We start from the raw sequence: 57,671 nt of genomic DNA, 5'->3' as shown, positions 1-57,671 counted from the left end.
ACACCAAGCTTGACACATTTGACGGCAAGACAGCATTTATCCCCAACGGCAAGGTCTCGGACGCAAAGCTGATAAACTACACCGAAAGTCCGCTTCGGAGGATAGACCTGAAAATCTCGGTAAGCTACGCCGATGACTTCAAAAAAGCGCAGTCGCTGATCTGCGAGGTAATAAACAACGAGCCGCAGATACAGTCGATACCGTGTCCCGTCGTAAGGATGGGAGCACACGGTGAGAGCTCGATAGACATAGACGTGCTCGTATGGGTAAAAAACAGCGATTACATATCCACAAGATACGATCTTCTGGAAAACGTCAAGGAAGCGTTCGACAAGAACGGGATCGAGATACCGTACGGACAGCTTGACGTACACATGAAATAAAAAGACGGAGACAATATGGAAGAGAAAAAGAAAGAACAAAAGAAAAAGCTGCGTTTCCGCTGGTGGAATCTCTGCTACATATTTGCGGGACTCGTAGTAATATGGTGGTTCAATAACTACACGATCAGGATAAACAAAAACGCCTATGTTACAGATAAAGTCAGCACACGTTTCCGAATCGCAGTGATAAGTGACCTTCACGTACACGAGGGCGGCATCAGCGGCGATAAGGTACTTGAAAAGATAAGCGGAGCAGACCCCGACATGGTCTTTGTGCTCGGAGATATGTACACAACAGGCAGTACACAGGACGTCATTGATATAGCAGCAAAGGCAGTGACCGATATCGCCGCCGAGGGCTACCCCACATATTTCGTCAGCGGCGAGCACGACACAGAAAAGTATTATATCGACAAACTTGAGGCAGGCGGAGTAAACGTCATGAATTACAGAGACGAAGTAGTCGAAGTAAAGGGGAATAAAGTCCAGATCATCGGCATAGACAACGCCTATTATTCGGACACCTTCAACCTCCGCAATGAATTTTCGGCAAACGCTGATTGTCTGAGCATACTCCTTGCGCATATCCAGAATTATCCGAAGTTCGCGGATTTCGGTACAGACCTGACCATATGTGCAGATACACACGGAGGAATGTTTCAGCTGCCATTCGGACTTGGTCCGCTTGTTGACCCCTACAACAAGGACCAATGGTTCCCGAAGCTTACGACCGAGAATACAGTTTTTGACAAGGGCTGGTTTCAATACCCGGGCGGTGCGATGTTCATAACATCGGGACTCGGTGATTCGCCGTACCCTGTGCGGTTCAATAACCGTCCCGAGGTCGTCGTACTCGACATTCTTCCCGAAAAGGAGGGGAAGTGATGAAAGCAGATATCGTAGTCATCGGCGGCGGAGCATCTGGCTTAGCGGCAGCAATGGCAGCGAAGGAGACCGCAGCGAATGCGAGAGTGCTCATCGCGGAAAAGCTTCCCCGCACAGGCAAGAAGCTTATCGCCACGGGTAACGGCAAGTGCAATCTCAGCAATATGTCTCTCGGAAAGCGAAACTTCCACGGAAGTATCGACGCTATGAGCATCATCGGCAGGACACCCGACTGGCACGAGCTCTTCACCGAAAAACTTGGAGTTGCCTGTGTTACGGGAAGTGAAGGACGCGAAGGCGGAGTATATCCGCGCAGCAACAGCTCCACGACAGTTCTGAATGCACTTCGACTGAAACTTTTGGCTCTCGGAGCCGACGAGCTGTGCGAATGCGAGATAACGGAGATAAAGCCGTCGAACGGCGGTTTCACGCTTATATACAGCGGCGGTGAGATAATCTGCCGCAAGGTCATAATTGCCGCGGGAGGCTATGCTGCCCCCTCATTTGGCACAGACGGAGGAATGCTGCGTATACTGAGGGAAATGGGGATAAAGACCGAGAAGATATGTCCCGCGGTCGCCCCGCTGAGAGTCAGTCCCGAAAGGCTCAAAGGATTAAAGGGAGTGCGGATAAAGGGCGAGATAGCAGCATTTTCTGGCGGACGTGAGCTCCGCCGCGAAAAAGGGGAGATACAGTTCAACGAGAACAACGTATCGGGTATATGCGTGTTCAATCTCGCCTACCTGTTTCAGCAGTACGAGGGCAGGCTAACGCTCCGTGCCGACCTTGCTCCTGATATGACCTCAGCAGAGCTGAGTGCATATTTTCGCAGGCTCCGTGACGACCGCCGCGGCTTTACGGCAGAGGAGCTGCTGAGCGGATTTTTCGTGAAGAATCTTACAGTATGGCTTATCAGGAACGTGCTTGAAAAATCACCTTCCGAGCCTATAGAAAGCATAAACGACAAGGACATAGAGCACTTGTGCAAAGGCATAAAATCACTGGAGCTTGAAGTCACGGGCTGTTCGCCGTGGCAGAATGCGCAGTCAACTATGGGCGGGATCTCAGCAGATCAGGTCACCGAAGCGCTTGAATCGGTCAGGTACAGCGGAATGTATTTCTGCGGCGAGATACTTGACGTTGCGGGAGACTGTGGCGGTTATAATCTGCAATGGGCTTGGTCGTCGGGCACATGGGCAGGAAAAAAAGCGGCTCTGTCGCTGAAAGGCGGAAAAAATGGTAAGGGTCGGTAATATCAGAGTTCCGCTCGACTTTGATTTTTCGCAGCTTGAGCGATACTGTACAGATGAGCTCGGAATCCCCGAGAGCAGTCTACGCTCGGTGAAACTGTCGAAGAAGTCGGTCGACGCAAGAAAAAAGAACGATGTACACTTCAATATCTCGCTTGATATAGCGGCGAAAAACGAGCCGAAGCTGCTGAAGCGGCTGAAAAATGCCGTTTCGGTCGAGAAATACACATACGATGTCCCGCGCGTAAAAGCAGACAGCAGACCTGTCATAGTCGGATTTGGACCCGCGGGAATGTTTGCGGCGCTTGTGCTCGCGAAAGCGGGAGCGCGGCCGATAGTGCTTGAGCGCGGATACGACGTAGATTCGCGTGTAAAGGTTGTTGCAGCTTTTCGCTCGACGGGAAAGCTCGACACCGAGTGCAATATCCAGTTCGGCGAAGGCGGTGCGGGGACATTCTCCGACGGCAAGCTCACAACGGGCATCAAGGACAAGCGCATCCGCTATGTGCTTGAAAAACTTGTAGAGTTTGGCGCACCCGACGAGATTCTGTATATGGCAAAGCCGCACATAGGCACAGACAGGCTGCGTGAAACGGTCAAGCAGCTCCGCATTCGAGTAACCGAGCTTGGCGGAGAGGTACGCTTCGGAGCGAGATTCTGCGGCTATGAGACGAAAAACGGACATATTACCGCAGCTGTATACACCGACACTGAAGGCGAGCACAGAATAGATACGGACAGCCTTATCCTCGCCACAGGTCATAGTGCGCGGGATGTGTTCGAGCTTCTGTACGACAGGGGAGTTGACCTTTCGCAGAAAAACTTCGCAGTCGGAGTCCGTATCGAGCACCTCCGCACAGATATCGACAAGGCTATGTACGGCGATTATGCAGGGCACGCGGCTCTCAAAGCCGCCGATTACAAGCTTGTTGTCCACCTCGGGAACGGACGCGCCCTGTACACATTCTGTATGTGTCCGGGAGGGGAAGTAGTCGCAGCCTCTTCCGAGGAGGGGAGGCTTGCAGTCAACGGGATGAGCTGTTTTGCACGTGACGCGGTCAATTCCAACAGTGCTCTTCTTGTAAACGTCGGCAGCGAGGACTACGGAAGCGACCATCCTCTCGCGGGTATGCACTTCCAGCGAAAGCTTGAGGAAAGAGCATATACAGCAGGAGGAGGCAGCTACAGCGCCCCCGTTTGCACAGTCGGGGAGCTTATGGATAAGAAGCTCGGCGAGGGCTTCGGACGGGTAGCGCCGTCGTATATTCCCGCCGTAAAGAAGGCACTTCCCGACGAATATCTGCCTGAGTTTGTCTGTGAGTCGCTGCGGCTCGGGATAACTGAAATGGGCAGAAAAATAAAGGGCTTCGACGACCGCGAGGCAGTCCTCACGGGTATCGAGAGCCGCAGCAGTTCTCCCGTGCGGATAAACAGGGGAGACGACCTGCAATCCTTGTCTGTCAGGGGGCTGTATCCGTGCGGCGAGGGAGCAGGTTACGCAGGAGGCATAGTTTCCGCAGCGGTAGACGGCATGAAGTGTGCGGAAGCAGTGATCGGAAAAATGAATGGAGGCATATAATGAAAGTCAATGTAATTGGCGGCGAGATGAGCCCGCAGGAGATAGACGAGTACATCGCTTACGTAGGCAAAAAATACCCGGGCAGGCAGCTCCGTCAGCTTGACCTGCTCATCGACGGCGAGTTCGTCGACATCAGAACATACTTCAAAGACACTGATTTTCAGCACGCCTACCGTTCGGCTGATTATCTTGTCAACGATATGGACAAGCTCAATGACGCAAAGCAGAAGGAATTCTCGGAAAAGCAGCGTCACGGCGTCGGAGAGGACGAATAATGGAGCTGACTAATATAGGAACGGTCAGGGAGATACTCTCCCGCCACGGATTCAGCTTCTCAAAAGGACTTGGGCAGAACTTTCTTGTTAATCCTACAGTCTGCCCGCAGATAGCCGAAGAGGGCAATGCACAGGCAGGCTGGGGCGTACTTGAGATTGGAACAGGTATCGGAGTCCTCACGAAGGAGCTTGCTCTGCGTGCGGACAAGGTCTCGGCAGTCGAGATAGACACGCGTCTGATGCCCGTACTCGGGGAAACGCTTGCAGAGTTCGACAACATCAAAATATACAATGAAGACGTCATGAAAGCAGACCTGCGAGGCATCATCGAGCGTGATTTTGCGGGACTTCATACGGCAGTGTGCGCGAATCTCCCGTACTACATAACATCGCCCGTGATAATGCTTCTGCTTGAAAGCAAGCTGCCTATCGAGTCGATAACGGTAATGGTACAGAAGGAAGCAGCTCAGCGTCTCTGTGCAAAGGTAGGCTCACGCGAATCGGGAGCCATAACAGTCGGCGTCAACTACTACGGAACGGTACGGAAGCTGTTTGATGTATCCCGCGGGAGCTTTATGCCCTCGCCGAATGTAGATTCTGCGGTCATTCGCATAGATATAGGAAAAGAGCCGCGGCTCAGCGGCGAGGAGGAAGACTTTTTCTTCAAGGTCGTCAAGGCAGGTTTCTCACAGAGACGCAAGACAATAGCGAATTCACTTTCCTCCATGCTCGGAGCGGACAAGGAGCAGGTCTATTCGGTGCTGCGGTCTCTCGGACTGCCTGAAACCTCGCGAATAGAAGCGCTTGACATGGAGCAGTTGACGGAACTTTCCGTCGGACTTATGAAGCTGATGAAATGAGGTGTAAAAAATGAGCTTTCCAACTCAGCAGGAGACAAGAAGCAAACGCGTTATCAAGTACGACCACACGTCATATGCCTGCCCGCTCGGTATGCCCGAAACCTCGGAGCGTGTACTTGCTGACAGAAGCATATTCACAGCAGCTCCCGACCCGCACGCAGCGGCTCTGCGAAGTAGGATAGCCGTATTCGAGGGAACACAGCCCGAGAATATAGTCTGCGGCAATTCGACAGCCGAGCTCGTGTTCAGAACTGTAGTCGGACTAAGACCGAAAAAGGCACTGATATGCGCACCGACGGACAGCGAGTACAAGCGCATCCTGCTTGAAAACGGCTGTGATATTGCGGAGTATCGTCTCCCGCAGGAGAACAGCTTTGCCCTGACTACAGAATTTGCTGACTGTATCGACCGTGAAACCGATATGGTCATCGTTTGCAGCCCCAACTACCCGACGGGAGAGCTCATAACACCGTATACACTTGGCAGGATAGCCGAGCGGTGCCGCGAGAACAATACTATCCTCATATGCGACGAGCGCTATTTGCAGCTTATCCGCGGCAGCGAAAGGTTCAGTGCAAAGCACTGTTCGGGACCGCATATAATCGTGCTGAGGTCGATATCGGATTCATTCGGTATGGCAGGATTAGGTCTTGCATACGGAGTATTTGCAGCCGCTAAGATAGCAGAGATAGTATCATCGGCAGGACCCGCGCTGAATATTCCGACGCCTGCACAGCTTGCAGGAGCAGCAGCTCTTGACGACGAAGTCTATCTCAAACGTGCAGCACGTATTCTAACAGACGAGCGCAAGTATCTGTCGGAGGAGCTTACTCGGATAGGGATAATGGTGTACCCGTCGCAGGCAAATTTCCTGCTTTTCCGCTGTGAGCTGCCACTTGACGAGCTGCTTGCCAAGCGTGGTATACATATCCGCAGCTTTGCGCAGGTTACAGGTCTTGGAAGCGGCTATTTCGGAGCGGCTGTTCTCAGACGCGACAGGAATAAACGTCTTATCGCCGAAATTGAGCATATTCTTCGTGTTCGTGAGTATCTGTCGCTGTGAAATAAGGAGTGATCTATGGATAAAAAAGTCCTTACATTTCACCGAATATTATTTGCGGCGAACATACTGATATGGCTTGGATGTGTACTGTTCTACCTTATGAAATGGAGCAGCCTTCCTGCTGAGATCGGGATACATTTTGGTGCGAATGGAGATTTCGATGTGATCGCGTCGAAGGTATACGGTTTCTATCCTCACATTATCGGCGGGCTCATAACAGTCGGGCTTGCAGTTGCATTTCACATAATACCCAATAAAGGTATAGGTCTTAAAATGAAAGGCAGGGGCGAGGCTATTTTCCGTGCCGAGCTTTTATTCACGCTTGATGTTCTCCATACGATGTGTCTGGTAATATTTGCATTCTGGACACGCTCTGTTTCACTTCAGGTAGCGCTTCCGCTGCATAGTATCGGTAATGTGATCAGTGTTTTTTTGCTTATCATCGCAGTCGGGATAGCGGCACAGATCGTCACATATATAGTGTTCCGCGAAAAGAAGAAGGGAACAGAGCAAGCCGCGCTGGCACACAGATTGTCAAGGCTCATCGCGTGGCTGGTGACTTTTGGCGGCATATGGATGCTCATTGAAGTGCTTCCGAGGCTTCCGGGTGATGAAAAGCTCTACTACGACCCTGATTACTACGGTCTTGCATATTTCGCAAACATTGACAAATACCTTGACAAGCGCTATCTCATCATCCCGCATATTATAATAGTGCTGCTGCTCGTCGTGCTGGAGATCATCTCCGTCAAAGCGACGAGGGCAAAAAAGAAACCGCTTATAATGCTTACCGATGATCTGAAAGTGTTCAGCGGACTGTTTTTCTTTTTTACGAATATGACGCTTTGCAGTGAATTGAGGATAAAACCTGCATTTCTCGGGTTTTTTGCGGCATTATACACGATCTCGTTCGTGCTGTTCATAGTCAGATGCAAAAGAGAAAAGGAACAAAAATAAAAAGATCCCCGAGGCAGAGAACTTCTGCTTCGGGGAATTTTGTTTATATTACTTGCCGAGTGCGCTGAAGCCGTTCTTGAGGTCATCGAGAATATCCTCAACGTTTTCAAGACCGACGGAGAGGCGGATCATACCGCCCTCTATGCCTGCCGCAACGAGCTGCTCGTCAGTGAGCTGGCGGTGAGTAGCGCTTGCGGGGTGGAGCACGCAGGTGCGGATATCAGCCACATGAACTTCGTTGGAAGCGAGCGAGAGCGAATCCATGAACTTCACAGCCTGGCTGCGACCGCCCTTGATAACAAAGGAGATAACGCCGCTGCAACCGAGCGGGAGATATTTCTGAGCGAGCTCATAGTACTTACTGCTCTTGAGACCTGGATAATTTACGGACTCAACATTCTCATTAGCCTCAAGGAACTCGGAAACGACCTTGGCATTCTCGCAGTACTGCTTCATTCTTATCGGAAGAGTTTCAAGACCGAGGTTAAGGTAGAAAGCGGACTGAGCAGACGGATAGCAGCCGAAATCTCTCATAAGCTGCATTCTTGCCTTGATTATGTATGCAGCCTTGCCGTAAGCCTTGGTGTAAATAGTGCCGTGGTAGCTTTCGTCGGGCTCTGTGAACTCGGGGAACTTGCCGTTAGTCCAGTCGAAGTTGCCTGAATCAACGATAACACCGCCGCCCTGAACAGCATGACCGTCCATGTACTTTGTAGTGGAGTGGATAACGATATCGGCACCGAACTCGAAAGGTCTGCAAAGTATGGGAGTGGGGAAGGTATTGTCGATGATGAGCGGAACTCCGTTCTTATGAGCTATCTTCGCAAACTTTTCGATATCGAATACAGAGAGAGCGGGGTTTGCGAGAGTCTCGCCGAAAACAGCCTTGGTATTGTCCTTGAAAGCCGCCTGTATCTCATCTTCGGAAGCGTCGGCGCTTACGAAGATGCATTCGATACCGAGTTTTTTGAGGGTATAAGCGAAGAGGTTTATTGTACCGCCGTAGATAGTAGCAGCGGAGATAAAGCTGTCGCCTGCTTTAAGGATATTGAGGAGTGAGAGCAGAGAAGCAGCTTGACCGCTTGAAGTACACATCGCGCCGATACCGCCCTCGAGAGCAGCGATCTTATCCTCGACAGCCATAACGGTGGGGTTCTCAAATCGCGAGTAGATGAGGCTCTTGGTGGGGTCATCGAAAACAGCAGCCACATCATCTGTAGAATCGTAGACATAGGTAGTGCTCTGAACTATCGGTACTACTCTTGGTTCGGTGTTTTTGGGAGTATAGCCTGCGTGCAGGCATTTTGTTTCGATCTTCATTGTTGGGATTCCTCCTGTGTGTCAGATAGTTTTATTTTTGGAGACAAATTTCCTCACTTTTGGAACGCAGAATTCGAGAACTGCGCAGTACTTGTCGACAAAAGTGATGATATAGGTCTCTTTAAATCTTGGCATGGGACGGGTCATGGGCCACATATGCTTCTCGATCATATCGCGCTCCTTCTCGGATATCTCTGTTATTAGAGCGGCATTTTCGGAAGCGACGAAACTATGCTTGGCGCTGTGGCGAAGCTGACCCTTTTCGCGCATGGAGTTGAACTCCTTGCGGTCGTAGTAGAACATATCGTGCATAAGACCTGCTCTTGCGGCAGAGCGAGCATCGAGCTTGAGCTTTCTGCAAATGATGAAGCCGTAGTATGAAACATTCACGCAGTGCTGATAGCGGGTCGTAGAGATATGATGAGTAATGTCCTGCAAGCGCTTTATCTCGGGAGCGTCGATGATATCGCTGACGCATTCGTAGTAGGCGCTGTCAGAGAGTTCTTTTCTCGAGCAAATAGCTTTTAACATTTTATGTTGTTCCTGTCTTTCTGTATTCGGCAAAGCCGTTATAAGTATTATACAATAATTTTGAAGGAAAATCAATAGTATAAAATGAATAATAATAATTTTATGTGATGATTTTATGAATCAATGTGATAAAAAGGTGTCATAATTTCAAAGAATTGATTAGAATTTCCGAGCTTGCTTGACAAAACGAGATGGGTTGTGTATAATTAAAACAGGCAGAAACAACTGCCATAAAACCTCATGAATGCTTGAAAGGAATTGGTTAAGTTGAAGAATATAACAAAGAGAATAATTGCATTATTTGCGGTCGTATGTGTAGCTGCGTCGAGCTTTGCAGGCTGTGGAGACAAAGAAAGCAGCAGTAAATCTGCTTCGAGCGAAGAGGCAGTAGTACAGATGCCTCTTGAGATCGGCAGCGCAAAGGACGGCAATGCAATAGGAACAGCACCTGCCGAGCTCACAACAAGTGCTCCCGCAGCAACAACAACAGCAGCAGCTGAAGATACGACCGAGATAGAAGATGTAACAGATGCTGACGGTCAGCCCGTTACTACCGTAGCGGTAGTTACCGACGCATCGGGAGCCGCAGTGACAGATGCCGCAGGATCCACAGTGACCGAAGTGGTAAAGGTAACGACTGTTGTCAATAAGCCTGCCGCAACAGCTGAAGCGCCCACAACAGCCGCAGTAAAGTATGAATCGAAGCAGGACGGCAGATATGCGATGTGGCTCGATATATCCAAGGATGAGAACTTCTTCTTTGAGGGAGATTTCCTCCACATAGTATTCAAGGTAAAGGAAGGCATACCCGACGGCGACTATAAGGTAAGGATATCTCCCGACCTTTCCGACGTTGCAGGTACCGCAGTATATCCCAGCAAGGTCATTGACGGAACAGTAAGAGTCAACAAGGGAAACATCGACGCTATCGACGTATCTGGCGAGAGCGGAATGGTATTCTACGGCAGCAATGTTGCCTGCAAGCAGGGCGATACGATCGACTGCTATATCAATATAAAGAACAACACAGGACTTGTTGCGTTTGTAATCTGGTTCTATTTCGACAGCAACGCGCTTGAATTTGTAAGTGCCGAGGCATCGGGCGAGTATAAGAAGATAGCACGCGACACCGAAGTAGGCGCAGGCGGAAAGAGCGCCGCAGCCGCAGAATAAGCTTCATAATAAGACTGCCATCGGGGGTTACCCCAATGGCAGTTTTTTTATTCAATAATAATTTCCTGTTCGAGTTCAATGGAGTAGAGCGAGAGCCCAACGACCTTTTTATCTGTAGTGAGCTCCATTGCCGCCTTGTATATCTGCAATTGTTTTGTATAGCGTTCACGCAGCTCAGCAGCCGAGACACCTCGGTCGGACTTATAGTCGACGATAACGAGACCCTTGTCGGTTTCATAGACGAGGTCAATGATACCTTTGATCATACCGTCTGAGTGAGCCAAACGCTGAAAAACAGGCTCATCAAGCTCCAGCTGTGCCGCCGAGACCATGAACTTCCGTTCACGCTGACAGCATTTAGCTGCTGATATCTTGCGGAAAAGCTCACTTTCAAAGAACGCGGCAATTTTTTTAGGGTCGATGCAATCCGCCTGTGAGCGGTCGAGGAAGCCGAGTTCCGCGAGCCGCTTTATCTCTGACTGAGGGTCAGAGGCGGCGAAGCCGAAGTCGCAGTATTGAAAGAACGTATGAATAGCTGTACCACGTTCCGCGCCTGTGAGCTTGTTTATGCCCGTGATAAAACGTGGGCGGGCGAGACGTAGGTCGAATTCCTCATCATCACGGAGCTTTCGGGTTATCTGAGTAACACTGAGTTTGGCAGTAACATTCGTCAGTGAGTCGTCGTACTTTGAATTTATCATATCGGTAATGCGCTGAACAGTTCGAGTATCGGGAGCAGCAGGTTCTTCCGCCCTTATCTCGGGGAGAGCGAGCTCTTCCACGCTGCAAAGATTGCAAGTGAAGAGCGTCTTGCTCGTATCGTGCGCAGGGAAACCGAATGAACTGTCAGCGAGCCCTGTTTTCTCGGCGATAAGCGGGAAGTCCCCGTGCATCATAAGGCAAAGCCATAGCCAGTCGGCATTGCAGCAAGCCTCACGAACGAGTGAAGAGATATCGCTGCCGCCTATGACGCAGCTGTCAGCGAGCGAGCGAACACGTTTCAGTGATTTTTCACCGCATGACAGATTAATGAAGAGCTGCTGCCTTGCACGTGTCATACCGACGTACAGCAGACGCATCTCTTCGCTTCGTGAGTCGTTCTCGCTTTCGCTCCTGAGCATTTTCTGCTGAAATGTCTTGTACCTTCTCATGAGCTTTTTATCATAAAGAGTGAAGCCGATCCTGCCGTCGTCGCTGCACATAACAGACTTTGAATCAAATTTAAAGAGCACTGAAGTCTCAGCTATGAAGACGAAGGGATATTCGAGCCCCTTAGACTTATGCAGCGTTTGAACGGTGACGTAATCGCCCGATGCCGCCGAGACCTTGCCCTGCTCATAGTCGCCGTTCTCGAGGATACGGTCAATGTGACGTATAAAACCTGTAAGACCGCCGCTTCCCTCAGCAGCGGCAGAAGTCTCGTAGTTCTGCGCGTATCTGATGAGAGCGCGGAGATTTGCACGTTTTTTCTCACCGTCGGTGCGGAGCTGCATTACGGGTATGAAGTCCGTGGCATCGTAAATCGAAGCGATAAGCTCACCGATAGTCATTGTCACGGAATCGAGGCGGAACCTGTCTACAGTCGCAAGGAATTCGCGGCAGCGCGCAGCAAGAGACGGGTCGAGATCGCCGAGCATCCCGTCCGCAGCCGACCTTATCAGCGGATAGAGCGCTGATTTATTGTCGAAAGACTTGATGTACGCGAGGTCACTTATACTGAACATAAACATCGGCGAGACCATAACAGCCGCCATAGGCACATCGAGCAGGGGATTGGCGATTATTCGGAGCAAGTCGGTGAGTATCGCTATCTCCTGCGATTTGAGATAACCCTTTTCATCACTGCCTTTTGCCGAAATACCGCGCTTTTCGAGAGCAGTAACATATGCCTTGGTAAACTTATTGTTACGAACGAGAATGCAGAAGTCCTTGGCAGTACAAGGGCGTGCATTGCCGTCGGCTTCGGTCACGGTCGTCCTGTCGGCGAGCATTTTTGCTATCTGAGCGGCAGTAGCTTCGGCCTCGGGGCTGTCGGGGACTTCCTCGACCTCCTCGCTATCTATCGGGTCGGTATTGATAAAGTTGATAGCAGTAAGCCTGTCCGTGTTGGGGGCACCGTAGCCCTCCGCGCCGAAATACAGCTTTTCGTCGTCGTTGTAGTCGATATCGCCGCAATCGGGTGACATGATCTCCCCGAACACAAAATTGACAAAGTCAATGACCTCGGGCGAGCTGCGGAAGTTCTTATTCAGCAGGATAAAGCGGTTCTTGGAATCGCTTTCATACGGCTCGGAGCACTTCATAGTCTCGATGAAATTCTTAGGATTGGCGAGGCGGAAGCGGTATATCGACTGCTTCACATCGCCGACGAGGAAAGCATTATCGCCGTACATCGGCTTACCGCTGTCGGAGTATTTGAAATTTTTAGTCAGGAGCTTGAATATCAGATCCTCCTTATTGTTGGAGTCCTGATACTCGTCGATCATGATGATATCGAACTGCTCGGCAGTACGCTTAGCGGTTTCGGACTGCACGATCCTTCCGTTTTCGTCGATATCGGCGAGGAGCTCGAGCGCAAGACGTTCCCCGTCGTCGAAGCTGATAGCATTTCGTGAACATTTACGTTCCCATATGAACTCGCGGTACTTTCGCACGACCTCGGCGAGCTTTTCGGTCACAACACCCGATTCGGCAAAATCGCTCTCAGCCGAGTACAGCCGCTCAACAGCCTCCTTGACCATCTCCTTGATACGTTCGCGCCGAGCCTTGTAGAGCTCACGTAGAGCCGCATTATGCGGGACATTAGCTCTGATCGTCGGGAGCTTGTCAAAGCCCGTGATAAAAGCGAGCTCGTCATCGGACGGATATTTTTGCGAAACAGCGAGAGTACGGAGCTTTTCAGCACGCTGCATATCGAGCTCGGCGACGATAAACGACTGCTCAACAGCCGAATTGCCGCGCTCGGGGAAAATATCCCTGAGAGCGGAGCAGTTTTCCTCAGCAAGAGCGGCAGCAGTATTTGCAGTCCTGACTATGCCGTCGAACAATCTCCTGAAATAGACCGTATCGGCGAACGGCTTCTTATACTCGGAAACAGCGGAATCGAGCCATATATCGCTCATAGCGACAGACGAAAGGAACCTGTCCGTCTCGCTTATGATACGCATCAGCGGAGAGTGGTCTTTAAGGCAGAATTTATCGTAGAGGAATGAAATTGTATCATAGTCGTTGGAACTGTACCAGTCAAGCAGCTCTTCCATAGCCTGCGAGCGGATGACCTCATTGTCGGTCTCTTCGAGTACGGTAAAGCCCGAGGTAATACCCTGTTCCGTGATATTCTCGCGCAGGAGGTCGAAGCAGAACGAGTTTATCGTTGATATCTTAGCGCTTTGCAGCAGCGTCTGCTGTTTGAGCAGATAACGGTCTGAGGGACGCTCGTTTATCAGCGCACGCAGCTTTGAGTCAAGCCGTTTTTTGAGCTCAGCGGCAGCGTCGTTAGTAAAAGTGACAACGATTATCCTGTCCGCACGCACTCCCGACATCGGGTCAGAAAGGAGCTGAACGAGCCTTTCCGTCAGGACAGCAGTCTTGCCGCTTCCCGCGGCGGCAGAAACTATGACAGACGAATCACGTGCGTCAATGGCATTCTGTTGTTGTTTAGTCCAAGCCATTAATGCTTACCTCCTTTCATTGATTTCCCGAGTATATCGGCAGCATCGGCAAGAGCCTCCTCCGACGGCTGTCTGCTGACAGAGCCGTCATGATTTCCGCAGATATCAATGAAATCGCAATAGGTACACGGCACTTTCTTGCCGATTTTGAGCGGAACAGCCTCGATATGTCCGCCGAGCATAGCCTCTGCGGCGGAGGTCAGGGAGCTGTAAACATTATCGCGCAGTCGGCTGATATTATCCTCGGGTATAACAGACGAGCGCGAATCGAAAGCTCCCTTTGCGGTGAGCTTAGCGGGAATGAACCGTCCGCCGACATCATGTTCCATAGCATTGGCAACAGAAACATCGTCGATAAGCAGACCGCGTGTGCGGAGCTTCGAGTCAACGCCGCTTTGATTGAAGGAGAAGTCCTTGGATTCGTCGGCGTCAAGCTCGCCAATCTGTACGGGCGTGTAGAGCACGCCTGCGGGAGCATATCCCTCGAATTCTGCGCCATTTTCGGTCGCGGCGAACATATAGAGGAGCATTTGGAGATTGAGCCCGCTTGCGAGGGAGAGGGCGTCGATAGTTTTCTCGGAGCTTTTGTAGTCGATGACGCGCAGATAGTTTTTTCCGCCGACATTGCAGGTGTCGATGCGGTCGGCAATACCGCCGAAGCGGAGCACGTACCCATCACCGAAAGGGCGGGAGAGCGCGTTATTTCCGCGCAGGTCATACTCGAATCTGACGGGCTCGAAATCGCTTGCCATAAGAGACTGCTGCGTGTGAACGAAAACCTCGGTCAGCCGCTCCTCGAGCTTGTTGAAGAGGAGCTCGAAACGGGGTGTTTTCGCAAAATCGCCTGCGAGCTTTTCGGATTTATAGCGTTCTGCCTCAGCCTTTATTTCAGCGGAGAGCTGCTCGTAGCCAAGCTGAACGAACTCGGATTTTTTACGTTTCCCGAGCAGCGAATAAAAGCAGCTGTGAGTGAGCTCTCCCGCGATACGAACATCGAGCTCCATTTTTTCGGGCATTTGCAGACGAAGGAAGTCGCTGCAAAAATGCATGAAGCGGCAGTTATTGAAATTTTCGAGGGAAGTAGGCGAGATGCGGAGTGGGTCAAAGCATTTGAGCCTGCGTATGATATCGGAGCTGACAGTATGTTCTGTGCGGCTGCCCGAGCGATTGAGAACGGACAGGATACGGCTCTGATATATTGGGTCAGCAAGCAATACCTTGCCGATAGAGGCGATAACAGGCGAATTATCGGCTCTGTTCTGCATATAGTGGTAGTAGGCGGCGTGATAAGTCACCGCGTAGTGTTCGGGGGACAGCTCCCCCTCAGTGAGCAGCAGCTCATTCGGGAACATCTTGCGTATCTGGTCGATCACCTGTGACGGATATTTAGCCTGTCCCGCAAGGTCGGAGAGGGGATAGGTGAGATAGAGCTTATCCGAGGCTGAAGACAGGGATTTGTAGACGATGAGCCGTTCCGATGCGATGAGGTCGGAGAGGGGACGCGCGAGGTCGATGCCCTTATCCGAGAGCTTTTGCCTTTCGCTGTCCGAGAAGAGCCCGCCGAGCGTGACCTGATTCGGGAAGTCGCCCTCTGTCGAGCCTGCCGCGAAGATGACCTTGGGAGAATTCAGACGAGCCGTGCGCGAAGAGGCTGCAATAACAGCGTCGAGCGTCTGCGGCGGTACAGAGTAGGTGATACGAGCAATGAGCGAACGCATCATATCCGCGAGACGGCTGAAACGCACCTCTTCGTCACCGAGCGTAGCGACGATGCTGTCGAGTATATCCATCAGGCACTTCCAAAGGCGTTTAAGCTCTGCGGCTTCATAGTCTCGGTCATTCCTGATGAGCCTGCCCATGAGGGCAGCGAGGTTCTGTTCAGCCCGACATTCGCAGAGGTAGCCGTATAGTTTAGCACATATTTCGGAAGCAGGCTGTATTTTTGAGAGTTGTTTTTTCAGTTTTATGACAGGAGCGATTATCTGCTTTCTCAGAGCCTCGAGCTTTTCAAGGTCTCTGTCCTCGGCAGTGAACTCCGAAAGCCAGATATCGCCGTCTATCGACCAGCGGTAGCAGTAGTTTTCGAGCAGCGAGACATCGGTCAGCCCGACGTCAAGTATCCCGCATTTCAGAAGGCGGAAGACCTGTTCGCTTCTGATTTTACGAGAAGTCAGGAGGTCGAGCAGCGAGATGAAGAAGACCATGACAGCCGTATGGCTGACCGAGCGTTCGATGCTGAGGAAATACGGGATTTCATAGCGATTGAAGGCAGCGCGCAGCAGGTCGGAATAGTCGGTGATATTATTGGAGATCACAGCGATATCGCGGTATCTGAGCCCATCCTCAGCAGCGACGAGCCTTTTTATTTCAGCGCAGATGAACTCTATTTCGCTGTACATATCGCGAGCTTCAAAAATGCGGATATTATGCGCAGCAGGAGCCTCATTCGGACGCGGCGCGCGATTGCGCATGACGTTCTCGCTGAGATAGCGCAGCTCAGGGCAGGAAAACCTGTAGCTGTCCGTACATTCGGTGATTTTATATTTGAGGTTAAGCTCGCGGCACATTGAAGATAGCCTGCGGAAGGTAGAGTTGACAGTCTCGAACAGAGTAAACTCACCAGCTGCGACATTATCGGTGCGAAGGGTCACGACCACATTATCGGCAGCCGAGAATATCACCTCAAGCATTTCCAGCTGGTCGCCTGTAAAGCTCTCAAACTCATCGAGATAAACGGTCTTGTTCCTGAAGTATTGGTGAAGATTAGCAGTGCGGGCAGCGAAGCGGATATTCTCATAGCTGTCCTTGAAGCCATACTGTTCCATGAGCCTTGCATACTCCGAGTAAACGGACGCAGTATCCGCGGTCTTGTCGCGCAGTCTGCTGTCGAGGAGCTCAGCGTGCTCGGTGAGCATATCGGGAGTAATGCCAGCACGTCTCATATCGGCTATAAGCTTCATCATTTCCTCAGCAAAGCCCGCCTGAGAAGCAGCACGGCGGAAATATCGCAGCATTTCGGGCTTATTTGAAGCAGCCTCAATAGCCTGATAAACGAGGATCATACGAGCCATGTCATCAGCATACTCACCTTTGCGGTCGGATTCACCGTAAAGCTGAAAGAGCTGACGCGCGAGACTGCTGAAAGTTAGTGAAAGGAGCTGATTGAACATTTTAGCTCCGAGGAAGCTGTACAAATTCTTATCGAATTCGTGAGAATACTGCTCGGGGACGAGAATGAGCTGCTCCCTGCCATCAATAGCGGCAGAGCGGATACGCCCGAACATTTCGGTAGTTTTTCCTGTGCCCGAAGCACCGATGATAAATTCTATCATAATAGTATCTCCATGCAAAAATAAGCACACTCCGAAGGGGCAGCCTTCAGAGTGTGCAAATAAAGTATCAGCAGAATCCGTTGAGCCCGTAGAAGCTCATTACCGAGGGATAAACTCTGTAGCAGTAAGCAACATCGGTCGAACCGAGAATACCGCTGACCGAATCTGATCCGTATTGCCAGATGCCGTACTTGGAGTCAAAAACAGGCTTGTCACCCGAATTGATGAGGTAAACATCATAAGCTTGGAAAACAGAGCTGTCGAGCGAATCGCAGAGGAATTTCTCATCTGCACGAACGCCTATGTAATATCTCAAATCCTCAAAGTAAGAGCAGAACGTTGTGATAAGGCTTGAATATTGTTCTTTTGTGAGCCCCGCGTCGGCGACAGCAGGGTCAGTGAGGTCGAGATAGATCGGATACTCGTAAGCATAGTCCTTTATGATACTGTAGAAAGCTTCTGCCTCCTTGGCGATGCCTTCTTCCGTAGCAGACTTAGCCTGCCAGTAAACACCGCAGTAAACTCCCGCAGCCTTGGCATTCTCCATATTCACATAAAAGAGCTGGTCGGCATTTGGAGCATCGCCGCCGCTGCCTGCACGGATAACACCAAAACTGTAGCCTGCTTCCTTGACCTTATTCCAGTCGATATATCCGTTATCTTCCGAAACGCTGATACCGACAGCTTCATAAGCGTAAGGGTCAGGAGCGGGAGTAGTAGTAGTTGTTGTTGCGGTTGTTATGGGAGCCGCAGTAGTTGCCGCAGCAGAAGCGGGAGCCGACGAGTTCTCAGTGCTTACGGGAGCAGCAGTCACCGTAGTCGATTCGGATACCGAGAGTGCAGCCTGAGTCGTAGCAGTACTCTCGGCATAGGTCTCGGGTGAAATAACGAGAGGGTAGTTGAGGTAGCAGTAGTTCATATCAACAACAGTGCTTATACCTGAAACATTCCCTGTCCACGAGTACTGCCACATAGTGTAGTCGCCTGTGTACCATGTTATCTTATCGCCTGTTTCAGCGACCCAGACGTCATATTTTTCGAGCGTGCTCTTGTAGAATTTAGTCTGGAGGAAGCTTGAGTAGCTGTAAATACCCGCATAGTAGCCTCTTTCCTGCAAATAGGAGCAGAAAGCTTCAGCCATAGCAGAGACCTGAGCAGTAGTAAGCCAGTCACGCTGAGAAGCGAGCTCGATATCGAAATAGATCGGGTAGGTATAGCCGTCGTAATCCTTAATGATCTCATAGCAGGTCTCAGCCTCGGCGATAGCGTCCTCAACAGACTGAGCGTAGCTGAACCAGTAGATGCCGTAATCGAGGTCGGTCTTGCTGATACCCTTCATATTGTCATCGAAGCGCAGATCCTTCTGATAAGACATCTTACCGTAACCCGCACGGATAATAGCGAAGTCGATCTCATCGCTCTCAGCGACCTTATCCCAGTCGATATACCCCTGATGCTCTGAGACATCGACGCCAATGGTGTAGTCATCGCCGAGGTAGCCATAGCGGGTGGAAACAGTGGTCGTCTCCTCAGTTGTTTCTGTAGACTGAGCTGTCGTCTGAGCAGTTGAAACAACGTCGGTCGAGGGAGCGGGAGCAGAAAGCATAACGGCATTAGTGGAGACCACAGTAGCCGCCGAAGTTGTCGGAGCCGCCGTTGTAACAGAAGTTGCAGCAGTAGCCGCCGAGGTAGTCGGAGCAGCCGTCGTCGTCGTAACAGAAGCAGCTGCGGAAGAAGTAGTTATCGGAGCGGCAGTTGTAGTTTCCGCAGCGGTAACAGTATACTTCGGGGGCGGCACCATAGAAGTAGTAGTAGGAATGAACGTAGCCGCAGTAGTAGCCGCCGTAGTAGTAACAGCGGGAGCGGTCGTAGCAGTTGTAGTCGCAGCAGTTGTAGTGGTAGTAGTTGTAGTAGTAGTAGTAGTTGTTGTTGTTGTTGTTGTGATACCGTGGTACGCATTATAAATATCGAAGACGTTGAAAGGAACTTCCGTAAAAGAAGCCTCTTTACTTTCCGCGTCCGATGTGTTATCATATAAAAGAGAGGTATCTTCGGTAATAGCAGCCGTGCTCGATACAGGCAGAGCAGTTGCGGCTGAACTCAAGGCTACCGCACATGAAAGAACTGCTGACAGTATTTTTTTTGCCGAATTCATGACACGTAAGCCTCCTTTGCCTTAAAAGATTCACGGTCAAGCGGCTAAAACTTAGCTAATTCTTTGACCGATGAAATCATTATATCATTTTAACGACACTATTTCAACCCTTTGGCATCAATTTAACAGCACATTTACGAAATATTGTAAAAATAACCCTAAACAAGCAGCGTTTTTTTGTGCATAATACCGTCAGCAAATGATTTGTTGTCTATCATATCTATTAGACACATATTAACTTCATTTTTCGCATGGATAATAATGAAAAGGTGAAAAAAATGAAAGAATTCACGATAAACACCAATGACAGCGGACAGAGGATAGACAAATTCCTGTCCAAAGCGATGCCCGAGCTCCCTAAGAGCATGATGTACCGACTTTTCCGCAGGAAGGACATAAAGCTCAACGGCAAGCGCTGCGAGATATCGGCGATACTTAGCGAGGGCGACACAGTCCGAGTATACGTGAAGGACGAAGTCTCGGCAGTAAAGACTCAGGATATGACCTTTAAACAGGCATCAGACGAGCTGCGGATAGTATACGAGGACGACAACATCCTTGTCGTATTCAAGCCCATAGGAGTCGACTCCCACTCCAACAGCACCTCTTCCGCGGACACGCTTATAGACCGCGTGAAGAAGTACCTGTGGAAGAAAGGGGAATTCATCCCCGAGGAGGAGCGCACATTTGCGCCCGCACTGTGCAGCCGTCTTGACCGCAACACCGCGGGACTTATCACCGCCGCCAAAAATGCAGCAGCACTGCGCGAGATAAACTCCGCGATACAGAGCGGAGCCCTTCACAAGATATACCGCTGCGTTACGGTTTCTGCTCCGCCCGAGAGAGAGTCCATAGCGACTGCCTATCACCGCAAGGATGACGACAGGAACATCGTCCGCATAAGCGACGTTCCCGCAGAGGGCTTCCGCGAGATACGCACGGGCTGGCGTACTGTTGCAGAAAAGAACGGACTATATCTTCTCGAGGTCACGCTGTACACGGGTCGGACACATCAGATACGCGCACATCTGGCACATCTGGGAGCACCGCTTCTCGGAGACGGTAAATACGGCGATATACGGGCGAATAAGCGCTACGGAGTTTTCCGCCAGCAGCTTTGTGCATACGCACTTGAATTTTCACTGCCCGAGTCTTCATCGCTTGCCTATCTGAACAGCAAGCGCATCACAGCGCCGCCGCCTGATTTTGAGCAGAGATTCCGCTGAAATTGGCATTAAATGTATTGACTTTTCAGCATTTAAAGATATATAATATAATTGACGGTATTTACCGAATAAATGAAACGGAGTGAAATAATATGGCAAACCGCTACGCAGGCACACAGACGGAAAAGAATCTTCTTGCGGCATTTTCTGGCGAATCCGAGGCGAGGAACAAGTATACGTTCTTTGCATCAAAAGCAAAGAAGGAAGGCTTTGAGCAGATATCCGCAATTTTCACAAAGACCGCGGACAACGAGAAGGAGCACGCAAAGCTCTGGTTCAAGGAGCTCGAGGGCATCGGGACCACAGCCGAGAATCTTGCTGCCGCCGCCGACGGCGAGAACTACGAATGGACGGATATGTACGAAGGCTTTGCCAAGACCGCCGAGGAGGAAGGCTTCCCCGAGCTTGCCGCCAAGTTCCGTCAGGTAGGCGAGATAGAGAAGCAGCATGAGGAGCGTTACCGCGCACTGCTCAAGAACATCGAAATTCAGCAGGTATTCGAGAAGAGCGAGGTCAAGGTATGGGAATGCCGCAACTGCGGACACATCGTAGTAGGCACAAAGGCGCCCGATGTCTGTCCCGTATGCGCACATCCGCAGGCATATTTCGAGCTCCGCGAGGAGAATTACTGATAAAACGTCAAATATTGACATTTTTCGGCATATATGGTATAATCAGAGAAGTTCCGACAGCTCCGCTCCGAAGCGGAGCGGCGGACGTAAAGGAGGAATAATTATGTATTGTAAAAACTGCGGAAGCGCCGTTGAAGAGGGCGCAGCTATATGCACAAACTGCGGTGTCCCCGTAGGACAGGGCACTAACTTTTGCGGCAATTGCGGAAGCCAGCTCCAGCAGGGCGCGGCAGTATGTATGTCCTGCGGCTTTGCAGCTAACGGAGCCGTAAAAGCACCTCCGGTCCCGGGAGCTAAGTCAAAAATGGCAGCAGGACTTCTCGGCATCTTCCTTGGAGGATACGGAGTACATAACTTTTATCTGGGATATACGGGCAAGGCTGTAGCACAGCTTTCCATCGCTATCGGAGCAATAATACTTTCAGCAGTAAGCTGTGGTTTTTTGATCCCTCTTGCATTTATAACACCTATATGGGGACTTGTAGAGGGCATCATGATACTCACAGGCAGTATAAAAACAGACGCTAACGGAGTACCGCTGGCGGATTAAAAACAGACGGAGGGAAAAATATGTATTGTAAACATTGCGGAAGCGCCGTTGAACAGGGCGCGGCAGTATGTACACACTGCGGAACACCTGTCGGAAGAGGAATGAACTTCTGCCAGAATTGCGGCAGTCAGGTACAGCCTGGAGCAGCAGTTTGTATGTCCTGTGGATTTTCCACGGTAACAAAGACAGTAGCACCTCCAGGGGCTAAATCAAAAGTAGCAGCAGGACTGCTTGGGATATTCCTTGGCGCGTTTGGCGTACATAACTTCTATCTCGGCTACACGGGCAAGGGAATGGCACAGCTTCTCATTACTTTACTCAGCTGCTTCATGCTTAGTGAAGTAAGCGCTATATGGGGACTTGTCGAAGGCATAATGCTGCTTTGCGGAAGCATAGACACCGATGCTGACGGAGTACCGCTCTCCGACTGACAATAACGAACAGCAAGAAAAGACCGCCTGAAAGGGGATTTCCCGTTCATGCGGTCTTTTCATACAGTTAGGAGAATAGAGATATGCTTATTAATCGGCAGCCTCGGTAGTTTCGGTACTGCTCTTTTTGCCTGCCTTATCAGCATTAGCGTCCTGAAGGGTGAGGCGGATATCAATATCATTGCCGTCGCGGCTTATCTTGAGCTTGATAGTATCGCCCGCCTTGAACGTATTCTTGATTTTGTTGAGCTCGTCCATAGAATTGACAACTTCGTCTTCGATACCGATTATGACGTCACCGTGCTTTATACCTGCTTCTTCTGCGGCGCTTCCTTCGGAAACGGCAGTTACGTAAACGCCCATAGGCAATCCGAGGTAGGTAGAATAAGACTCGGTGATATCAACACCGCTAATGCCTATCTGAGGTCTTCCTGTAACATAGCCGTTGTAGATGAGGTCGTCGACGATAGTCTTAGCCTCGTTAATGGGGATAGCAAAACCGAGACCTTCAACGCTTGCGGAGCCATAGCTTGACGACATCTTCGCGGAGTTGATACCAATGACCTGACCGCAGCTGTTGAGGAGAGGACCGCCCGAATTACCCTCATTTATTGCAGCATCAGTCTGGATGAGTGTCATATTCTTTTCGTTTATGGAAATCTGGCGGTTAAGAGCGGAAATGATACCGCTTGTTACAGAGCCGAAGAGGTCGAAGCCGAGAGGATTGCCGACCGCGATAACGAGCTCACCAACGCGCAGCTCGTCGCTGTTGCCGAACGTAGCGGGAGTAAGACCCGAAGCGTCGACCTTGAGCACAGCGATATCGGTCTCGGTGTCATAGGCGATTATCTTAGCGTCATGCTTAGACTGGTCGCTGAAAAGCACATACACATCAACAGCCTCGCCGGCGTTATACTCTTCATCGTAAACGCAGTGAGCATTAGTCACGATGTAGCCGTCGTCAGTCATAACGATACCGGTACCCGTGCCCGTAGCCTGACGTTTCCTTGTTTCGGACTGGAATCCGCCCCAGCCCCACGACGTATAGGGTTCATTTATCTCGAATGTAGAGGAAACACCGACGACGGAAGGCATTATCTCGTCAACGATATCGGGAAGCTGTTTTGCGTCTGTGCGGGACGCAATGTCAAACAGGCTCGGGAGATTCTGCGGCGGAGGAGACGAAGGAAGGGTCCCGCCCTTGACAGCTTCGGCGATCTCCTTTGCGGGAGAGGGGACAACTATCTTCTCCTCTTCTTCGGACATCTGGATCTTGCTGTCGTCCCAGAATTTGTATACCTGTATCGAGCCCGCACCTACCACAACGAGCGACAGCAAGAACGCGAGTATTTTCAGACCTGTATGGTTAGATTTTTTCTTCTTGGGAGCATTCTCGGGTTCGGAAGGAGCGGTGCTGTAATAGCTGTAGCCGCTGTTATCGGAGTTCTGTATTCCAATGTTGTTCTGTTCGCTGTAAAGATCTGACATGATATTTACCTCACAAAAAAATATATATATAGACTTTCCGTCTCTGCATACAATTATACACTATAATTAATTATAAGGGTATATGTGATAATAATATGATAACATACAGAAAAAACAATGTATATAAAAGACCCGCAGTAGATATTACCGCGGGTCTGAGCTTATTTCAGTTTAGACTGTGTTTTTTCGAGGAATTTACCACTGTACACGAGAAAGCGCTTATGAGTACCTTTACCGATAAGTCCTGTCTCATCGGATGCGGTAACGTCGAAGGTGAACTCGCGACCGTTTACGTCGGTGAGGACAGACTCGGCGGTGACATCCATACCCTCGGGAGTAGCGGAAAGGTGCTGAACGTCGAGAGCCGTGCCCACGGTAGTCTCGTCACCTTCAAGGAAGTCAGCGAGCGCATTGCAGGCTGCATTTTCCATCAAAGCGATCATAGCGGGAGTAGCAAAGACGTTGAGGCAGCCGCTTCCCATGTCCGAGGCGAGCCTGCCTTTCTCGGCTTTAACGGTCGCGGAGCCTTTTGCTCCTGTTTTAATATCCTTCATTATTCCGCTCCTTTTTTAGACTCAAACGCCTCGCTCGGTATCGGACAAGGCGAGAAAACATCGCCGATAACTCGGTCATACGTGAGCACATCGAGGTCAACGTTGTCTGGAGTGCCGTCATTGTAGTCGAGCGAGTAAACGGGAACATTTTCCATAAAGCTGTTCATTTTCTCGATGAATTCGTCATGGGGAGCTCCGATAATGTTTATGAGAACATAAGGCATATAGAAGAAAGACACAGGCTCTTCGGGAACACAGCTGTAGTCGGCGCCGTAATTATCCCAGATGAAATATTCCTGCTCATAGAGCACACTGCAATTCGAGCCGTTGAGGTCGAGCTGATTGTACACACTTGTCTCGCCTCTCATCGAGGGGAAATGGTCTCCGACGAAGAATACGAGAGTAGGCTCATCGAGCTTCTTGAGCTCATCGAGGAAAACAGTCAGCCCCTCATTGGAATGACGGATCCACTGGAGGTAGTTGCCGAACTCATCGTTCGGGTCATCACCCTGGTCATAGGGCTGATGGTTCTGCATAGTAGTAGTATGTATGTAGATAGGCTCGTTGGTGGACTTCACGAGCTCAAAGAGCTGGTCGTAAACGGTCTTGTCGTCGACATAAGTACCGTAGTGCTCGACAGGCACTGTAAAATCGGTAATGTTGTCGATATCGTCGTGGAAAATCATTTCATCGAACCCGAAACGGCTGTAAATACGGTTTCTGCTGTAGAACGTACCGAGGAAGGGGTGAACGTAAGCGGTCTTGTATCCCCATTTCTTGTAATACTGAGCGAGAGCGGGCTGTTCGCGGTCGGCGAGAACTCTCTGCGGCATATTCGGAGCATTGATGCCTCTTACAGGCAGACCGAACAGGAGCTCGAACTCCGAGCGGACGGTATAGCTTGCATAGGTAGGAGTGATAGCAGTTCCCGCGTAGCCTTCGGAGCGAGCCTTATCGAATCCCTCGTAGTATTTATCGTCGACGTTGAGCTGGTCGAAAACGCGGAAATCGGCGTACGATTCACTCATTATGACGATAACGTTGGGCTGAACGCCGTCCTTGAAACCTGCGGCAGAAGCGACAGCTACATCATCGGTAATATTATCGACGAGTTCCTCGCCGTAATTATCGGGCGCAGAGAGCCTGTTGGAGTAGCTTTCGGAGGCAGTTTCCACGAGGAAAGCGAGGAAGCTGTTGTGTTCAAACTTCTCATTTAGAATGAAAGCGTTGGTAGCCGCCGTGGTATCGAGCTTAAAGAGCTTGTAAACGGGGCTATAGAAAGAGGGAACGATGATCATTCCCGTGCAGAGGATCGTACAGCAGATACCTGCGATAGCGCGCTTGAACGGCACATGGTGCGGGAGAACGGGGTTGAAGTGGAAGATGACAACGAGCAGAGCGATAACGATAGCGCAGTATATGATAAGAGCGGGAGTTATCTTGATATATGCAAAGGATTTGAGGCTCTTCACGCTTTTGACGAGCTTCATATCCGAGAGTATGAGGTGATTTCCGTTGGTGTTGTACTTAAACAGCTCGGTGATACTGAGAGCCATAAAAACAAAGCTCTGGACAAGAGCGGCTATCCAGCCTTTACGGAAGGCAGCGAGAAGAAGAATGAAGATAACGCCGGCGGCGGCGAAGTCGAAGAGAATAACGGACGGTCGGTCAGCGACGAAGCGAGCGAACACGGACACCTTTTTGCACTGATTGATCTCAGCCATACAGGTGATAAAGATGGGGAAGAGTATCATCAGGGCGAGGTTGAGCCATTTAAACTTCTCGGTATTTTCCTCGCGGAGAGCATTATATCTCTTAGCCCACTTGAAATAGTCTTTTTTTGTCGATTTGTTTGCCTTCAGTGTTTCAGTCATTTACTTTCCTCCGTTTGAAACAGGAAAAACGAGTCGATATGATGTATGTTAAGCCGAAAAACAGCATAAAAATAGGTATTTCACAGGATAATGATATCATATCGGAAATGAAGATTCAAGGGAATTTTCAAAATATCATAATTCTGTCATTATTTTCGGCGTTTTAGTAATAGTGTATGGAAACGCTGTACTCAATTTGTATAAACTGCCTATTTGTTATTTGAGCCAGCCTTTGTCAGCCGCATCATCTATCATTTCTTTTATCGCTTCGGCGATCTTATCGGAAACGCCGAAATACTCGGTATTGCGGGCGAGGACCTGCTCCTTGCGGATACCGTGTTCCTGCCACGATATGCCGCCTTTAGTGTAATTGAGGGTCAGCGGCTGTAAGCGGTCGAGCAAAGCGGCGAAACGTGCGTCCGCGGTTTCCGAGTCCTCGAACTCGCGCCACAGAGAGTAAAACTCCGCTTGCTGGTCGTCGGGCAGGAGCCCGAAAATGCGCTGAGCAGCCTTTTCCTCGCGTTCAGCCTTAGACTTATACCCCTCGCTGTCGTAGCAGTAAGTGTCGCCCGCGTCGATCTCTACCACATCGTGAACGAGCACCATTTTTATGACGTGCAGTACGTCTACGGGCTCGTTTGAATATTCGCTCAGCATCATAGCTAAGATGGCGAGGTGCCACGAGTGCTCGGCGTCGTTTTCTTTTCTATCCTCACAGAGGACGTAGGTTTGACGGTAGAGATTCTTCATCTTGTCGAGCTCGATCATAAAATCGAGTTGTTTTCTCAGTCTGTCGTCCATATGATCACCTCATATCACCATTCCGCCGTTTACGGCAAGTATCTGTCCCGTGATGTACTCAGCCTGCTCCGAGACAAGAAAAGCCACCGCGTCCGCAACGTGCCGCGGCTCGCCGAAGATCCCGAGCGGAATGTCCTCGCGTATGAGCTCGAGGTCAGCCTCGGAGAAGTGCGAATTCATCTCAGTCATGATGAAACCTGGCGAAACGCAGTTCACCCTTATCCCCGAGGGAGCAACTTCCTTTGCGAGTGCTTTTGTGAACCCTATGAGCCCCGCCTTGGAGGCAGAGTAGTCCACCTCGCATGACGCACCCACCTGCCCCCACATCGAGGATATATTAACGATACAGCCCGATTTGCGGGCAATCATTGACTTGACGAAAGTGCGCGCGCAGCTCATAGCTCCGACGAGATTAACATCCATGATACGGCGGCTGCTGTCATCGGAGATACTGTCGAACAGCCCGATCTCTGACACCCCCGCATTATTGACGAGTATATCGACTTTTCCGCAGAGCACGGCTGCATTGGAAATATCGGCAGGGGAGGTGACATCAAGTTTCAAAGCCTTGCCGCCTATTTCCTCAGCAAGCGCCTCTGCTTTTCCCTGCGACGATGAATACCCAACATATACGAAGCAGCCGTCGGCAGCAAGTCTGCGGCAGACCGCCGCACCGATACCGCCCGAGCCGCCTGTTACAAGTGCAATTTTTAGCATAGAATAGCTCCTTTGCAGATCATTGTGAATATTATAACATAATTTTTTAAAAAAGTCTATTCAGTTCTTGCTATTTTCTTTAGAATATGTTAGTATAATAACAGTAATAAACTGGAGGAAAGCTATGAAATTCATCTCATGGAACGTCAACGGCTTCCGCGCGTGCCTGACCAAGGGCTTTGCGGACTTCTTCGCTGATGCGGACGCCGATATCTTTTGCCTGCAAGAGACAAAAATGCAGCCCGACCAGGCGGACTTCGCACCCGAGGGCTACCACTGCTATTTCCACAGCGCAGTAAAGAAGGGCTACTCGGGGACCGCCGTATTCACGAAGCAGGAGCCGCTTTCGGTCGCATACGGACTGAACGGCACCCACCTCGACGAAGGCAGGGTCATCACCTGCGAATACGAAGACTTCTACTTTGTCTGCTGCTACGTCCCCAACTCACAGGACGGCTTGAAGCGCATCGGCTACCGAATGGAATTCGAGGATGATATGCGCGCATACCTGTCGGAGCTCGACAGTAAAAAGCCTGTCGTATACTGCGGAGACCTCAACGTCGCGCACAACGAGATAGACCTGAAGAATCCGAAGTCCAACAGAGGCAACGCAGGATTTTCCGACGAAGAGCGCGGCAAGTTCACCGAGCTTCTCGCAGCGGGCTTTGCCGATACATACCGCACGCTTTACCCCGACACTGCGGGCGTATACTCATGGTGGTCGTACCGTTTCAAGGCGCGCGAGAAGAATGCGGGCTGGCGGATAGACTACTTTGTCGTTTCCGAGCGCCTGATGGAAAAGGTCGCAGATTCGCGAATCCTCACCGATATCTACGGCAGCGACCACTGCCCCGTAGAGCTCGACATAGACTTATGATAAGTGAAGCTCCTGCTTGCTGCGGCAGGAGCTTCATTTTGTTATTCGGCAGTTGCATCGGCAGGGGAGCCGTTGAGTATCTCCATGAATTCCTCGCCCGTGATAGTTTCCTTTTCGAGCAGGAAATGAGCGAGCTCGTGGAGCTTGTTGATATTGTCGCGCAGGATCTGCACAGCTTTCTCGTGTGAAGACCTGACAATAGAGTTCACTTCATCGTCAATGCGGGCAGCAGTCTCGGGCGAGCAGGCAAGCGCCGTATCGCCGCCGAGGTACTGGTTAGTAACGGTTTCGAGAGCGATCATATCGAAGCTGTCGCTCATGCCGTAGCGAGTGACCATAGCGCGAGCGAGCTTAGTCGCCTGTTCAATATCATTGGAAGCACCGCTCGTGCAGCTGTTGAAGATAAGCTCCTCGGCAGAGCGTCCGCCCGTGAGAGTAGCGATACGAGCGAGAGCCTCTTCCTTGGTCAGAAGGAACTTCTCACCCTCGTCGACCTGCATTGTATAGCCGAGCGCACCGCTCGTACGCGGGATGATTGTTATCTTATGTACAGGAGCAGCGTCCTTCTGCTTAGCGGCAACGAGTGCGTGACCGATCTCGTGGTAGGCGATGATCTCCTTTTCCTTCTGGGAGATGACAGCATTTTTGCGCTGATAGCCTGCAATAACGACCTCAACGCTCTCTTCGAGATCGGACTGATTGACGAGTTTTCTGCCGTTTCTCACAGCTCTGAGCGCAGCCTCATTGATAATATTGGCGAGCTCAGCACCCGAAGCGCCCGCCGTAGCGCGAGCGATAGCGTTATAGTCGATATTCTCCTCGGTCTTGACCTTTTTCGCGTGGACTTTCAGTATAGCGACACGCCCTGCAAGGTCGGGGAGCTCCGCAGGAATACGCCTGTCGAATCTGCCGGGACGGAGGAGAGCAGGGTCAAGTGATTCGGGACGGTTAGTAGCCGCGAGGATAACAACGCCCTTTTTGCCGTCGAATCCGTCCATTTCGGTGAGGAGCTGATTAAGAGTCTGTTCGCGCTCGTCATTGCCTCCGAGGCTGCCGTCGCGTTTTTTACCTATAGTATCGATCTCGTCGATGAAAACGATACAGGGAGCCTTTTCGTTAGCTTGCTTGAACAGGTCGCGCACCTTTGCGGCGCCCATACCAACGAACATCTCAACGAATTCCGAGCCTGAGATCGAGAAGAACGGGACATTGGCCTCACCCGCGACAGCCTGTGCGAGCAGTGTCTTACCCGTACCGGGAGGTCCCACAAGGAGCGCGCCCTTGGGGAGATCGGCACCGATATCGGCGTACTTGTTTGGGTTATGCAGGAAATCGACGATCTCCTCGAGAGCTTCCTTAGCCTCGTCCTGCCCCGCAACGTCATCAAAGGACTTGCCCGTCTGAGCCTTTACGTAGATCTTGGCGTTGCTTTTTCCGAAAGAGAGAGCGTTGCCGCCCATATGCTTAGCCATACCTTTGAAGAGGAGATTCCAGAGCAGCATGAAGCCGACTATCGGGAGCACCCAGCTTAAAAGGAAGTTTATCAGCAGGCTGTTCTGCTGATGACTTTCATTGAAGATGATCTCGCCGTGCTCATGGAGGCGTGAAACGAGATCGGGATCATTCATTTTATAGGTGGTGTAGCGCTTCTCGTTTCCCTCATCGTCAACGACCACGAAGCGTACCTCCTCGTTTTCGATCTTCACCTGAGTAACTCTGCCCTCGTCCACCTGATTGAGGAAGAAGCTGTAGTTAGTCTCCTTAGCGGGTGCCTTAGTGAGCGCAGGCATGATCAAAGCGTTCAGTATCAGCAGCCCTATGACAGAAAGAGCGATACACGCAATAATTCTTTTTACATAGTTTTTATCATCATTCATTGAAACAACTCCTTTTCGATGATATGACAAAATTATAACATACATTTTCAAAAAAAACAACAGGTAAAATGTGATAAATATGAAAGGTAGGTGAAAATCAGGATACAGCAAAAAAAAGGGGCTCTCTTGTTCGAGAGTCCCTAACTTTTGTACAAGTTTTTGTTTTTTTAGGAAAATGCTGATTATGAAAAATAGTTTCTGTAGCCGTCGCCGTAGAAGCTCAGATAACCCTGAGTGAACGATTCGGGCTCATTGAAGTAGAGATTAACTGCATTCTTGACGCTCTCGGTAACATAACCTGAGTAAGAACCGAGGTAAACATAGTTCGAAGAACCGCTGAACTGATTGGGCTGAGTAAGAACGGCTTCAATAGTGTTGGGGAATCTCGGGCTGTATACACGATTCATGATTACCTCAACAACCTTAGCCTTGTCGTACTCATCTATCCAGTAGCAGCCTGCCTCATGAGCAACAGCGTTACATAAGATGATGTATTCAGCGTCTGAAATAGGGAGAGAAGGAGTCTCGTCGACTGTAACGTCAACTATGACTTCAGCCTCTGTGGGAGCTTCCGTAACTGCCTCTGTGACAGGCTCGGTCACTTCTTCTACCGTAGGAGCTTCTGTAATAGCTTCTGTTTCAGGCTCAACGTAAACAGCTTCTGTAGTAGGAGCTTCTGTCGTCTCGGTCTCAGTCTCGGGTTCGGTAGCCACAGTTTCGGGCTCTGTATAAACCTCAGTGGGAGCGGGAGCAGGAGCGGGGGTCTCGTCTTCTACAGTCTTCTTTAAAACTATAGATGCTGCCGAAGCGGTAGCAGACCCGATATTTACGTTTTTCTTAGCGGCATTAGCCTTAGTGGTCGTGTTGAACTTTCTGCTTGTTGTGGCGGTTGTTGTTCTGATAGAAGTTACTGCAGCTACATTTGCCAATTCTTCGCTTTTGACTTCATAGATGTTTTCAACATCATGGCTCGGAGCGACTTGACTCACGATGGGTGCTGTTGCATACACACCGAAGAGTCCGCCAAAAATGCAAGTGGATACGCCTCCGACGATGATCGCTGCAACTTTAGCTTTTCTCATAAACTCTTCCTTTCCTCGAAAAGCATTTCGTTATTTTTGTCCGACTTGCGAACTGTGATAATACTACCATATTTGGCTGAAAATAGCAACAGTTTTAGATTTTTTTCCATTTTAGCCACAAAATAACTTTCGAATTAATGTTGAATCAGGGCAATTTGTCACATATTATATTAATACATTATGTACGCAATATTTATAAATAATGAACAAATCAAATGAAATAGCAACAAATTATTACAAAATCGTAACACAGATAGTCTGCGTATCAAAATACTAAATGTATAATACGTCTTAAAAACTACCATTAGTGACAAAAACCATAGACTAACATTGTGCAAAATGCCGTAAAATACGGTCGGATTTTGTACGAGAGGTAATTTGCGATATAATAATAATTGTTATCACGGTGTTACTTCTGAGGTTACAATCATACATAATTGCAAAGAAAATGCAAAGAAGAAAAAACGGCTGATTTTGTCCAAAAAATAGCCTTTTTTACTAATTCATATTTGAAAAAGACAGCGTATGGCTATTATGCACATAGTCGGGAGCGATACCGCAGAATTTATGTTTAAAATAACGTCACCAACAGATTGGCGAAAAATATGGCATTATATTGTTTTTATATGTGCCCATCTGCCGCATAAAGAAGGGGCGTATCACGATACGCCCTTTTTAATAGTAGTATTCTGCTGTTTTTGCTGTAATCTGACATCATCTCCGCGGAAACCGAGGCAGGTATACATAGAAGTCAGCCTTGAAACGACGCGCTCGTCGTAGCGTGCGGCTATCTGCCCGAAGTCCATATTTGTACTGATAATAGTAGGCTTTCCGCGGTTGAGACGCGTATTAATTATATTATAAATAGTAGAGCTGTACATTTTGTTTTCGTACTCGGTGCCGAGGTCGTCGAGAATGAGCAGCTCAGCGTCCATAACGGCGTCGAGCATCTCGGTATTTTTCTCGTAGCTGAAATTTTCCTTTTGTATCTTATGGAGGATATTGATAGTGGAGTCATACAGCACGCTGTACCCTTTTTTCAGCACCTCATTAGCAATAGCGAGCGAGAGATGAGTCTTACCGAGCCCTGTCTTTCCGAACATGAGAATACTTCCCGACGAGGGAGTAAAATCTGCTGCATACGAGCGGGTGAAGTTAAATATCCGCTGCATGGTGTCGTGGTCCTCGCCCTTATAGTAGCTCAGGCTGAACGTATCGAATGAAGAGAGCGTAAGCTGAGCATTCTCGTTTAGCGACTCCGCCATAAGCTTGCCGCAGAGCTGCCTCATGCAGTCGCACATAGCCGCCTTATAGCTTCCCGTGTCATTGCATTTTTTGCAGGTGAACTGCACATCGAGGTAATCGGCGGGATAACCGTTAGCGACGAGCATTTTTCTGCAAAGCTCCTGCGCGCCGAGATTTGATACTTTTATTTTCTCTATCCTTGCCTGTATATCAGACTTATCGCCCGCAAGCACAGTACGGATAAGCTCTTTTCCCGTATTGAAGATAGCGGAGTTTATCTCTTTTATCTCGGGTATTTTCGAGTTGATTTCCTGTATGCGCATATCATTCTCGCTGATAGCACGGCTGCGGCGCTCGGAGAGTATCATCTGCGCTTTTTCGTATATCTCGTTATTCAAGGGTATATCCTCATTCAGAAGTTATTGATAACAAAGTTGTATTTTTCGGCATCGAAGGAATCATTGCTGTCGGAGCCCGCCTTTTTGCGCTTGCGGAAGTCCGATTCAGCGCGCTTAACATCCTCGCTGCTGCGGAAGCCGCTGTCTTTCCACGAGGCGAGCACCTTGTCGGTGTACTCAAAGCTGAGCTTACCCGTGTTCTCGACAGTTTTTTCGTATGCATAGTGTATCATATCGCGTGCATAGCCTGCTGCACGCCATTTTTCGATGATATCGAGCTGTTTGGAGGTAGGTCTGCGCTTCATCTCGAACATTTTCATAATAATGCCGACAAAATCATTCGAGCTTGTAAGCCTTTCTATCTCCTCCTGAGCGGAATCGAGCGTGTTGATATCCTTTTCTGCCCAGCTCATGGCGATTTTTTCTATGTAAGCGACATTTGTCTTTTCGATTTTTTCGCAGTACACGAGAAGAACGAGTATGACCTCAGCCTTCAGACCGAGGTAATTCGTCATCCAGATGAGTGAGTTCTGCATCGTGTTATTGATATGACCGAGAATGCTTTCTGCGGCTTTGAAAAGCTCGGCAACAGCAGGTGTATCCTTCATGATATCGGTTATTTCGGTCGGTCTGAGATTTTCCCTGCGTCTCGGTTCGGGAGCGCTCTTCACGAGCAAAGTCTCCTCAACGGAGACAGTGTTTGTTGACTGCTGCGGAGCAGGCGGAGTCATAATAGACTGCGGAACGCTTATCGAATTATCCGATGAGAGCACATTGACCTGCTGCCAGAACAACACCGCTTCCTCAGCCTGCTGAGTTGTAACGCCTGTATTAGCAGCAATTTCTTCGGTGCTGACAGTTCTGCCCGAAGCTCTCAGGAGATAGAGAAGCACCTTTATCTGCTCGCCTGTAGCAAGCTTGAGAAAATTATCGGCAACAACGCACGGAACGCCGAACATAGTGCCCCATACGCCGCAGTTTGCTTTGAATTCCAAGTGTTACGCCTCCTTGCGGGAAATACTTTCGATGCAAGTAACATTATAACACAAAACGGACAGTTTGTCACTATGGCATAATTAACGATTCGCCCGCATATATTTTATGGATTTTTTTACAAGTTAGTTCTTTCAACATTACCAACATTTTCAACCTGTCTGTATATACTATTATAACAGGGCAGGCACATTAAAAAAAGGGGACAACTCGTCACTGCTCAGAGTTGTCCCCGTATGTTTTATTATAGTCAGCACAGTGCAAAGCCGAAGGGCGGGTTTAGTTTATGACGATTTTCAGACCCTGAGCACTTTCGACGGTGAAAGGCTTGTCCGTACCTGTCACGGCAACGGTTATCGTGTCACCCGAGCGAACAGCCCTGATAACAGCAGCAAGCAGCGCGTTCATGTCGAAGACCTGTGTTTCAGCAGACTTACCGTCTTCCAGACCGTAGATGACGACCTTCATATTGTCGGTATAGTCATACTCTACGGAGCGCTTGAAATCGCCGAACACAATAATAGAGCACGGCTTAGCATAGAGCGGCAAACCGAAATAGTCATACTTCTTAGTGTACCAGCTTCCGCCTTTCAGCTCCTCGCCTGTCTGGATATCAGTCCATATCCCGCCCTCGGGGAGGTAGAAATCGCAGACACCGTCCTCGCTGAACACGGGCGCGACAAGAAGGCTGTCACCGAGCATATACTGCGTATCTACGGTCAGAGCGGCTCTGTCGTATCCGAAATCGACGACCATAGCTCTCATCATTGGAACGCCCGTTTTATGCGTGAGCACAGCATTTCTGAAAAGGTAAGGCATGAGCCTGCCTTTGAGCTTGACGAAATGGCGCGAGACATCGCAGCTTTCCTCGTCGAAATTCCACGGTACGCGGTACGAGCTGTTGCCGTGGTAGCGAGAATGAGTAGAGAGCAGACCGAAAGCTGTCCAGCGCTTGTATAGGTCAGGCGAGCCCGTCGCCTCGAAACCCGAAATATCGTGCGAGAAGAAGCCGAAGCCCGACAAGCAGAGAGAAAGCCCGCCGCGGAGTGTCTCCCACATGGATTCGTAATTGGAGAAGCAGTCGCCGCCCCAGTGAACGGGGAATCTCTGTCCGCCCGCAGTAGCCGAGCGCGCGAAGAGACAGGCGTTGTTTACGCCGCGAACCTCAGTCAATGCCTCGAAAACGGTCTTATTATAAAGGTAAGAGTAGTAGTTGTGCATTCTGAACGGGTCTGAGCCGTCGGAATAAACAACATCGGTTGGGATACGCTCGCCAAAGTCGGTTTTAACGGCGTCGACCCCGATCTCGGCGAGAGCCTTGATCTTGCCTGCGAACCACCTGCACGCCTCGGGATTCGTGAAATCGATAATCGCCAGTCCTGGCTGCCACATATCGCACTGGAACACCGAGCCGTCCTTATTCCTGATGAAGAACCCCTTCTCCATGCACTCGTCGAAAACGGGCGCACACTGCCCGACATACGGGTTTATCCACACACAGATCTTCAGCCCTTTTGCCTTCAGCCGAGCGAGCATTGACTTCGGGTCGGGGAACATATCCTTATCCCATTCAAAGCTTGTCCACTGGAACTCTTTCATCCAGAAGCAGTCGAAGTGGAAAACTTCGAGCGGGATATCACGGCGCTCCATTTCGTCGATAAAGGAGCAAACAGTCTCCTCGTCATAGCTTGTGGTGAACGAAGTTGAGAGCCAGAGCCCGAAAGTATAAGCAGGCGGGAGGGCAGGCTTGCCCGTGAGGTCGGTATAGCGGGAAATAACGTCCGCGACCGTATCGCCGCCGAAAAGGAAGTATTCGAGTCTCTGTCCCTGAACGGAAAACGCGACCTTAGAGACAGTCTCGCTCGCTACCTCGAAATTGACGAGCTCGGGGTGGTTGACGAAAACGCCGTAGGAGCGTGACGAAACGTAAAACGGAATCGACTTGTAACTCTGCTCCGAGCACGTACCGCCGTCGTTGTTCCATACATCGACTGTCTGACCGTTCTTGACGAAAGATGAGAATTTCTCACCGAAGCCGTAGATATACTCCCCGACGCTGAGACCGAGCATCTCGCGGATATGGGTGCTGTCCCCGTTATCGGACCGAGAAAAGAACCGCTTGCCTGTCTCGGAGCCGCCCGACACGTTCCTGAGCGAATCGTCCTCCTCAACAATAGAAGTCGTCCGCCATCCCTGCTTAGTGAGGAGCCTGCCGTCGTACCAATATGAGATATTCCAGCCTGTTTTTTCCGCACCTATTCTAACGCTTGTCTTTCCCGATATGAGTTCAAATCCCTTCTCGGCAGACCCGCGGACAACAGGCTTGAAGGCGGAGTCCTCGAACAGCTCAAAGGATGGATCCTTGCGTAGAGCTCCTTTAAAATGCTCGATAGTGACCTTGATACTGTTTTCGAGGGTAGAGGTGAACCTGACCGTCAGCATAGGTCCCCCGAGAGTCATACCGCGGTTGGCTATCCACTGGTTAGTCGCATAGACTGTGACAGATGAATCGTCCGCCTCCACGGTGTACATCTGAGTAGCATAGTTCACGTTATAGCCCGGCTTATTGAGCCAGAATCCGTCAGAAACCTTCATAATAAACTCCTTCTGATACGGCGAGAGGGTGCCGATATTATGCAGTGAGATTTTGTAAAACTATGTAATTATTAGCTAATAATATATATATTCATTATAAGACCAAAGACAAATTTTGTCAATACAATATCAGTATACATCGCAATAATTGATTTGGCATGAAATTATTGTACACATATGAATATGGAAAACAGCACTTGACAAAAGAAAAATAAACGTGTATAATAGTATCATATCTTAAAGACGATGACGAAGAGGAGTAACCGCTCCCTTGAACCTCAGAGAGCCGCCGTTAGGTGTGAGGCGGTGTGAGAGGTGCGGCGAAGTAGCTTCCGAGTCCCGCAGGCGAAAGCAGGAGCAAGTAGTCGGCGGCGTGTCCTCACGTTACAGGGGAGGAGGTTTCATGACCTCGCAGAGTGCGGATAGAGATATCCGAATTCAGGTGGTAACACGGACAATCGTTCGCCCTGAACCGTAAAAGGTTCGGGGCGATTTTATTTTGCACGGACCGACATCATCGACGAAAAGGAGAAAAAAACAATGGCAAAGGAACTTGCTAAGACCTACGACCCCAAGGATTTTGAGGACCGTATCTACGCCGCGTGGAACGACAAGGGCTGTTTCCGCGCAGAAGCCGACCCGAAAAAGACGCCCTACACAATAGTTATCCCGCCCCCGAACATAACGGGTCAGCTCCATATGGGACACGCTCTTGACGAGACCTTGCAGGATATCCTTATACGCTGGAAGAGAATGAGCGGCTACAGCGCACTGTGGCTCCCGGGCACAGACCACGCCGCCATCGCTACAGAGGCTAAGATAGTCGAGGCAATGCGCAAGGAAGGCATCACAAAGGAAGACCTCGGACGTGACGGCTTCATGAAGCGCGCATGGGAGTGGAAGAAGCAGTACGGCGGACGCATCGTGGAGCAGCTCAAGAAGCTCGGTTCTTCGTGTGACTGGTCGCGCGAGCGTTTCACTATGGACGAGGGCTGCTCAAAGGCAGTCAAGGAAGTATTCGTAAAGTATTACGAAAAAGGACTCATCTACCGCGGCGAGCGCATAATCAACTGGTGCCCCAAGTGCAAGACCTCGCTTTCTGACGCCGAGGTAACATACGAGGATCAGGCAGGTCATTTCTGGCATCTCCGCTACAAGATAAAGGACAGCGACGGCTACCTTGAACTTGCCACAACACGTCCCGAGACTCTTCTCGGCGATACAGCTGTAGCCGTAAATCCCGCAGACGAGCGCTACAAGGACTTAGTCGGCAAGACGGTCATCCTCCCGCTCGTACACCGTGAGATCCCCATTGTAGCCGATGATTATGTAGAAATGGACTTCGGTACAGGCGTAGTTAAGATAACCCCCGCTCACGACCCGAACGACTTCGAGGTCGGACTCCGCCACAAGCTCCCCGTAATAAACGTAATGAACGACGATGCGACTATCGTAGACGACTATCCCGCATACGCAGGCATGGACAGATACGAAGCCCGCAAGAAGATAGTTGAAGACCTCGAAGCAGAGGGCGCACTTGTAAAGATAGAGGAATACAGCCACAATGTCGGCACCTGCTACCGCTGCGGCACGACCGTAGAGCCCAAGGTCTCGACACAGTGGTTCGTAAAGATGAAGCCTCTCGCACAGCCCGCTATCGACGCAGTAAAGAACGGCGACACCAAGTTCGTACCCGAGCGCTTCGACAAGATATACTTCCACTGGCTCGACAATATCCGCGACTGGTGCATCTCACGCCAGATATGGTGGGGACACCAGATACCCGCATTCTACTGTGACGAGTGCGGCGAAATGGTCGTAACGAAGGAAAACAGCGCAGTATGCCCGAAGTGCGGCAAGCCCATGCGTCAGGACCCCGATACCCTTGATACATGGTTCAGCTCGGCACTGTGGCCGTTCTCGACGCTCGGCTGGCCCGAGAAGACCGCAGACCTCGACTACTTCTACCCGACGAACACTCTTGTAACGGGCTACGACATCATCTTCTTCTGGGTCATCAGAATGATGTTCAGCGGACTTGAAAATATGGGCAAGGTCCCCTTTGATACAGTCCTCATACACGGACTTGTCCGCGACGCTCAGGGACGCAAGATGTCCAAGTCGCTCGGCAACGGCATCGACCCGCTCGAAGTCATCAATGAGTACGGCGCCGACGCACTTCGCTTCATGCTCGCAACAGGCAACTCGCCGGGAAACGATATGCGCTACATCGACGAGAAGGTCAAGGCAGCGCGCAACTTCGCGAACAAGCTCTGGAACGCATCACGCTTCATAATGATGAATCTGCCCGAGGACTTCGAGTTCAAGGGACTTCCCGCAGAGCTCGAGCTCGAGGACAAGTGGCTGGTAAACAAGTTCAATATCCTTGCCAAGGAGGTCAATGAGAACCTCGACCGCTACGAGCTCGGCGTTGCATCACAGAAGATATATGACTTCATCTGGGACGTTTACTGCGACTGGTACATCGAGCTCACAAAGCCGAGAATACAGGCAGGCGGAGAGACAATGGCAAAGGCACAGTCAGTGCTCGTATGGGCGATGCAGGGAATGCTGAAGCTCCTCCACCCGTTCATGCCGTTCATCACCGAGGAGATATGGCAGGTCCTCAACAACGAAAAGTCAATGATAATCCTCGAGACTTACCCCACATACGATGCTTCTATCGACTTCACAGCCGAGGAGACAGCCTTCGAGAAGATAATCTCCGCGATAAAGGCAGTCCGCAACGTTCGCACAGAGATGAACGTACCTCCGTCGAAGAAGGCGAAGCTCATTATCGAGACCTCCGAGCCCGAGCTCTTCAAGAGCTGCGGCGTATTCTTCGAGAAGCTCGCATCAGCTTCAACAGTCGAGGCAGGCGAGAGCCTTGCTCACGAGAACTGCGCAAATGCGGTCACAGACGCGGCACGTATCTTCATACCTATGGACGAGCTCGTTGACAAGGAGAAGGAGATAGCACGTCTCGAAAAGGAAAAGACAAAGGTGCAGAAGGATATCGACTTCCTCAGCGGCAAGCTGAACAATCAGGGCTTTGTAGCGAAGGCTCCCGCTCAGCTCATCGAGGCTGAGAAGGCTAAGCTTGCAAAGGCAGAGGAAAAAATGGCTAAGATAGAGCAGTCTATCAAGGCTTTTATGTGATATGAATTTTGAGATACCGAATGTCCGCGACGGAGAATACACAAGCTTTGACGGGACTAAAACTTTCAAGGCGAAGATATACGAATCAGATGAAGGTGAATAAAATGATAAAGCATATAGTAATGTTCAAGCTGAAGGACGCTGACGGTCGGACAGAATATGAGAATGCACTCGAAGCACGGAAGCGCTTTGATAATGTCATTGCGAACGTAAAGGAGCTGAAAAGGGGAGAGGTAGTCATCAACTCCAAGGACGCTCCGTCGAGCAATTACACTATCTCACTTCTCTGCGACTTCGATTCGATAGACGACCTCAACGCATATCAGGTACACCCTGCACACGTTGAATTCGGCAAGTTCATCGGCACAGTCAAGACCGACCGAGCCTGCATAGACTACGAATATTAAGCCGTAGGGGACGGCGTCCCCGACGTCACGCTGTGGGCTGTCGAGGACGCCAGCCCCTACAATTATTGAAACAGGTAAGATTATGGATATTAACGAAGCAATGTCATTCATCAACAGCTATACCAAATCAGGCGGCAGGATAACAGACCTCTCCCGCGCACAGGAGCTTGCGGACAGTATCGGCAACCCCGAAAAGAGGCTGAAATTCGTACATATAGCAGGAACTAACGGTAAGGGCTCGACGCTCGAATACATTTCCAACGCACTGATAATGTCGGGCTATAGGGTAGGACAGTTTACTTCACCGTTCATACTGCGCTACAACGACCGCATACGCATAAACGGCGAGGAGATAAGTGACGAAGTTCTTGCCGATATAGCGGAGCAGGTCAGGGCTTGCGTCAGTGACAGACCGTATTCGCAGTTCGAGATAACGATGGCGATAGCATTTCTCTGGTTCGAGCGTGAGAATTGTGACATAGTCGTGCTTGAAACAGGCATAGGCGGACTGCTTGACTGCACGAACATTATCCCTCCGCCGCTGCTGTCGGTGATAACCTCTGTATCGCTCGACCACACGGCTTTGCTCGGAAATACTGTCGAGGAGATAGCCGTTCACAAGGCAGGTATAATCAAGGCGGGCTCTGCGGTGGTCCTCGCCGACGACAACCCCGACAGTGTCAAAGCTCTTGTTAAGGAGACAGCCGAGCGTGTCGGTGCGGAGCTTGTACCGCTCGAGCCCTGTAAACCGCATACAGACGGCGGTCTTTATGCACAGTTCATCTACCGCGGGATAAAGCTGACACCTGCCATGATCGGTCTCCACCAGAAATACAATGCTCAGACAGCAATAACCGCCTGCCTTTATCTGAGGGGCAAGGGCTACGCGATAAGCGACGGAAATATCATCAGAATGGTCGAAACTACGCAGGTTAGAGCACGTGTGCAGTACATCGGCGGCGAGCCCCCTTTCATAGTTGACGGCGGTCATAATCCTTCGGGAGTGAATATGCTGTCGCTTATGCTGATGTATCTGAGTACGCGAAATAAGCGAATCTACGCGGTTATGGGCATGGTGGACTCCAAGGATTATGCAGAGTGTGTGAAAATGATCGCTCGGCAAGCAGACAAGTTCTTTGCTGTGGACGGTTTTTCGGGAAATGCTGTTTCTGCTGATATATTGCAGGATATCGCTTCTTTCTACACAGAGGCGGAGACCTCTTCGCTCGTGTCAGCGATTGAAAGTGCAAAAGCACTTGCCTTGGAAAATGACGGTATCGCAGTGGTGTGCGGGTCGCTTTATCTGGCGAGCGAGGCGTTAAAACTGATAGAAAAGAACTAATGTTCCACGTGGAACAATACCTTTTTTTACTCGGAAACTGGATAATTTCCGAGAAAAATCGTACCGAATCATAACAAAAATTTCCTGTGAAACAGTATGAACTTTTCTGCTGTAAACTTCAAAAGTTCATACTCTTGTTTCAGAGGTATACGCATATAAAAAAATGCCCCGACGACCTTGAAGAGCTTCGGGGCAAATTTTTTAAGTATGAACGAAAGTTATAAGTTTAAAATCATAAATAAATACTTGAATTAAACACATTTTAACAACTAAAAATTTGGTTTACATACGACAGCGTACCTTAAAACTATGAATGTGACGCAGACCGAGTGACAGTAAATTCTTGTCAGTGACAATTATAGCATAGGTGAGCGACACTGTCAATAATACGCCGTGACAGTTTATACTTTTGTGCAAATGACACAAATCGTTCTTTTTTGTCCTTTAAAGTGAAAAGGGGTATTGCAAATATTTTTTTTTAGTGGTATAATTTGTATTGAACTGCGAAAGCAGAATTTATTAAAGGAGGTTTTTTAACAATGGCGTTAAAAAATCAGTATCTCAAGGAATTATTAGAGAGAGTTGAAAAGAGAAATCCCGGCGAGCCCGAGTTTATCCAGGCTGTTACTGAGGTTCTCGAGACTCTCGAGCCCGTTGCAGAAAAGAGACAGGACCTCATCGATGCAGGCGTTTTCGAGCGTATCGTTGAGCCTGAGAGACAGATAATCTTCCGCGTACCGTGGGTTGACGATAACGGCAAGGTACAGGTAAACAGAGGTTTCCGTGTACAGTTCAACTCCGCTATCGGACCTTACAAGGGCGGTATCAGACTTCACCCCTCTGTATACCTCGGAATCATCAAGTTCCTCGGTTTCGAGCAGGTATTCAAGAACAGCCTTACGACCCTCCCCATGGGCGGCGGCAAGGGCGGTTCCGACTTCGACCCCAAGGGCAAGAGCGATGCAGAAGTTATGCGTTTCTGCCAGAGCTTTATGACAGAGCTCTGCAAGCACATCGGTGCTGATACAGATGTTCCCGCAGGTGATATCGGTACAGGTGCTCGTGAGATCGGCTTTATGTTCGGTCAGTACAAGAGACTCCGCAACGAGTTCACAGGCGTTCTTACAGGTAAGGGACTTACTTACGGCGGTTCTCTCGCAAGAACACAGGCAACAGGTTACGGTCTCTGCTACTTCACAAACGAGATGCTTCAGGCTAACGGAAAGAGCTTCGAGGGCAAGACAGTTGTTATCTCGGGTTCAGGTAACGTTGCTATCTACGCTTGCGAGAAGGCTACACAGTACGGCGCAAAGGTAGTTACAGTTTCCGACTCTAACGGTTATGTTTACGATCCCGACGGTATCGAGCTCGACGTTGTTAAGCAGATCAAGGAGGTTGAGCGCGGACGTATCAAGGAGTATGTCGGCAGAACTTCTCACAAGAATGCTGAGTACCACGAGGGCAGCGTTTGGACACTGAAGTGCAACGCAGGCGGCATCAAGCTCGACATTGCTCTTCCTTGCGCTACTCAGAACGAGATCAACGGTGACGGTGCTAAGGCTATCGTTGCTAACGGCGGTTTCGCTATCGCTGAGGGCGCTAATATGCCTTCTACTCCCGAAGCTATCGAGACTTACCTCTCGAACGGTCTCCTTTATGGTCCCGCTAAGGCTGCAAATGCAGGCGGCGTTGCTACTTCCGGTCTCGAGATGAGCCAGAACAGCGAGCGTCTCAGCTGGACATTTGAAGAGGTTGACGAGAAGCTCCACAACATCATGAAGTCTATCTTTAAGGCTTGCGATGATGCTGCTAAGGAGTACGGCATGGCAGGCAACTATATGGCAGGCGCTAATATCGCAGGCTTCCTCAAGGTTGCTGAGGCTATGAAGGCTCAGGGCTGCGTTTGATCAGATTCGCAATAGAAAACATATAATATAAAAACAGGCGCTGAGCCGATTAACTGCTCAGCGCCTGTTTTCTGTTCTGTTCTGTAATTGCATCTGTCTTCTGATACTTGATTTTTTTTAAAATTTATGTTATAATAACCTAAAGTTATGTGTATCGGTTATTTTCACACGGAAAAGGTGGTCTTATTATGATCAAGGTTCTTCTGGCAGACGATGTTCAGATACTTAGGGCGGGGCTGAAAGCTGTCCTCGCTCAGGATGAGGATATTAATGTTGTCGGTGAGGCGAGCAACGGCAAGGAAGCCTACGAAATGGCGGTGCGTCTTCAGCCCGACGTTGTGCTCATGGATATGCGTATGCCTGACTTCGACGGCGGTTACGGCACCCGTCAGATAAAGGATAAGCTCGAAAATGTGAAGGTGCTCGTGCTGACGACCTTTGACGATAAGGAGACCGTTGAACGCGCTATGTCGAGCGGCGCTGACGGTTATATTCTTAAAGAAATGGATAACGCGCAGATACTTAATTCCATAAAGGCTGTCGCGGGCGGGATCAACGTCTTTTGCGACAATATCTTCCGCTCTATTAAAGAGTCCGCTCCTTCGGCAGTTCAGGATCCGAAAAACTTCGACCTCACGGAGCGCGAGATCGACTTCATCAGGCTCATCTGTGACGGCTGTGATAATAAGGATATCGCTTCTAAGCTCTTCCTTGCGGAAGGGACGGTGCGAAACGGTATTTCCCGACTGCTCGAAAAGCTGAAGCTTAAAGACCGCACTCAGCTTGCGGTGTTCGCAATAAAAAATAATATTGTATAAAATGAACGGTCAGAAAGGATATTCCCTTTCTGACCGTTGCTTTTACTGCTCGAATTTTTCGTTCATGAACTGCGTCAGTGTCTTTTTCTCTGACGATGTTGAGAGGAAAGAGTAGTATGCAAGGATGTTGGAGGCGTCTGCCGACGTGAGCTGACTGTTCAGGTCGGTGTCTCCGCACCTGAACGCTTCGTTCGTCAGACCGTTCTCTTGTCCCGTGGAGCTGTTGGAGTAGGCGACAAGTATTGCTGATGCGTCGTTTGCGTCGACCTTGTCATCGCCGTTGACGTCGCCGAATTTTCTGTCTGTTAATGTTATTGTCATCGGTCTTGTTATCGGAGTCTTGACGACCGAGCCCTCTTCTGTGCGCATTGCTATATCAATAAGGCGCTCGTCTGCGTAGTCCTCGGGCTCTGTCAGAAAGTATACCGTGTATTCCGCGGCGGGTGCTTCCATTGACATATTGACATCGAACCATGTCAGCGGATAACTGTCGCTCTTTTCGCCGTAGGGCTTCATCTCGGAGCGGTCGTCCCTTGATGTTACCTGACAGGTAAATGACATCGTGTTGTATTTATTGTTTGTGCTGAGCAGCGTGCCGTGGCGTATATGTATAAATTCTCCGTTTTCGTCCGTCTCTGCATAGGCGTATGCTACGTTGGGTTCGGTATCGGACATGGGGAGCGGGTCACCGAGATTTTCAAGCTTTGCATACTCGCTCGCGCTTTTCCACACCGGGTGGACGTACCAGCAGGAAAGGCTCTCGTCGGATATGTATACTGAGGTCTTCACTATAACGTTTTCCGCATCTCCGAGCTCGGAACGGAAAATTGCGGCGTTTCCGTCGCTGTATGCCTTGACTCCCGCACTTTCATCAGCGCGGAAATACATGGTCGGAGTGTAGTCGGCGTCAGCCGCGTAAACGCTCGGAGCTGTGATACAGGCAGCAAGACTTATCGAAGTAATTGCAGAAATGATCTTTTTCATGTTGTCCCTCCCAAAAGTATCTTGAGGCAGCATCAAACAAGGACCGCCTGCTTTGTGCTGCCTTAAGGCAACACAGCACAAAGCCCGCCTGAAGGCTTTGTACTGGATATGCTTGCATATTTTCCGTCATCTTGCACAGAAATTCCTTGACATACGTCAGTATGCCTGCGGAATTTCTATACAATCTGACGAAAAATCTGTCGGCGCATCTCCAACACAAGCTTTGTGCGGTATTGCCTTAAACTTATTATAGCATCCGAAATGATATAAGTCAATAACATGATCTTTCCTTGAATGCCGGATTTTTGCAGTTTATGGTGTAAGCGCGGCACAGATAAACGGAACGAAAATTAATTCCCGCGATGGTTGCTTTTTTTTACAGTTTGTGGTATAATGTATTTATATCAACTGAACGGAGGACATATCTATGCTTTCGGATATTGAGATTGCACAGAACGCAAAAATGAAAAAAATCAGCGAGATCGCTGCCGATCTCGGCATCGGTGACGAATTCCTCGAGCCCTACGGACACTATAAGGCTAAGCTGTCCGAGAGCCTGTACTCGTCACTCGCTTTCAAAGAGGACGGTAAACTTATCCTCGTTACTGCTATCAATCCTACTCCCGCGGGCGAGGGCAAGACTACTGTCAGCGTCGGACTCGCTGAGGCTATGGGAAAAATCGGCAAGAATGCCGTGCTTGCTCTGCGCGAGCCCTCGCTCGGACCTGTTTTCGGTATCAAGGGCGGTGCTGCGGGCGGAGGCTACGCTCAGGTAGTCCCCATGGAGGATATCAACCTCCATTTCACAGGCGATATGCACGCTATCACTGCTGCGAACAATCTGCTCTGCGCTATGCTCGACAACCATATCCAGCAGGGCAATGAGCTTCGCATCGACCAGCGCCGTATCCTCTTCAAGAGATGTATGGACATGAACGACCGCGCTCTCCGCAACATCGTTGTCGGGCTCGGCGGAAAGGCTAACGGCGTTCCCCGCGAGGACGGATTCAACATTACCGTCGCTTCCGAGATAATGGCTATTCTCTGCCTCTCGACCGACCTCGGCGACCTAAAGGAGCGCCTCGGTAATATCCTCGTTGCCTACGATCTCGACGGACAGCCTGTATTTGCAAATCAGCTCGGCTGCACGGGTGCTATGACTGCTCTGCTCAAGGACGCGCTCAAGCCCAATCTCGTGCAGACACTCGAGAATACCCCCGCTTTCATCCACGGTGGTCCTTTCGCGAATATTGCTCACGGCTGCAACTCTATACGCGCTACCAAGCTTGCGCTCAAGCTCGGTGACTACTGTATTACAGAGGCGGGCTTCGGCTCTGACCTCGGTGCCGAGAAATTCTTCGACATCAAGTGCCGCTACGGCGGGCTGACTCCTGCTTGCGTTGTGCTCGTTGCGACTATCCGCGCACTCAAGTACAACGGAAGAGTTCCCAAGGCGGAGCTCGCAAAGGAGAATATGTGGGCTCTCGAAAAGGGTATCGTCAACCTCCAGACCCATATCGAAAATATGCATAAATTCCACGTGCCTGTTGTTGTCGCTATCAACCGCTTCGAGAGCGACACCGAGAAGGAGATCGACTTTGTAAAGAAGTTCTGCGCTGATATGGGCGTTGAGGTCTCTATGTGCGAGGTGTTCGCAAAGGGCGGAGACGGCGGAAAAGACCTTGCTAATAAGGTGTGCGAGACTATCGAGCTCACACAGGGCGGCGACGAGAGGTTCCGCCCGCTCTATGCGAAGGAACTCTCCATTAAGGACAAGATCGAAAAGCTCGCTCGTGAGATATACCGCGCTGACGGTGTCACTTACACCGCTGCTGCCGACAAGGCTATCAAGGAGATTGAGTCTATCGGTTTTCGCGATCTGCCTATCTGCGTCGCTAAAACACAGTATTCGCTCTCGGACAATCCCGCTCTTCTCGGCAAGCCGAAGGGATTCAATATCACTGTCCGCGACGCGAGAGTTTCTGCGGGTGCCGGCTTCGTTGTCATCTATACAGGCGATATCCTTACCATGCCAGGTCTGCCGAAGGCCCCGTCGGCTCTCAATATCGACTGCGATGTAAACGGCAATATCACGGGACTTTTCTGATATGAAAATAGTTACGCATTCTCCCGCCGAAACTATCGAAGCCGCCAAAAAGCTCGGCTCGCTCCTCCGCGCGGGAGATATGATCGCATACAAGGGCGGTCTCGGCGCGGGAAAGACTACCTTCACGCGCGGACTTGCGATCGGGCTCGGGCTCGGCGATAATGTCAGCTCACCGACGTTTGCGCTTGTCAATGAGTACCGCGGAAGCGATATCACCCTCTACCACTTCGATATGTACCGCATCAGCTCCGAGGAGGGGCTTGAATCTACAGGCTTCTACGATTATGATTTCGAGAACAATGTGGCGGCGGTCGAGTGGTCTGAGAATATCGCCGAATTCCTGCCAAAGGATACTATTTATATTACTATAGATTCTCTCGGCGACAACGACCGTGAGATCACGATTGAGGACGGTGGACGCTTTGCTTCTGCTTGGGATTGATACTTCGGGTAAGACGGCTTCTGCCGCGCTCTTCGATTCGGACAGCGAGGTCTTTCTCGCTGAGTCAACTCTGTATACGCAGAAAACGCACTCGAAGGTCATAATGCCTATGGTGAAAGAGATCCTCGCTCAGACGGGCAGGGGAGTATCGGATATAGACGCTGTTGCTGTTGCTGACGGTCCCGGAAGTTATACGGGGCTGAGGATAGGTGTTGCGGCGGTCAAGGCTATGGGCTTTGCGCTCGGCTGCAAGTGCTGCGGAGTCTCTACGCTGGAGGCTCTCGCATATAATAATATCGCATTCAAGGGCACTGTCTGCTCTCTGATGAAGGCGAGGGGAGAACTCGTCTATACCTGCTCGTACAAGAGCGACGGCTATGCGCTCGAAGCTCTTTGCGATGAGCAGATAATCAGCCGCGATGAGCTTGCACAGTTCCTCGCTTTCAACGGGACTGAGGCTCTGCTCTGCGGTGACGGGGCGGCGGACTTCTTCACGGATTACCGCTCGCCTATGCTGTTGATAGCACCGCCTATGGGACGGCTGCAAAATGCCTGCGGGGTCTGCCTCGCGGCAATGTCAAAGGAGTTTGTTGCTGCCGATGAACTCGAAGTCTCGTATCTGCAAAAGGTGAAGGCTGAGAAAGATCTGCAGGATAAGCTCACTAAACAGGAGGGATAACCATGATAGCTATTGGCTGCGACCACGCAGGTGTGGAGCTGAAAAAGGATGTCATCAAGTTTCTGACGGAAAAGGGCTTTGAGCTGAAAGATATGGGGACCGACGGAGAACCCTGCGATTATCCGAATATGGCTAAGACCGTATGCGGTCTCGTTACCTCGGGTGAGTGCGAGAAGGGTATCCTCATCTGTGGTACGGGCATCGGTATGTCCATTGCCGCAAATAAGATAAAGGGTATCAGGGCGGCTGTGTGCTCGGACAGCTTCTCGACTAAGTTCACTCGTCTGCATAATGACAGCAATATCATGTGCATGGGTGCGCGTGTCCTCGGAAGCGGTCTCGCTTGCGAGCTTGCTGAGATATTCGTCACCACGGGCTTTGAAGGCGGTCGTCATCAGCGCCGTGTCGATCTGATTACCGAGATCGAAAACAATAATTAAGGAGGCTTTACTATGTCTTTACATATAATCGATCATCCGCTCGTTCAGCATAAGATCTCTCTGCTGAGAGATAAGAACACAGGTACTAAGGAATTCCGCGAGCTCGTTTCCGAGATAGCTATGTTCATCGGATACGAGGCTACACGTGACCTCCCTCTAAAGGAGATAGAGCTCGAGACTCCCATCGCTGTTGCGAAGACTAAAGTCATTTCGGGCAAGAAGCTCGCTGTCGTTCCGATTCTCCGCGCGGGTCTCGGTATGGTAGACGGTGTCACTTCTCTCGTTCCTGCGGCTAAAATCGGTCACATCGGTATTTTCCGCGACCCAGGCACTAATGATGCGGTAATGTATTACTGCAAGATGCCTGAGGATATTCAGGAGCGTGAGGTCATCGTTGTTGACCCAATGCTCGCTACGGGCAATTCCGCGATTTCCGCTATTACCGAAATTAAGAAGCTCGGCGTCAATAACATTAAATATATGTGTATCATCGCTTCTCCCGAGGGCGCTGACGCCGTTCAGAAGGCTCATCCCGATGTTGAAGTCTATGCCGGAGTTATTGACGAGGGTCTTAATGAGGATAAGTTTATCGTTCCCGGAGTCGGCGACGCCGGCGACCGTATCTTCGGTACTAAATAAAATAAGGATGACCTTTATGCGCTTTACCCATACAGAAGCAATACGGGACATATATCGGGGGAAACCTTTCTGATGTAAGATGTGCTTAACGCAGAAAACAAAAAACAAACCGAATAGGATGAAGAATCCCGATACATTTGTATCGGGATCTTTGCTTTATTGTAATATGAGGTCACACTTTCGAGTCCCGTCACAAGCTCCAATGACAAGCCACTTAGAATAGCCTTCTAAGCGGTTTTTATTTTGTCTCCCTTTTATTTTGACCTTGGATTATAAATAAAGCGACCGTTGATAATAATCCACATTTATTTGACATTTTATATTGCATAATTGTGCGAAATATGGTATAATTAAATAAATATAAGCATTTTAGGAGAGCAATATGATCACAGGTACTATAAAAAATAAGATAGACAAGCTGTGGGAGGCTTTCTGGACGGGCGGACTTACCAATCCGCTGGACGTCATCGAACAGATAACCTACCTCATGTTCATACACGACCTTGATGACATCGACAACACCAAGAGCAAGGAAGCTATCATGCTCGACCTGCCGTACAAGTCCATGTTCGATGGCAATATCGACATAGGCGGCAGAAAAGTCGACAGCAGCGTGCTCAAGTGGTCGGTGTTCCACGACTTCCCAGCGGAGAAAATGTACCGCACGGTGCAGGAGTTCGTTTTCCCGTTCATCAAGAACCTCCACGATGACAAAAACGGAGCTTACTCCAAGTACATGGCGGACGCTATCTTCAAAGTTCCAACACCGCAGCTATTCTCCAAAGTTGTTGATCAGCTTGACGAGATATTCGAGCAGTCAAAGAAAGATCTCAACTCCGATACTCGCGGCGACATCTATGAGTATCTGCTCTCAAAGCTGTCCACAGCAGGCGTGAACGGTCAGTTCAGAACTCCCCGACACATCATCAAAATGATAGTTGCTCTTATGCAGCCCACTGCCGATGAGGTCATCTGCGATCCTGCCTGCGGAACTTCCGGCTTCCTTGTTGCGGCAGGCGAATGGCTGAAAGATAACCGCAAAGAAGAGATATTCTACAACGCACAGAAGAAGTTCCACTATATGAACGAAATGTTCACAGGCTTCGATATGGACAGAACTATGCTGCGTATCGGCGCTATGAATATGATGACTCACGGCGTTGCTAATCCAAAAATCGAGTACAGGGACAGTCTCTCCGACCAGAATCCCGACCGTGAGAAGTACACACTTATCCTGGCAAATCCGCCGTTCAAGGGCAGTCTCGACGCTGATATAGTTTCGGCTGACCTGCTGAAAATGTGCAAGACTAAAAAGACCGAGCTCCTCTTTATTTCGCTGTTTCTGAAAATGCTGAAAATTGGCGGACGCTGTGCGTGTATCGTTCCCGACGGTGTGCTTTTCGGCTCGTCGAAGGCTCACAAGGACATACGCAAGGAGCTCATCGACCGCAACCGTCTTGAAGCCGTTATCTCCATGCCCAGCGGCGTATTCAAGCCCTATGCAGGCGTTTCCACGGCTGTGCTGATATTCACGAAGACCGGTCACGGCGGCACAGATAATGTCTGGTTCTATGATATGAAAGCGGACGGACTCTCCCTTGATGACAAGCGAGCCGAAGTCGCCGACAATGATATTCCCGATATTATTGCCCGTTTTCATAATCTTGACGGCGAAAAGGACAGGGAGCGCACGGAGCAGAGCTTTTTCGTGCCGAAGCAGGAGATAGTTGACAACGACTACGACTTGTCCATTAACAAGTACAAGAAGACGGAATATGTGGCTGTGGAGTATCCTCCCACGGGCGAGATAATGGCAGACCTTGACGGCTTATATAAGGAGCTTGGCGGCTTGCTTGAGGAGTTGGGAGGAGCGTTGAATTGAAATTAAAAGAATGCTGTAATTTTATTGATTATAGAGGAAAAACACCTGAAAAATCTGATGAAGGATATAGATTTATAACCGCAAAAAACATTGGTATTGACGGATATCATGACGAGCCCAAAGAATATATTCCCAGAGAAAACTACGAAAAGGTTATGGTACGAGGAATACCTAATGAAAATGATATTTTGTTTACTACTGAAGCTCCTTTAGGTCATGTTGGTTTGATACCACATTTTGATGAACCATTCGCTATTGGACAAAGATTAATTGTAATTCAACCTAAAAAAGAACTTTTGAATTCAGAGTATTTATTATTTTTACTCCGTTCGCACAACTTTCAAAATGAAGTAATTAAGCATTCATCTGGAAGTACCGTAACTGGGATTCGTTCAAAAGAACTGGTTGAAATAGATATTTCTTTTCCCGACCTCGAAACCCAGCGCAAAATCGCCTCCAACCTCGACAAAGTGACACACACCATTGACCTCTGCAACGCTATACTTGAAAAGCTTGATATGCTCGTCAAGGCGCGGTTTGTGGAGATGTTTGGGGAACCTCTAACCAATCCGATGAATTGGAATATGAAGCGACTTGACGAAGTGGCTGTGCTGAATAAAGGTATTACTTATGCACCAGAAGAAGTTTCTGATGAAGGTATTATAGTCTTACGTTCAAGCAATATAAAAGGAAATGCATTCGATTTAGAGGATATTGTTAAGATTGCAAAAAAGGTTAATCCTGATAAATATGTTCAAACAAACGATATTTTGATGTGTAACAGAAATGGAAGTGCAAGGCTTGTAGGTAAAGTTGCAAAAATACCTGAATTAAGCGAAAACATGACATTTGGCACTTTTATGACGATTGTGCGAAGTGATATATATGAGTATTTATTTGTGTTCTTTCAGTTAGAAGCCTTTAGAGAACAAATTAAGTTTCAAACAGCAGTTGCTATAAATCAAATATCACTGCCTTTGCTTGCGTCTGTTAAAGTTCCGCTTCCACCTAAAGAATTAACTGATAAATTCGCCGCCTTTGTAGAGCAGACCGACAAGTCGAAATCAGCCGTAAAACAGCTGCTCGAAAAGGCTGAAGCACTGAAAAAAGCACTTATGCAGGAGTATTTTGGATAATATAGGAGAAAGAACATGGATGAAAAGCAACTAAAAAACATGTGGAACTACTTTCTGAGCTTAGAACAAGATTTATCAAATACATCAAGATTTGTTGAGCCTCAGGGACAAGAAAATGTATATTCATTTGAATTTGCTAAAATTCTCATTTTAGCCTGTACAGAAGTTGAGTCTGCTTTTAAAGCGCTTTGTAAATCGATAGACGGACTTGAATATGGAGTAATATCAAAGTACAAAGAAATAATTATGAAGAAATATCCTAAAATAATTAATGCTGAAGTTACTGTTTCTCGTCTCGAAAAAACGGTCAAACCGTTTTCAGAATGGGAATATGGTCCATTATCATGGTGGGATGCTTATGGTACAATCAAACATAGTCGAGGTTCTCATTTTCAAAATGCAACATATTTGAATGCAGTATTGGCGTTAGCTGCTTTGTATGTTTTGATACTATATCTTGCTAAAACATTAGGATATGAAATTGATGATTACAAAAGTGAGTATATTACGAGCGAGTATGCTTCAGGTTTTTTAATTGCAGATTCAGGCATTAACCTTCCCGATTTTGAAAACGAAGAAAAGAAAAGCGCTTTGACTGTCAAAGACGGGACTTTGACAGTTAACATAGGTTTAGATAACGGGAAATAATTTCCTTACAAATGCTATTACAGTGCACAGTTTATTATCGTACTATGTTCTTGAGAAAAACTGTCAAGAAAAGGATAATAGTGTCGAATATACGCGCTCCCAAAAATGAAAAAGTCAGATTGCTTGATAAAGGAGAAAAACTATGGTAGTTACTTTTTTAGTCGGAAATGGTTTTGATATTTCCTGCGGACTTAATACGTCTTATAGAAGCTTCTATGATTGGTATTTACAACAGCCAAGTTCTTCAGATCCTATTCGTGAATTAAAAAAGAGTATTTGCAATGAATATGAAAACTGGGCTGATTTTGAAATCGGTTTAGCAAGGTATACCAGGAATTTCACAATAGATACAGTAGATGATTTTTTTGAAATCTATGAGGATGCACGTAACAACATCATAAAGTTTATTCAGGTGCAAACTGAAAACGTTGACCTAAATGCTATTTCTGATAAACAGCTACTTGATTTTAAGAACAGTCTTATTACCTTCTATGCTGAATTACCCCCTGTTGAGAGAATGGAGATTGATAATAGTTTCAGAGGCCAAAAAATAGAATACAGTTTTATCTCATTTAATTATACTTTCATTCTAAATGAAATAGTAGATAAGGTTTCAAAGATAAAACCTGCATCTGAGATGATAAATATGGCTTCTAGTAAGAGCAGTTTTATTAATCCTAATGTTATTAATCTTCACGGAACATTAAAACAATTTCCTATAGTGGGAGTAACTGAAGATATATATGTCCCAAATAAAGAAATACTAAAAGCGCCATTTTTTAGAGATCTAATGATAAAACCTGATTCTGTTGATGCTGTTAGCCAAATATGGTATGAAGAAGCGAAAAAACGAATTGAAGAAAGCAACATAATATGTATATTTGGAATGTCACTTGGAAATTCAGATAGCATGTGGTGGGAAAGAATCATGACTCATTTATCGAGTTCCCCTAAGAATCACTTAATAATATTTAATTATGATGATAATCCTCCAAGCGGCACTTCAATCTATAAAACATTAATTAGCAATGATGATCTAAAGAATAGAATGATTGATTATACAGCTTTATCGTCACAAGACATACCAAAAATAAAAAGACAAATACATATTATTTACAATACCAAAAAAGTATTGCAATTATCTATTCCTAAAAAGATGGTGTTGCCAGTTAGTGAAGAGTTGCTGAAAACACCTATTTCAAAAGTTAAGCCTTTATTCTGAAGTGAAAAATAAAAAGTGAGGTAATAGTATGGTATCTGAAAGAAGGAAAAAAGAAAACAAGCCTGTCCTTGCTATATGTTATGATTTTGACAAAACACTTTCTCCTGATGATATGCAGGCACAAGGATACATTCAATCTGTTTATGATGGCGATATTCCGTCGTTTTGGAAAGAATCAAATCAAATGGCTGAAGATAATGAAATGGATACTAACCTCGCATATATGTATAAAATGGTGAATGAAGCACGTGGCCGTATTGTTCTTACCAGAAAAAGTTTGCAGGAATATGGTGCAAAAGTCCAGCTTTTTCCTGGCGTTGAAGAATGGTTTGAACGTATAAGAGCTTATGGTGCTGAAAAAGGCGTAATTGTTGAGCATTATATTATCTCTTCTGGTTTGAAAGAAATGATAGAAGGAACTTCTGTTGCAAAAGCAGGCACTTTCGAAAAAATATATGCAAGTTCGTTTATGTTTGATGACAAAGATGTCCCAATATGGCCAGCTCAGGTCATCAATTATACTAATAAAACACAGTTCCTTTTCAGAATTGAGAAAGGCATTCTTGATGTCAATGACTCAGGTGTAAATGACTATTTCTCCCCTGAAGATCTTCGTGTGCCGTTCAGAAATATGGTATACATAGGTGATAGTGATACCGACATTCCTTGCATGAAGCTTGTAAACATAAACGGTGGACATTCAATCGGTGTGTATAATAATGATACGCTTGATAAGACAAAGGTATATAAAATGATCCATGATAAGCGTATTAAATACTATGCTCCTGCGGATTACACCGAAAATTCAAAACTTGATTCTTTAGTTAAGGCGATTATTGACCGTACTGCAGTGAACGAAGTTCTTGAGAATATATATTTTGATTGTATTAACGAACGCGATCAAAATGATATAAGAAGAAGTAATGATGAAGTAAAACGTAATAGGTTAGATCTGATTTTATCCTTAGATGGAAGTGGTTCGTTTGGAACTACACATACACTTATGAAAGAAATGCTTTTAATTGACAACTGGACTGAAGATGAAATAGAGATGTTATTGGATATTGCGCTTAATAATCATCCAGTAAGATATTTGTTAAACGATTTGGATGTAAAAACCTTTTACCAAAAAATAATTAGACTGTTACCTTATAAAAACGAAAAGGCAAAAAGAGTTGAGGAACACTTTGAATAATCTATTTATAAGTAAGTGGATTAATCCCTATTTTGTATGGGAATAAATTAGAAATTGCGCTTAATATTCACTTAGTTGTGGAGGTGAATTAGTATGACCAACTTCGACTTCTTAAAAAACGAGCCGCAGTTCGCGGCTTTCGCCGATACCGCCATAGCTGCCGAAAAAACGCTTGGTATCGACGCAAATATATGCGTCCAGACCTGCCGCAGCGCTATGGAGTTTGCGGTCAAGTGGATGTACTCCGCCGATTCTGCCCTTGAAACTCCTTACGATGACAGGCTGAATAATCTCATCAACAACGAGGATTTCCGCGAGATCGCAGGCGATGACATCTGGCGCAGGCTCGATTATATCCGCAAATGCGGCAACAAGGCTGTACATGACAACTCCAGGCGCACCGAGGAGGAAGCTCTGCTCTGCCTTGAAAATCTGTTTGTGTTCACGGACTTCCTCGCCTATTGTTACGGCGAGGATTACAGCGGTAGTGATTTCGATGCCGAGCTTTGCAAGTCCCATAGTGCAGGCTCTGCCCCTGTCCTTCCCAATGTTGACCTCGAAGCCCTAAAAGCTGAAAATGCCGAGCTTCGCGAGCAGCTCACCGCTCAGCGTATCGGCCGTGAGCAGACCTATGTCAAGAAGCCGCTGGAGCTCTCCGAGTACAAGACGAGAAAGCTGTATATCGACGTTATGCTCCGGGATGCAGGCTGGACTGAGGGCAGAGACTGGCTCAACGAGGTGGAGCTGCCCGGTATGCCGAACAAATCCGAGGTCGGTTATGCGGACTATGTTCTTTACGGCGACGACGGCCGTCCGCTGGCAGTAGTCGAGGCAAAGCGCACCTGCGTGGACGTATCAAAGGGACGTCAGCAGGCGAAGCTTTATGCGGATATCCTTGAAAAGAAGTTCGGCAGACGTCCTGTGATATTCCTGACAAATGGCTTTGAAACGAGGGTAACCGACAATGTATATCCCGAGCGAAAGGTGTCGAATATCTATTCCAAGCGAGACCTTGAAAAGCTGTTCAACCTCCAGAAAATGCGTGAGAGCCTTGCGAATGTAATGGTCAATAAGGACATTGCAGGCAGATACTATCAGGAGGGCGCTATCAAGGCGGTATGTGATACTTTTGATAACAAACACAGACGTAAGGCACTGCTTGTTATGGCAACAGGCTCGGGCAAGACACGAACAGTTGTGGGACTCTGCGATGTGCTGCTGAAAAAGGGCTGGGTGAAGAATATTCTTTTCCTCGCCGACAGAAACGCTCTTGTCACGCAGGCAAAGCGCAGCTTTGTTAATCTGCTGCCCGACCTTTCCGTGACCAATCTCTGCGAGGATAAGGATAACTACAACGCGCACTGTGTATTTTCGACCTATCCCACGATGATGAACTGCATTGACTCTGTTCACGACGAGGAGGGAAAGCTGTTCACCTGCGGTCACTTTGACCTGATAATCTGCGATGAAGCACATCGTTCAATATACAATAAATACCGCGATATTTTCACGTATTTTGATGCTCCGCTGGTAGGTCTGACTGCTACTCCGAAGGACGAGATAGACAAGAATACATATGAGATCTTCGAGCTTGGAAATGGCTCTCCGACATACGGTTATGAGCTGGCGCAGGCTGTTCAGGACGGCTATCTTGTCGATTTTCTGTCAGTTGAGACCGAGCTGAAGTTCCTGACAAAAGGAATCGTTTACGATGAGCTCTCTGACGAGGACAAGGAACAGTATGAAAATACATTTGTCGATGAGGACGGTGACATTCCCGAAAAGATAGCTCCGTCAGCACTTAACAACTGGGTAATGAATACTGACACCATCAAGAAAGCGCTGAATCTTGTCATGACTCAAGGTTTGAAGATAGATTACGGTCAGAAA

At 48.8% G+C, this 57,671-nt stretch carries 46 protein-coding genes and 1 other annotated feature (2 of these 47 cut by a window edge); of the genes, 30 read left to right on the top strand and 16 right to left on the bottom strand.

The window, feature by feature from the left end; genetic code table 11:
• The 8 genes in view from BMX22_RS01585 to BMX22_RS01550 are tightly spaced (at most 15 nt apart) and all read left to right on the top strand, a layout consistent with a single transcriptional unit that may run on beyond the window.
• Positions 1–383: the 3' end of a mechanosensitive ion channel family protein gene (locus tag BMX22_RS01585; RefSeq protein ID WP_081349013.1), read on the top strand. Its footprint begins 517 nt before the window's first position; only the last 383 of its 900 coding nucleotides appear in the window; its start codon lies off the left edge, out of view; it ends in the stop codon at positions 381–383.
• 15 nt (positions 384–398) lie between these two features.
• Positions 399–1,268 carry a metallophosphoesterase gene (locus tag BMX22_RS01580; protein ID WP_074740178.1) on the top strand — a complete coding sequence of 290 codons (870 nt, stop codon included), beginning with the start codon at positions 399–401 and terminating at the stop codon, positions 1,266–1,268.
• A complete protein-coding gene (locus tag BMX22_RS01575) occupies positions 1,268–2,521 on the top strand; it encodes an aminoacetone oxidase family FAD-binding enzyme (protein WP_074740177.1) in 1,254 nt (417 codons plus the stop codon). Before BMX22_RS01580 ends, BMX22_RS01575 begins: the two co-directional genes overlap by 1 nt.
• Positions 2,505–4,097 (top strand): NAD(P)/FAD-dependent oxidoreductase, encoded by a 1,593-nt coding sequence (locus BMX22_RS01570; protein ID WP_074740176.1) that lies wholly within the window; start codon positions 2,505–2,507, stop codon positions 4,095–4,097. The genes BMX22_RS01575 and BMX22_RS01570 overlap by 17 nt, the downstream gene beginning before the upstream one ends.
• Positions 4,097–4,372 carry a hypothetical protein gene (locus BMX22_RS01565; RefSeq protein ID WP_074740175.1) on the top strand — a complete coding sequence of 92 codons (276 nt, stop codon included), beginning with the start codon at positions 4,097–4,099 and terminating at the stop codon, positions 4,370–4,372. The genes BMX22_RS01570 and BMX22_RS01565 overlap by 1 nt, the downstream gene beginning before the upstream one ends.
• Positions 4,372–5,232 carry a 16S rRNA (adenine(1518)-N(6)/adenine(1519)-N(6))-dimethyltransferase RsmA gene (gene rsmA / locus BMX22_RS01560; protein WP_074740174.1) on the top strand — a complete coding sequence of 287 codons (861 nt, stop codon included), beginning with the start codon at positions 4,372–4,374 and terminating at the stop codon, positions 5,230–5,232. Before BMX22_RS01565 ends, rsmA begins: the two co-directional genes overlap by 1 nt.
• A 10-nt stretch (positions 5,233–5,242) precedes the next feature.
• Positions 5,243–6,295 carry a pyridoxal phosphate-dependent aminotransferase gene (locus BMX22_RS01555; RefSeq protein ID WP_074740173.1) on the top strand — a complete coding sequence of 351 codons (1,053 nt, stop codon included), beginning with the start codon at positions 5,243–5,245 and terminating at the stop codon, positions 6,293–6,295.
• A 15-nt stretch (positions 6,296–6,310) separates the two neighbouring features.
• Positions 6,311–7,252: a DUF1648 domain-containing protein gene (locus BMX22_RS01550; RefSeq protein ID WP_074740172.1), complete on the top strand. Its 942-nt coding sequence runs from the start codon at positions 6,311–6,313 to the stop codon at positions 7,250–7,252.
• A 48-nt stretch (positions 7,253–7,300) separates the two neighbouring features.
• On the opposite strand, the gene BMX22_RS01545 is transcribed toward BMX22_RS01550, so the two are convergent.
• Complete coding sequence (locus tag BMX22_RS01545; protein WP_074740171.1) at positions 7,301–8,572, bottom strand: O-acetylhomoserine aminocarboxypropyltransferase/cysteine synthase family protein; 1,272 nt, start codon at positions 8,570–8,572, stop codon at positions 7,301–7,303.
• A gap of 21 nt (positions 8,573–8,593) precedes the next feature.
• Positions 8,594–9,103, bottom strand: coding sequence for an HD domain-containing protein (locus tag BMX22_RS01540; protein WP_074740170.1), 510 nt, complete (start codon positions 9,101–9,103; stop codon positions 8,594–8,596).
• 267 nt (positions 9,104–9,370) lie between these two features.
• Between BMX22_RS01540 and BMX22_RS01535 the strand changes: the two genes are divergently transcribed.
• Positions 9,371–10,276: a hypothetical protein gene (locus tag BMX22_RS01535; protein WP_074740169.1), complete on the top strand. Its 906-nt coding sequence runs from the start codon at positions 9,371–9,373 to the stop codon at positions 10,274–10,276.
• Positions 10,277–10,323: 47 nt separating this feature from the next.
• Here the strand turns inward: BMX22_RS01535 and BMX22_RS01530 are convergent, their stop codons facing one another.
• The 3 genes from BMX22_RS01530 to BMX22_RS01520 all read right to left on the bottom strand — a co-directional run bounded on the left by BMX22_RS01530 (position 10,324) and on the right by BMX22_RS01520 (position 19,434).
• Complete coding sequence (locus BMX22_RS01530; RefSeq protein ID WP_074740168.1) at positions 10,324–13,947, bottom strand: UvrD-helicase domain-containing protein; 3,624 nt, start codon at positions 13,945–13,947, stop codon at positions 10,324–10,326.
• The gene (locus BMX22_RS01525; protein ID WP_074740167.1) at positions 13,947–17,279 is read right to left on the bottom strand and encodes a PD-(D/E)XK nuclease family protein; all 3,333 of its coding nucleotides are present in this window, start codon (positions 17,277–17,279) and stop codon (positions 13,947–13,949) included. Before BMX22_RS01525 ends, BMX22_RS01530 begins: the two co-directional genes overlap by 1 nt.
• Before the next feature lie 67 nt (positions 17,280–17,346).
• On the bottom strand, positions 17,347–19,434 hold the full coding sequence (locus BMX22_RS01520) for a GH25 family lysozyme (protein WP_081349012.1): 2,088 nt from the start codon (positions 19,432–19,434) through the stop codon (positions 17,347–17,349).
• A gap of 278 nt (positions 19,435–19,712) precedes the next feature.
• Here BMX22_RS01520 and BMX22_RS01510 point away from each other — a divergent pair, with 278 nt between their 5' ends.
• The 4 genes from BMX22_RS01510 to BMX22_RS01495 all read left to right on the top strand — a co-directional run bounded on the left by BMX22_RS01510 (position 19,713) and on the right by BMX22_RS01495 (position 22,273).
• Positions 19,713–20,660 (top strand): RluA family pseudouridine synthase, encoded by a 948-nt coding sequence (locus BMX22_RS01510; protein WP_074740165.1) that lies wholly within the window; start codon positions 19,713–19,715, stop codon positions 20,658–20,660.
• Positions 20,661–20,752: 92 nt separating this feature from the next.
• Positions 20,753–21,292 carry a rubrerythrin gene (gene rbr / locus BMX22_RS01505; RefSeq protein WP_074740164.1) on the top strand — a complete coding sequence of 180 codons (540 nt, stop codon included), beginning with the start codon at positions 20,753–20,755 and terminating at the stop codon, positions 21,290–21,292.
• Between the two features lie 103 nt (positions 21,293–21,395).
• Positions 21,396–21,842: a TM2 domain-containing protein gene (locus BMX22_RS01500; protein WP_074740163.1), complete on the top strand. Its 447-nt coding sequence runs from the start codon at positions 21,396–21,398 to the stop codon at positions 21,840–21,842.
• A 20-nt stretch (positions 21,843–21,862) separates the two neighbouring features.
• A complete protein-coding gene (locus tag BMX22_RS01495; protein ID WP_074740162.1) occupies positions 21,863–22,273 on the top strand; it encodes a TM2 domain-containing protein in 411 nt (136 codons plus the stop codon).
• 90 nt (positions 22,274–22,363) lie between these two features.
• On the opposite strand, the gene BMX22_RS01490 is transcribed toward BMX22_RS01495, so the two are convergent.
• The 5 genes from BMX22_RS01490 to ymfI form a co-directional block, all read right to left on the bottom strand.
• Positions 22,364–23,761, bottom strand: coding sequence for a S1C family serine protease (locus tag BMX22_RS01490; RefSeq protein WP_074740161.1), 1,398 nt, complete (start codon positions 23,759–23,761; stop codon positions 22,364–22,366).
• A 161-nt stretch (positions 23,762–23,922) separates the two neighbouring features.
• A complete protein-coding gene (locus BMX22_RS01485) occupies positions 23,923–24,315 on the bottom strand; it encodes a thioesterase family protein (protein ID WP_074740160.1) in 393 nt (130 codons plus the stop codon).
• Entirely contained in the window at positions 24,315–26,189 is a 1,875-nt protein-coding gene (locus BMX22_RS01480) for an LTA synthase family protein (RefSeq protein WP_074740159.1), read from the bottom strand. The genes BMX22_RS01485 and BMX22_RS01480 overlap by 1 nt, the downstream gene beginning before the upstream one ends.
• A 216-nt stretch (positions 26,190–26,405) precedes the next feature.
• Entirely contained in the window at positions 26,406–26,990 is a 585-nt protein-coding gene (locus BMX22_RS01475; RefSeq protein WP_074740158.1) for an HD domain-containing protein, read from the bottom strand.
• A gap of 9 nt (positions 26,991–26,999) precedes the next feature.
• Positions 27,000–27,707 (bottom strand): elongation factor P 5-aminopentanone reductase, encoded by a 708-nt coding sequence (gene ymfI, locus BMX22_RS01470; protein ID WP_074740157.1) that lies wholly within the window; start codon positions 27,705–27,707, stop codon positions 27,000–27,002.
• A gap of 124 nt (positions 27,708–27,831) precedes the next feature.
• Between ymfI and BMX22_RS01465 the strand changes: the two genes are divergently transcribed.
• The gene (locus BMX22_RS01465) at positions 27,832–28,584 is read left to right on the top strand and encodes an exodeoxyribonuclease III (protein ID WP_074740156.1); all 753 of its coding nucleotides are present in this window, start codon (positions 27,832–27,834) and stop codon (positions 28,582–28,584) included.
• 41 nt (positions 28,585–28,625) lie between these two features.
• On the opposite strand, the gene ftsH is transcribed toward BMX22_RS01465, so the two are convergent.
• The 5 genes from ftsH to yicI all read right to left on the bottom strand — a co-directional run bounded on the left by ftsH (position 28,626) and on the right by yicI (position 36,774).
• The gene (gene ftsH / locus BMX22_RS01460; protein WP_074740155.1) at positions 28,626–30,461 is read right to left on the bottom strand and encodes an ATP-dependent zinc metalloprotease FtsH; all 1,836 of its coding nucleotides are present in this window, start codon (positions 30,459–30,461) and stop codon (positions 28,626–28,628) included.
• 182 nt (positions 30,462–30,643) lie between these two features.
• Positions 30,644–31,543, bottom strand: coding sequence for a cell wall hydrolase (locus BMX22_RS01455; RefSeq protein ID WP_074740154.1), 900 nt, complete (start codon positions 31,541–31,543; stop codon positions 30,644–30,646).
• A gap of 659 nt (positions 31,544–32,202) precedes the next feature.
• Positions 32,203–33,186, bottom strand: coding sequence for an ATP-binding protein (locus BMX22_RS01450; RefSeq protein WP_074740153.1), 984 nt, complete (start codon positions 33,184–33,186; stop codon positions 32,203–32,205).
• A gap of 14 nt (positions 33,187–33,200) precedes the next feature.
• Positions 33,201–34,181, bottom strand: coding sequence for a DnaD domain protein (locus BMX22_RS01445; RefSeq protein WP_074740152.1), 981 nt, complete (start codon positions 34,179–34,181; stop codon positions 33,201–33,203).
• Positions 34,182–34,458: 277 nt separating this feature from the next.
• Positions 34,459–36,774, bottom strand: coding sequence for an alpha-xylosidase (gene yicI / locus BMX22_RS01440; protein ID WP_074740151.1), 2,316 nt, complete (start codon positions 36,772–36,774; stop codon positions 34,459–34,461).
• A 237-nt stretch (positions 36,775–37,011) separates the two neighbouring features.
• Positions 37,012–37,247, top strand: a binding site (T-box leader).
• 67 nt (positions 37,248–37,314) lie between these two features.
• Between yicI and BMX22_RS01435 the strand changes: the two genes are divergently transcribed.
• The 5 genes from BMX22_RS01435 to BMX22_RS01415 all read left to right on the top strand — a co-directional run bounded on the left by BMX22_RS01435 (position 37,315) and on the right by BMX22_RS01415 (position 44,407).
• Positions 37,315–39,933, top strand: coding sequence for a valine--tRNA ligase (locus BMX22_RS01435; RefSeq protein ID WP_074740150.1), 2,619 nt, complete (start codon positions 37,315–37,317; stop codon positions 39,931–39,933).
• Positions 39,934–40,037: 104 nt separating this feature from the next.
• A complete protein-coding gene (locus tag BMX22_RS01430; protein WP_074740149.1) occupies positions 40,038–40,340 on the top strand; it encodes a Dabb family protein in 303 nt (100 codons plus the stop codon).
• Positions 40,341–40,422: 82 nt separating this feature from the next.
• A complete protein-coding gene (locus BMX22_RS01425; RefSeq protein ID WP_074740148.1) occupies positions 40,423–41,682 on the top strand; it encodes a bifunctional folylpolyglutamate synthase/dihydrofolate synthase in 1,260 nt (419 codons plus the stop codon).
• A gap of 539 nt (positions 41,683–42,221) precedes the next feature.
• Positions 42,222–43,589, top strand: a complete 1,368-nt coding sequence (gdhA, locus tag BMX22_RS01420; RefSeq protein ID WP_074740147.1) for an NADP-specific glutamate dehydrogenase — start codon at positions 42,222–42,224, stop codon at positions 43,587–43,589.
• A 188-nt stretch (positions 43,590–43,777) separates the two neighbouring features.
• On the top strand, positions 43,778–44,407 hold the full coding sequence (locus BMX22_RS01415) for a response regulator (protein ID WP_074740146.1): 630 nt from the start codon (positions 43,778–43,780) through the stop codon (positions 44,405–44,407).
• A gap of 42 nt (positions 44,408–44,449) precedes the next feature.
• Here the strand turns inward: BMX22_RS01415 and BMX22_RS01410 are convergent, their stop codons facing one another.
• Positions 44,450–45,391: a hypothetical protein gene (locus BMX22_RS01410; RefSeq protein WP_074740145.1), complete on the bottom strand. Its 942-nt coding sequence runs from the start codon at positions 45,389–45,391 to the stop codon at positions 44,450–44,452.
• Between the two features lie 427 nt (positions 45,392–45,818).
• Between BMX22_RS01410 and BMX22_RS01405 the strand changes: the two genes are divergently transcribed.
• The 11 genes from BMX22_RS01405 to BMX22_RS01355 all read left to right on the top strand — a co-directional run.
• Positions 45,819–47,498, top strand: coding sequence for a formate--tetrahydrofolate ligase (locus BMX22_RS01405; protein WP_074740144.1), 1,680 nt, complete (start codon positions 45,819–45,821; stop codon positions 47,496–47,498).
• A gap of 1 nt (position 47,499) precedes the next feature.
• Positions 47,500–47,940 (top strand): tRNA (adenosine(37)-N6)-threonylcarbamoyltransferase complex ATPase subunit type 1 TsaE, encoded by a 441-nt coding sequence (gene tsaE, locus BMX22_RS01400; protein WP_074740143.1) that lies wholly within the window; start codon positions 47,500–47,502, stop codon positions 47,938–47,940.
• Positions 47,921–48,619 carry a tRNA (adenosine(37)-N6)-threonylcarbamoyltransferase complex dimerization subunit type 1 TsaB gene (gene tsaB, locus BMX22_RS01395; protein WP_074740142.1) on the top strand — a complete coding sequence of 233 codons (699 nt, stop codon included), beginning with the start codon at positions 47,921–47,923 and terminating at the stop codon, positions 48,617–48,619. Before tsaE ends, tsaB begins: the two co-directional genes overlap by 20 nt.
• Before the next feature lie 2 nt (positions 48,620–48,621).
• Positions 48,622–49,059: a ribose 5-phosphate isomerase B gene (gene rpiB, locus BMX22_RS01390; protein ID WP_074740141.1), complete on the top strand. Its 438-nt coding sequence runs from the start codon at positions 48,622–48,624 to the stop codon at positions 49,057–49,059.
• A 12-nt stretch (positions 49,060–49,071) separates the two neighbouring features.
• Positions 49,072–49,698 (top strand): uracil phosphoribosyltransferase, encoded by a 627-nt coding sequence (upp, locus tag BMX22_RS01385; RefSeq protein ID WP_074740140.1) that lies wholly within the window; start codon positions 49,072–49,074, stop codon positions 49,696–49,698.
• Positions 49,699–50,080: 382 nt separating this feature from the next.
• The gene (locus tag BMX22_RS01380; RefSeq protein ID WP_074740139.1) at positions 50,081–51,580 is read left to right on the top strand and encodes an HsdM family class I SAM-dependent methyltransferase; all 1,500 of its coding nucleotides are present in this window, start codon (positions 50,081–50,083) and stop codon (positions 51,578–51,580) included.
• On the top strand, positions 51,577–52,716 hold the full coding sequence (locus tag BMX22_RS01375; protein ID WP_074740138.1) for a restriction endonuclease subunit S: 1,140 nt from the start codon (positions 51,577–51,579) through the stop codon (positions 52,714–52,716). The genes BMX22_RS01380 and BMX22_RS01375 overlap by 4 nt, the downstream gene beginning before the upstream one ends.
• A gap of 15 nt (positions 52,717–52,731) precedes the next feature.
• Positions 52,732–53,364 (top strand): hypothetical protein, encoded by a 633-nt coding sequence (locus BMX22_RS01370; protein ID WP_074740137.1) that lies wholly within the window; start codon positions 52,732–52,734, stop codon positions 53,362–53,364.
• Positions 53,365–53,506: 142 nt separating this feature from the next.
• The gene (locus BMX22_RS01365; protein ID WP_074740136.1) at positions 53,507–54,586 is read left to right on the top strand and encodes an AbiH family protein; all 1,080 of its coding nucleotides are present in this window, start codon (positions 53,507–53,509) and stop codon (positions 54,584–54,586) included.
• Between the two features lie 28 nt (positions 54,587–54,614).
• A complete protein-coding gene (locus BMX22_RS01360) occupies positions 54,615–55,781 on the top strand; it encodes an HAD family hydrolase (protein ID WP_074740135.1) in 1,167 nt (388 codons plus the stop codon).
• 93 nt (positions 55,782–55,874) lie between these two features.
• Positions 55,875–57,671, top strand: the 5' portion of a protein-coding gene (locus BMX22_RS01355) for a DEAD/DEAH box helicase family protein (protein ID WP_074740134.1). Its footprint extends 1,488 nt past the window's final position; the window shows 1,797 of its 3,285 coding nt (coding positions 1–1,797); it begins with the start codon at positions 55,875–55,877; the stop codon falls past the right edge of the window.

The organism is Ruminococcus sp. YRD2003 (genome assembly GCA_900109435.1).
Taxonomy (GTDB): Bacteria; Bacillota; Clostridia; order Oscillospirales; family Ruminococcaceae; genus Ruminococcus; species Ruminococcus flavefaciens_G.
The sequence above is the reverse complement of the archived record's forward strand: the minus strand, read 5'-3'. Positions and strand labels throughout refer to the sequence as shown.

Bases quoted from the DNA above. Each gene is read 5' to 3' on its own strand.
- BMX22_RS01580 (WP_074740178.1), top strand. From the start codon at position 399: ATGGAAGAGAAAAAGAAAGAACAAAAGAAAAAGCTGCGTTTCCGCTGG.
- BMX22_RS01575 (WP_074740177.1), top strand. From the start codon at position 1,268: ATGAAAGCAGATATCGTAGTCATCGGCGGCGGAGCATCTGGCTTAGCG.
- BMX22_RS01570 (WP_074740176.1), top strand. From the start codon at position 2,505: ATGGTAAGGGTCGGTAATATCAGAGTTCCGCTCGACTTTGATTTTTCG.
- BMX22_RS01565 (WP_074740175.1), top strand. From the start codon at position 4,097: ATGAAAGTCAATGTAATTGGCGGCGAGATGAGCCCGCAGGAGATAGAC.
- rsmA (WP_074740174.1), top strand. From the start codon at position 4,372: ATGGAGCTGACTAATATAGGAACGGTCAGGGAGATACTCTCCCGCCAC.
- BMX22_RS01555 (WP_074740173.1), top strand. From the start codon at position 5,243: ATGAGCTTTCCAACTCAGCAGGAGACAAGAAGCAAACGCGTTATCAAG.
- BMX22_RS01550 (WP_074740172.1), top strand. From the start codon at position 6,311: ATGGATAAAAAAGTCCTTACATTTCACCGAATATTATTTGCGGCGAAC.
- BMX22_RS01545 (WP_074740171.1), bottom strand. From the start codon at position 8,572: ATGAAGATCGAAACAAAATGCCTGCACGCAGGCTATACTCCCAAAAAC.
- BMX22_RS01540 (WP_074740170.1), bottom strand. From the start codon at position 9,103: ATGTTAAAAGCTATTTGCTCGAGAAAAGAACTCTCTGACAGCGCCTAC.
- BMX22_RS01530 (WP_074740168.1), bottom strand. From the start codon at position 13,947: ATGGCTTGGACTAAACAACAACAGAATGCCATTGACGCACGTGATTCG.
- BMX22_RS01525 (WP_074740167.1), bottom strand. From the start codon at position 17,279: ATGATAGAATTTATCATCGGTGCTTCGGGCACAGGAAAAACTACCGAA.
- BMX22_RS01520 (WP_081349012.1), bottom strand. From the start codon at position 19,434: ATGAATTCGGCAAAAAAAATACTGTCAGCAGTTCTTTCATGTGCGGTA.
- BMX22_RS01510 (WP_074740165.1), top strand. From the start codon at position 19,713: ATGAAAGAATTCACGATAAACACCAATGACAGCGGACAGAGGATAGAC.
- rbr (WP_074740164.1), top strand. From the start codon at position 20,753: ATGGCAAACCGCTACGCAGGCACACAGACGGAAAAGAATCTTCTTGCG.
- BMX22_RS01500 (WP_074740163.1), top strand. From the start codon at position 21,396: ATGTATTGTAAAAACTGCGGAAGCGCCGTTGAAGAGGGCGCAGCTATA.
- BMX22_RS01495 (WP_074740162.1), top strand. From the start codon at position 21,863: ATGTATTGTAAACATTGCGGAAGCGCCGTTGAACAGGGCGCGGCAGTA.
- BMX22_RS01490 (WP_074740161.1), bottom strand. From the start codon at position 23,761: ATGTCAGATCTTTACAGCGAACAGAACAACATTGGAATACAGAACTCC.
- BMX22_RS01485 (WP_074740160.1), bottom strand. From the start codon at position 24,315: ATGAAGGATATTAAAACAGGAGCAAAAGGCTCCGCGACCGTTAAAGCC.
- BMX22_RS01480 (WP_074740159.1), bottom strand. From the start codon at position 26,189: ATGACTGAAACACTGAAGGCAAACAAATCGACAAAAAAAGACTATTTC.
- BMX22_RS01475 (WP_074740158.1), bottom strand. From the start codon at position 26,990: ATGGACGACAGACTGAGAAAACAACTCGATTTTATGATCGAGCTCGAC.
- ymfI (WP_074740157.1), bottom strand. From the start codon at position 27,707: ATGCTAAAAATTGCACTTGTAACAGGCGGCTCGGGCGGTATCGGTGCG.
- BMX22_RS01465 (WP_074740156.1), top strand. From the start codon at position 27,832: ATGAAATTCATCTCATGGAACGTCAACGGCTTCCGCGCGTGCCTGACC.
- ftsH (WP_074740155.1), bottom strand. From the start codon at position 30,461: ATGAATGATGATAAAAACTATGTAAAAAGAATTATTGCGTGTATCGCT.
- BMX22_RS01455 (WP_074740154.1), bottom strand. From the start codon at position 31,543: ATGAGAAAAGCTAAAGTTGCAGCGATCATCGTCGGAGGCGTATCCACT.
- yicI (WP_074740151.1), bottom strand. From the start codon at position 36,774: ATGAAGGTTTCTGACGGATTCTGGCTCAATAAGCCGGGCTATAACGTG.
- BMX22_RS01435 (WP_074740150.1), top strand. From the start codon at position 37,315: ATGGCAAAGGAACTTGCTAAGACCTACGACCCCAAGGATTTTGAGGAC.
- BMX22_RS01430 (WP_074740149.1), top strand. From the start codon at position 40,038: ATGATAAAGCATATAGTAATGTTCAAGCTGAAGGACGCTGACGGTCGG.
- BMX22_RS01425 (WP_074740148.1), top strand. From the start codon at position 40,423: ATGGATATTAACGAAGCAATGTCATTCATCAACAGCTATACCAAATCA.
- gdhA (WP_074740147.1), top strand. From the start codon at position 42,222: ATGGCGTTAAAAAATCAGTATCTCAAGGAATTATTAGAGAGAGTTGAA.
- BMX22_RS01415 (WP_074740146.1), top strand. From the start codon at position 43,778: ATGATCAAGGTTCTTCTGGCAGACGATGTTCAGATACTTAGGGCGGGG.
- BMX22_RS01410 (WP_074740145.1), bottom strand. From the start codon at position 45,391: ATGAAAAAGATCATTTCTGCAATTACTTCGATAAGTCTTGCTGCCTGT.
- BMX22_RS01405 (WP_074740144.1), top strand. From the start codon at position 45,819: ATGCTTTCGGATATTGAGATTGCACAGAACGCAAAAATGAAAAAAATC.
- tsaE (WP_074740143.1), top strand. From the start codon at position 47,500: ATGAAAATAGTTACGCATTCTCCCGCCGAAACTATCGAAGCCGCCAAA.
- rpiB (WP_074740141.1), top strand. From the start codon at position 48,622: ATGATAGCTATTGGCTGCGACCACGCAGGTGTGGAGCTGAAAAAGGAT.
- upp (WP_074740140.1), top strand. From the start codon at position 49,072: ATGTCTTTACATATAATCGATCATCCGCTCGTTCAGCATAAGATCTCT.
- BMX22_RS01380 (WP_074740139.1), top strand. From the start codon at position 50,081: ATGATCACAGGTACTATAAAAAATAAGATAGACAAGCTGTGGGAGGCT.
- BMX22_RS01370 (WP_074740137.1), top strand. From the start codon at position 52,732: ATGGATGAAAAGCAACTAAAAAACATGTGGAACTACTTTCTGAGCTTA.
- BMX22_RS01365 (WP_074740136.1), top strand. From the start codon at position 53,507: ATGGTAGTTACTTTTTTAGTCGGAAATGGTTTTGATATTTCCTGCGGA.
- BMX22_RS01360 (WP_074740135.1), top strand. From the start codon at position 54,615: ATGGTATCTGAAAGAAGGAAAAAAGAAAACAAGCCTGTCCTTGCTATA.